The sequence below is a fragment of the Rhizobium sp. 18065 genome (assembly GCF_902706095.1).
Lineage (GTDB): Bacteria > Pseudomonadota > Alphaproteobacteria > Rhizobiales > Rhizobiaceae > Allorhizobium.
Genome location: NZ_CACSJP010000018.1, coordinates 1 through 40758, shown reverse-complemented (window position 1 = coordinate 40758; position 40758 = coordinate 1). Strand labels below are relative to the sequence as shown.

The 40758-nt window shown below is 60.0% G+C and carries 34 protein-coding genes and 3 tRNA genes; 32 read left to right on the top strand and 5 right to left on the bottom strand.

Annotated elements, in window-relative coordinates; all coding sequences use genetic code 11:
• Positions 1-134 precede the first annotated feature (134 nt).
• Positions 135-2333: an esterase-like activity of phytase family protein gene (locus tag GVK95_RS24280; protein ID WP_159953259.1), complete on the top strand. Its 2199-nt coding sequence runs from the start codon at positions 135-137 to the stop codon at positions 2331-2333.
• 88 nt (positions 2334-2421) lie between these two features.
• Here GVK95_RS24280 and GVK95_RS24275 read toward each other — a convergent pair whose 3' ends face one another.
• Complete coding sequence (locus tag GVK95_RS24275; RefSeq protein WP_159953258.1) at positions 2422-3408, bottom strand: aldo/keto reductase; 987 nt, start codon at positions 3406-3408, stop codon at positions 2422-2424.
• Positions 3409-3556: 148 nt separating this feature from the next.
• On the opposite strand from GVK95_RS24275, the gene GVK95_RS24270 reads away from it, so the two are divergent.
• The 5 genes from GVK95_RS24270 to GVK95_RS24250 all read left to right on the top strand — a co-directional run bounded on the left by GVK95_RS24270 (position 3557) and on the right by GVK95_RS24250 (position 9053).
• Entirely contained in the window at positions 3557-4648 is a 1092-nt protein-coding gene (locus GVK95_RS24270) for a hypothetical protein (protein ID WP_159953257.1), read from the top strand.
• A 124-nt stretch (positions 4649-4772) separates the two neighbouring features.
• A complete protein-coding gene (locus tag GVK95_RS24265) occupies positions 4773-6128 on the top strand; it encodes an MFS transporter (RefSeq protein WP_159953256.1) in 1356 nt (451 codons plus the stop codon).
• A 120-nt stretch (positions 6129-6248) separates the two neighbouring features.
• Positions 6249-6968 (top strand): GntR family transcriptional regulator, encoded by a 720-nt coding sequence (locus tag GVK95_RS24260; RefSeq protein WP_159953255.1) that lies wholly within the window; start codon positions 6249-6251, stop codon positions 6966-6968.
• Between the two features lie 34 nt (positions 6969-7002).
• Complete coding sequence (locus tag GVK95_RS24255; RefSeq protein WP_159953254.1) at positions 7003-8145, top strand: Xaa-Pro peptidase family protein; 1143 nt, start codon at positions 7003-7005, stop codon at positions 8143-8145.
• Between the two features lie 182 nt (positions 8146-8327).
• Positions 8328-9053, top strand: a complete 726-nt coding sequence (locus GVK95_RS24250) for an NYN domain-containing protein (RefSeq protein WP_159953253.1) — start codon at positions 8328-8330, stop codon at positions 9051-9053.
• A 38-nt stretch (positions 9054-9091) separates the two neighbouring features.
• Here the strand turns inward: GVK95_RS24250 and GVK95_RS24245 are convergent.
• Positions 9092-9167 (bottom strand) — tRNA-Val (locus GVK95_RS24245).
• Positions 9168-9506: 339 nt separating this feature from the next.
• On the opposite strand from GVK95_RS24245, the gene GVK95_RS24240 reads away from it, so the two are divergent.
• The 26 genes from GVK95_RS24240 to dnaE all read left to right on the top strand — a co-directional run bounded on the left by GVK95_RS24240 (position 9507) and on the right by dnaE (position 37060).
• Positions 9507-9583 (top strand) — tRNA-Asp (locus tag GVK95_RS24240).
• 73 nt (positions 9584-9656) lie between these two features.
• A tRNA-Asp gene (locus GVK95_RS24235) sits at positions 9657-9733 on the top strand.
• 229 nt (positions 9734-9962) lie between these two features.
• Positions 9963-10328, top strand: a complete 366-nt coding sequence (locus tag GVK95_RS24230) for an NADH-quinone oxidoreductase subunit A (protein WP_037073464.1) — start codon at positions 9963-9965, stop codon at positions 10326-10328.
• On the top strand, positions 10319-10897 hold the full coding sequence (locus GVK95_RS24225; RefSeq protein ID WP_007601786.1) for an NADH-quinone oxidoreductase subunit B: 579 nt from the start codon (positions 10319-10321) through the stop codon (positions 10895-10897). The genes GVK95_RS24230 and GVK95_RS24225 overlap by 10 nt, the downstream gene beginning before the upstream one ends.
• Before the next feature lie 18 nt (positions 10898-10915).
• Entirely contained in the window at positions 10916-11518 is a 603-nt protein-coding gene (locus tag GVK95_RS24220) for an NADH-quinone oxidoreductase subunit C (RefSeq protein ID WP_159953252.1), read from the top strand.
• 17 nt (positions 11519-11535) lie between these two features.
• Complete coding sequence (locus GVK95_RS24215; RefSeq protein WP_159953251.1) at positions 11536-12726, top strand: NADH-quinone oxidoreductase subunit D; 1191 nt, start codon at positions 11536-11538, stop codon at positions 12724-12726.
• Positions 12726-12968, top strand: coding sequence for a hypothetical protein (locus GVK95_RS24210; protein WP_159953250.1), 243 nt, complete (start codon positions 12726-12728; stop codon positions 12966-12968). The genes GVK95_RS24215 and GVK95_RS24210 overlap by 1 nt, the downstream gene beginning before the upstream one ends.
• An 18-nt stretch (positions 12969-12986) precedes the next feature.
• Positions 12987-14105 carry an NADH-quinone oxidoreductase subunit E gene (locus GVK95_RS24205; protein ID WP_159953249.1) on the top strand — a complete coding sequence of 373 codons (1119 nt, stop codon included), beginning with the start codon at positions 12987-12989 and terminating at the stop codon, positions 14103-14105.
• A gap of 13 nt (positions 14106-14118) precedes the next feature.
• Complete coding sequence (gene nuoF / locus GVK95_RS24200; protein WP_159953248.1) at positions 14119-15423, top strand: NADH-quinone oxidoreductase subunit NuoF; 1305 nt, start codon at positions 14119-14121, stop codon at positions 15421-15423.
• A 22-nt stretch (positions 15424-15445) separates the two neighbouring features.
• Positions 15446-16150, top strand: a complete 705-nt coding sequence (locus GVK95_RS24195; protein ID WP_159953247.1) for a 5' DNA nuclease — start codon at positions 15446-15448, stop codon at positions 16148-16150.
• Between the two features lie 144 nt (positions 16151-16294).
• Entirely contained in the window at positions 16295-18376 is a 2082-nt protein-coding gene (gene nuoG / locus GVK95_RS24190) for an NADH-quinone oxidoreductase subunit NuoG (RefSeq protein WP_159953246.1), read from the top strand.
• 12 nt (positions 18377-18388) lie between these two features.
• Positions 18389-19432: an NADH-quinone oxidoreductase subunit NuoH gene (gene nuoH, locus GVK95_RS24185; protein WP_113140998.1), complete on the top strand. Its 1044-nt coding sequence runs from the start codon at positions 18389-18391 to the stop codon at positions 19430-19432.
• A gap of 39 nt (positions 19433-19471) precedes the next feature.
• A complete protein-coding gene (gene nuoI, locus GVK95_RS24180) occupies positions 19472-19963 on the top strand; it encodes an NADH-quinone oxidoreductase subunit NuoI (protein ID WP_007599695.1) in 492 nt (163 codons plus the stop codon).
• A gap of 147 nt (positions 19964-20110) precedes the next feature.
• Positions 20111-20725, top strand: coding sequence for an NADH-quinone oxidoreductase subunit J (locus GVK95_RS24175; protein WP_159953245.1), 615 nt, complete (start codon positions 20111-20113; stop codon positions 20723-20725).
• A 29-nt stretch (positions 20726-20754) separates the two neighbouring features.
• Entirely contained in the window at positions 20755-21063 is a 309-nt protein-coding gene (gene nuoK / locus GVK95_RS24170; protein ID WP_113141000.1) for an NADH-quinone oxidoreductase subunit NuoK, read from the top strand.
• A gap of 7 nt (positions 21064-21070) precedes the next feature.
• The gene (gene nuoL, locus GVK95_RS24165) at positions 21071-23068 is read left to right on the top strand and encodes an NADH-quinone oxidoreductase subunit L (RefSeq protein ID WP_159953244.1); all 1998 of its coding nucleotides are present in this window, start codon (positions 21071-21073) and stop codon (positions 23066-23068) included.
• On the top strand, positions 23068-24579 hold the full coding sequence (locus GVK95_RS24160) for an NADH-quinone oxidoreductase subunit M (protein WP_159953243.1): 1512 nt from the start codon (positions 23068-23070) through the stop codon (positions 24577-24579). The genes nuoL and GVK95_RS24160 overlap by 1 nt, the downstream gene beginning before the upstream one ends.
• A gap of 18 nt (positions 24580-24597) precedes the next feature.
• Complete coding sequence (gene nuoN / locus GVK95_RS24155; protein WP_007599394.1) at positions 24598-26043, top strand: NADH-quinone oxidoreductase subunit NuoN; 1446 nt, start codon at positions 24598-24600, stop codon at positions 26041-26043.
• Entirely contained in the window at positions 26040-26807 is a 768-nt protein-coding gene (locus GVK95_RS24150; protein ID WP_159953242.1) for a biotin--[acetyl-CoA-carboxylase] ligase, read from the top strand. The genes nuoN and GVK95_RS24150 overlap by 4 nt, the downstream gene beginning before the upstream one ends.
• Positions 26808-26826: 19 nt before the next feature.
• Entirely contained in the window at positions 26827-28494 is a 1668-nt protein-coding gene (locus GVK95_RS24145) for a ribonuclease J (RefSeq protein WP_159953241.1), read from the top strand.
• Between the two features lie 59 nt (positions 28495-28553).
• Complete coding sequence (gene mce, locus GVK95_RS24140) at positions 28554-28958, top strand: methylmalonyl-CoA epimerase (RefSeq protein WP_159953240.1); 405 nt, start codon at positions 28554-28556, stop codon at positions 28956-28958.
• A 126-nt stretch (positions 28959-29084) separates the two neighbouring features.
• Positions 29085-29357, top strand: coding sequence for a DUF1467 family protein (locus tag GVK95_RS24135; RefSeq protein ID WP_159953239.1), 273 nt, complete (start codon positions 29085-29087; stop codon positions 29355-29357).
• A 519-nt stretch (positions 29358-29876) separates the two neighbouring features.
• Complete coding sequence (gene proS / locus GVK95_RS24130; protein ID WP_159953238.1) at positions 29877-31199, top strand: proline--tRNA ligase; 1323 nt, start codon at positions 29877-29879, stop codon at positions 31197-31199.
• Between the two features lie 21 nt (positions 31200-31220).
• Positions 31221-32528, top strand: coding sequence for a lipoprotein-releasing ABC transporter permease subunit (locus GVK95_RS24125; protein ID WP_159953237.1), 1308 nt, complete (start codon positions 31221-31223; stop codon positions 32526-32528).
• 14 nt (positions 32529-32542) lie between these two features.
• A complete protein-coding gene (locus GVK95_RS24120; protein ID WP_159953236.1) occupies positions 32543-33232 on the top strand; it encodes an ABC transporter ATP-binding protein in 690 nt (229 codons plus the stop codon).
• Between the two features lie 330 nt (positions 33233-33562).
• Positions 33563-37060: a DNA polymerase III subunit alpha gene (dnaE, locus tag GVK95_RS24115; protein ID WP_159953235.1), complete on the top strand. Its 3498-nt coding sequence runs from the start codon at positions 33563-33565 to the stop codon at positions 37058-37060.
• A 3-nt stretch (positions 37061-37063) separates the two neighbouring features.
• Here dnaE and GVK95_RS24110 read toward each other — a convergent pair whose 3' ends face one another.
• From GVK95_RS24110 to GVK95_RS24100, 3 genes are all read right to left on the bottom strand, one after another.
• Complete coding sequence (locus tag GVK95_RS24110; protein ID WP_159953234.1) at positions 37064-38317, bottom strand: L,D-transpeptidase family protein; 1254 nt, start codon at positions 38315-38317, stop codon at positions 37064-37066.
• A gap of 149 nt (positions 38318-38466) precedes the next feature.
• Entirely contained in the window at positions 38467-39267 is an 801-nt protein-coding gene (locus GVK95_RS24105) for a YoaK family protein (protein WP_159953233.1), read from the bottom strand.
• 90 nt (positions 39268-39357) lie between these two features.
• Entirely contained in the window at positions 39358-40644 is a 1287-nt protein-coding gene (locus tag GVK95_RS24100) for a DNA polymerase IV (protein ID WP_159953232.1), read from the bottom strand.
• Positions 40645-40758 lie beyond the last annotated feature (114 nt).

The following is a 40758-nucleotide window of genomic DNA, read 5'->3' as shown; positions in this document are numbered from 1 at the left end:
CACAGCCCTACGGCTTTGTGTCCCAACTGTCATATTGCGATGTTAAGGGGGTGGCTGGATGGTCTATGTGCTAGGCCATCCGCCCATTTCATGCCGTAATATGGCAGGAAACACATGAAACAGGAGGTTTCCCCATGACATTTGGTCTTTCCCGTGTCGCCCTGACGGCGGCTCTTCTGGCATCCGTGGCGCTGCCCGCCGCAGCTGACCAGGTCTTCAACCGTATCGCCGCCTTCCCGGTCGCCAGCAATCTGCCGGCCGACAAGGACAAGCTTTCGACCACTTCGGCCGAAATCGTCACCGCCTCGGAAGATGGCATGACGCTGATCTATTCCGACAGCCCGCTCGGCGGCATCGGCTTCGTCGATATTTCCGACGCCAAGGCCCCGAAGGCCGCTGGCGCCCTGATGATGGATGGCGAGCCGACATCGGTTGCCGCCCTCGGCAACAAGGTTCTGGTGGCAGTCAATACGTCAGAGAGCAAGGTCAACCCGTCGGGTCGTCTGGCCGTCGTCGATATCGCCTCCAAGGAGATCGACCTGACCTGCGATCTCGGCGGCCAGCCGGATTCGGTTGCGATCTCGCCGGACAAGACCTTTGCCGTCATCGCCATCGAAAACGAGCGTGACGAGGAACTGAACGAAGGCAAGCTGCCGCAGATGCCGGCTGGTGATCTCGTCATCGTCGGCCTGAAGGACGGCACGGTCGATTGCGCTTCGTTGAAGCATGTTGCCATGACCGGTCTGGCCGGAATTGCCGGTGACGATCCGGAGCCGGAATTCGTCTCGATCAACAGCCTCGGCGAAATCGCCGTGACGCTGCAGGAAAACAATGAGATTGTCATGGTCGACGGCAAGACCGGCGAAGTGAAGACGCATTTCACCGCCGGCACCGTCGATCTCGCCGGCATCGACACCAAGTCGGATGGCGCATTGAAGTTCACCGGCAAAAAGGAAGGCGTTCTGCGCGAGCCGGACGCCCTGAAGTGGCTCGACGACAACCGTTTCGTTGTTGCCAACGAAGGCGACTATGAAGGCGGATCGCGCAGCTTCACCATCTTCGACAAAACCGGCAAGGTTTCCTACGAATCAGGCCCGTCGCTGGAACTCGCCATCGCCCAGATCGGCCACTTCCCCGACAAGCGCGCCAAGTCCAAGGGTGTCGAACTCGAAGGCCTGGAAGCTGCCACCTTTGGCGACCAGAAGTATTTCTTTGTTCTTTCTGAACGTGCGTCCGTCGTCGGCGTCTACAAGGACACCGGTGCCGAGCCGGAACTGGTGCAGCTGCTGCCGTCTGGCGTGTCTCCGGAAGGCGCAGTCGCCATTCCCGGTCGCAACTTGCTCGCCACCGCCAACGAGGTGGATCTCGGCGAAGATGGCGGCCCGCGCTCGCATGTGATGCTCTATGAACTGGCAGAAGGCACACCGGCCTATCCGATGATCCGCTCCGACATCGTCGACGGCGCGCCGATCGGCTGGGGTGCTCTGTCCGGCCTGGTCGGCGATGCCGAAAAGGCAGGAACGCTCTACGCCGTTAACGACAGCTTCTATTCCGCCCAGCCGACCATCTTCACGGTTGACGCAACGCAGAAGCCGGCCGTCATCACCAGCGCCCTGCCGGTGACCCGTGGCGGCGCCGCAGCGCAGAAGCTCGACATCGAAGGCATCACACTGGACGGCAAGGGCGGGTTCTGGCTCGCCTCCGAAGGCGATCCGGCCAAGCTCGTCGGCCACGGCATCTACAATGTCGACGCCAAGGGCGAGATCAAGTCGGAAATCGGCTTCCCGGTCGAGCTTATCGCCGGCCAGACCCGCTTCGGCCTCGAAGGCATCACCTCCGTTGGCGAAGGCGACGACCAGACCTTGTGGATGGCCGTGCAGCGCGAATGGAAGGACGACGAGAAGGGCACCGCCAAGCTGGTCTCCTATAACATCAAGTCCAAGGAATGGGGCGCCGTCAGCTACCCGCTCGACAAGACCGAAGCCGGTTGGGTCGGCCTGTCCGAGATTACCGCCCATGACGGCAATCTCTACATCGTCGAGCGCGACAACCAGGTTGGCGACAATGCCAAGCTGAAGAAGCTCTACACTGTAGCCATCGCCGACCTGAAGCCGGCCAAGCTCGGCGAAAAGCTGCCGCTTGTCACCAAGCAGGAAGCGCATGACTTCCTGCCCGACTTGAAGGCGGCGACGAATGGTTACGTAGTCGACAAGCTGGAAGGCTTCGCCTTCGACGCTGCCGGCAACGCCTTTGCCGTGACCGACAACGATGGCGTTGACGATAGTTCCGGCGAGACCCTGTTCTGGCAGGTCAATCTCAAGGGCACCAACTGATACCGCGTCGGATCTTGGTTTTCTGAAACAGACGAGGCCGGGTGATCGCTCACCCGGCCTCTCTTTGTTTCATTTCGACAAGAGATGACTACCAGCGCTGATGCACATGCGGCGCGATCAGCCGGTCGTAGGTGTCCCTGGCGGCTGCCATGACGTCGGCGGAGAGGGCTGGCAAGTCGGAGGCCGCAGCATTGGCCTTGGCCTGCTCACCATTGCGCGCGCCGGGAATGACGACGGTGACGGCCTCATGCATGAGGATCCAGCGCAAGGCGAAGCCAGCCATCGCACCACCGGCCGGTACCAGCTTGCGGATCTCCTCGACAGCTGCAAGACCGGTCTCGAACGGCACGCCGGCAAAGGTCTCGCCGACATCGAAAGCTTCACCATTGCGGTTGAAATTGCGGTGGTCCTCGGCGGCAAACTGCGTGGCCGCGGTGATCTTGCCCGACAGCAGGCCGCTTGCCAGCGGTACACGGGCAATGACGGCAACGTTGCGGCGCTTGGCCTCCTGGAAGAACAGGCTGGCCGGGCGCTGGCGGAACATGTTGAAGATGATCTGCACGCTGGCTACGCCCGGATATTCGATCGCCTTCAGCGCTTCCTCGACCTTTTCGACGCTGACGCCGTAGTGCTTGATCTTGCCGGCCTTGCGGATCTCTTCCAGCCCCTCGAACATCTCCGGACGGTAGTAAACCTCGGTCGGCGGGCAGTGCAACTGCACGAGATCGAGGCTGTCCACTTCAAGGTTCTTCAGCGAACGGTCGATGAAAGCCTCGATATTGGCCTTGGTATAGCCGTCGGCCACATGTGGATTGAGCCGACGGCCGGCCTTGGAGGCGACCATCGGCCGCGTGCCGCCGCGCGCCTTCAACACGTCGGCGATGATCCGCTCTGAGCGACCGTCACCATAGACGTCAGCCGTATCTATAAAGGTCATGCCGGCATCAAGCGCGGCATTCAGTGCCGCCCGACCGTCTGCCTCGGAGACCTCACCCCAGGATCCACCGATCTGCCAGGCACCGAAGCCGATATCGCTGACCGTAAATTCGGTGCGACCAAAAGCATGTTGTCTCATGACTATCTCTCCCTTGAATATCGTTGCGGCTATCAATTGGCGCAGGGGCGGGCAAGGGTCAACGGCGAACCATGCGTGATGTCGCAAAAACACCGTGAACGGGTTGTAGCGACTTGAAACTTGGAATGCTCCGGCCGGTATGACAAACATGATGCATATTTATGGACTTTTGCGCCTGGCACGGATGGCAACCTTTTGTCTGGCGGGCCTTGCTGTCTGGGAAGCGGCATTGCCGCTCTATCGCAGCGGCGTGGCGCTCGGCCTTGTCGACCCGGTCTCCCTGGCTCAGTACCGACTGGCATTCGCTTCAACGGAGCAGTTCCGCGACGAAATCGAGGCCGCCATTGCCGCAGACGACTATGCCTATGCCGGCAGCCTATACAAATTGGCGATCCAGGAAGGTCATCATCTGCCGATGGACCTGGGCGAGCGTGCCGAGGGAACCCTTCTGCGCCGGGCATTCGTAACAGGCAGCGGCGTGGCAAACGGGTTCGTCTTCGGCTCGATCGACAGTGGCTCCGAGATTGCCGGCTCGGTTTCCAGCGATCTGATCGGCTTTGGCGATCTGCGCGATTTTTCCGTGGAGGGTCTGAGGCTGGTCGGCGGTGGTGATTATGATCCCGTTCTGCTCACCCTGTCGGGTATCGGCCTTGGCCTGACGGCTGCAACCTATGGCACGGCAGGGGCGGCCGGTGTCGCCGATGCCGGCCTCGCTATGATCAAGAACGTCCGTCGTGCAGGCCGGATGAGCCGCCCGTTCGCGGCCTATCTGACCAGGACCGCCGGTCAGGTGATCGACACAAAACTCCTGCGTCGGGAAATTGCTTCCGCTGCCGACGAGGGTGCCCTGGGCCTGTCCCGCGCCCGCACGATCGCAACCCGCGTTGTCGACCGGAAGGCGGCTGGCGCTTTGGTCGATGACGCGCGTGTACTTGGCGAAATAGGCACCGCCGGTGGTCCGCGCGCCGCAGTCCAGGCGCTGTCGCTGGCCGAGGGACCGTCCGACCTGCGCCGGCTGCAGCGCATCGGCCTCCATTTCGGCGACAGCAGCACTGCGGTGATGAAATTCCTCGGCCGCAGCCTGATGACCATCGGCTGGGATCTCTATCTGCTCGTCGCGGCCATGGCAGGATTGGCTGCAAGCCTTGCGCTTTTCGGCCTGCGGCAGCTCGCGAAACTCTTGCTTTTCCCGTTTCGCCATCACCTCAAGCCGGTTTTCAAGCTCGTATCGGTAATCTGAAAGCGGATGTCGCACGGCAAATGGCCGGCCGTGCAATCGCCGTCACCGCCATGGGAAAACCGCCGGGCCGCAGAACGCGTATTGCCTTGAATGAGCAGTCAGGCGACTGCCGACAAGGATTACCATGCGTCCGCCCGCCCAAGAGACAATGCCGTCCAACCGCCTGTTTGCCCTTTACGCCCTGCCGGCTGTTCCACTCGCCGCCATCGCGCTGCCGTTCTATATCGTCGTTCCAACGTTCTATGCCGGCAACTTCGGTATTTCGCTTGCGGCCATCGGCGCCACGTTGCTGGCAATCCGCCTGGTCGACGCGGTCACCGACCCGCTTTTCGGCTGGCTGTCCGATCGTTTTGCCCACCGCCACGGTCGCCGGCGCGTCTTTTTCGCCCTGTCGCTGCCGCTGACCTCGCTTTCGGCATTCATGCTGTTCTGGCCGCCGCAGGATGCGGGCCTTGCCTATCTGGGGCTCTGGGGCACGGCACTGTCGATCGGTGCCACCTGGACGCTTCTGCCTTACACGGCCTGGGGCGCTGAACTGGCGACGGGTTATCAGGCGCGCGTCCGGCTGTCGGCGTTTCGGGAAGGCGCAACCCTGATCGGCTCGCTGCTTGCTATTTCACTGCCCTTCATCGGCGGTCTCGGAACGGTAAAGGGGTTTCATGGCCTCGCCTGGATCGCCGTCTTCATTGCCATCGCCCTGCCACTTGCCGGACTGGCAACGGTGATCACGGTGCCGGAGCCGCAGGATGTCTCTCGCCGCCGCCTGTCACTGCGCGAAAGCCTTGCACATCTGACCGGCAATCGCCCGTTTCTGAGACTGGCAGGGGCCTTTCTGCTCAACAGCTTCGCCAATGCCGTACCGGCGTCGCTGTTCATCTATTTTGTCGGTCAGCGCCTGGGTACGCCGGCACTGCAAGGTCCTTTGCTATTTTCCTATTTCCTCAGCGCGATTGCCGGTATTCCGCTTGCCGGTATTCCGCTTGCCGTCTGGTGCGCCGCGCGGCTGGGAAAGCACCGCGCCTGGTGTCTCGCCATGCTCGTCGCCTGCCTGATCTTTTCCGCGGCCGGTTTCCTGGGGCAGGGGGACGTCATTCTTTTTGCCATCGTCTGCGTTACAACCGGCCTCTTGCTCGGCTTTGACCTCACCTTGCCGCCGGCTATCCAGGCCGACGTGATCGACAATGATACGGTCCGGTCCGGCGAACAGCGATCCGGCCTCTATTTCGCCGCATGGAGCTTCATCACCAAGCTGGCCGTCGCCCTTTCGGCCGGGGTGGTTTTCCCGCTCCTCGATCTTGCGGGTTTCGTCGGCGAGCAGAATGCGACCCAGACCGAATCAGCACTGACTGCCCTCGGCGGCCTTTACGCCTGGCTGCCCATCCTGCCGAAGCTTGCCGCCATCGCCATCATGTGGCGCTTCTCGCTGGATGAGAGCGAGCATAGGCGTCTGCGCGATGCGCTCGATAGGCCGTCATCCTGACGCCGGCCGGACTGCTTCCGTTAGGCCCGACCTTGACTTTCTCCCGTGATGCCGGATGAGCTTGATCCACATCCGGTGGCCCATGGCCCCGGGCAAGGTGGGACGAAGCGGATGGGTGCGATGGAAGAGACGAAGGATGGCAATGTGGTCGAAGGAGCACGTGCACGCGGTTCCGGCAGCCAGACGGTGTACAGCACCTTGCGCCAGGACATTCTGGCCATGGCCCGTGCGCCGGGTAGCCCGCTCGACGAGGTGACGCTTGCCGAACATTTCGGCATGTCGAGGACGCCCGTGCGCGAAGCCCTGCTGCGGCTGGCCTCGGAGGGCCTGGTGACGACGCTGCCCAATCGCAGCACGATCGTCGCCGTCATCGATTTTTCCACCCTGCCGACCTATTTCGAGGCTTTGACGCTGATGTACAGGGTGACCACCCGCGGCGCGGCGCAAAAAAGCGGCAAGGCCGGCATGGATATGATTCTCCGACGCCAACGTGAATTTACCGCAGCCGTCGCCGCCCAGGACGCCTTTGCCATGATCGAGGCCAATCGTGAATTTCATGTCGCCATCGCCGAGCGTGCGGGCAATGGCTACTACACCAGTTTTTTCGCCCGCCTGCTGGACGAGGGGCGGCGGATCCTGCGGCTTTACTATTCCACGTTTGATGACCGCCTGCCGCGCCAATATGTCGACGAACACGAGGACATGATCCGGGCGATCGTCGACGGCGATGTCGAGCGCGCCGATGAACTGGCAAGCGCCCATGCGGCCCAGATCGTCCACCAGATCCAGGAATACGTCTCCCGCGCCTATGGCAATGCATTGTCAATGCCGCGCCTCTGACGCCACAATCTTCGATATTGTCCAAGGAATTGCCATGACTGCCTCTCTTCGTCCCGCCTCGATCGCAAATTCTGAGCGGGAGCAGCGGCTCGCCCGACTTCGCGCTGCCATGCAGGCGGCCGGTGTCGATGCCCTTTTGCTTGGCTCGACCGAAAGCCTGCGTTACTTCACCGGCATGGTATGGCATGCCAGCGAGCGTCTCGTCGGCGCGCTGGTGACGCAAACCGGCCTCACCTACATCGTTCCCGGCTTCGAGCAGAGCAAGGTCGAGACGCTTGCCAAGCTCGACGGCGATATCGCCCTCTGGCAGGAAGACGAAAGCGGCGCCGAATGCGTGGCAAAACTGCTGGGTCAGGGGGATCGGCTGGCGCTCGATGATGCCCTGCCGCTGTTTGTCTATCATGCGCTGGCGTCGAAACTCGGGCCTGACCAGCTAATCGATGGCGGGCGGCTGATTCGCGATATCCGCCTGTGCAAGTCCGATGCCGAGATCGCCATCATTCAGTATGCGATGAACCTCACCCTGGAAGTGCATCGCCGCGCCCACGCTTTCATTCGCCCCGGCATTCGCGCCTCCGAAGTCGTTCGTTACATCGATGATCAGCACTGCGAATTGGGCGCGGCCGGTGGCTCCAGCTTCTGCATCGTCTCGTTTGGGGCGGCAACCTCGCTGCCGCATGGCGCAGACGGCGAGCAGACCTACCAGTCCGGCGACGTGATTCTCGTCGATACCGGCTGCCGGCTGGACGGCTACCACTCCGACCTGACCCGCACCTATGTGCTGGATTCGCCCGATGCCGATTTTGCCCGCAACTGGGCAATCGAGCGCGCGGCGCAGCAGGCCGTGTTCGACGCGGCAAGGCTCGGCGCCACCTGTGGCAGCCTCGATGATGCCGCCCGCGCCCTGATTGGCAGCCATGGCCTCGGGCCGGACTACGCCCTTCCGGGCCTGCCGCATCGCGCCGGCCATGGCCTTGGCCTCGAGATCCATGAGGAACCCTATATCGTCCGCGGCAACCAGACCCGGCTCGCGGCCGGCATGTGTTTCTCCAACGAGCCTATGATCGTCTTCCCAGAGCGCTACGGCATCCGGCTGGAGGATCACATCTATATGGGTGAGACCGGTGCTCACTGGTTCACCGAACCGGCGAAGGGGCCGGCGGAGCCGTTTGCTTGAGGTTTGAGGCTTGCACAGGTCGAAAGCCCGCTGGATCACTCCGGCGGGCTTTTTTCTGATTGCTCGCTTGATGACCAGTTGTTTACCGAGAAAAACAACTCTGCTTTGCATCAGGCGCCACTAAATGCACCATAGGCTGATGGTCTGAGGCGAGGGCTCAGAGACAAAGGGAGCGTACCGTATTGGCCGCCAATAATCGTCTGCTGCGCCTGGCTGTCCTGATCGACGCCGACAATACTTCTTCGAAGATTGTCGATCGACTGTTTGAAGAGATAGCGCGAATCGGCGAGGCGAACGTTCGCCGTATCTATGGTGATTTCGCCAGCCCATGTACGAAAGGCTGGAAGGAAGCGCTTGCGCGCCACGCCATAGTTCCGCAGCAGCAGTTCGCCTACACCGCCGGAAAGAATGCGTCGGACATCACATTGGTCATTGATGCCATGGATCTGCTTCTCAGCGGCCGCTTCGATGGCTTTTGTCTGGTTTCATCGGACAGCGATTTCACACGGCTCGCGTCGAGAATCCGGGAGCAGGGCGTGGACGTGTTCGGATTCGGTGAACAGAAGACGCCCGAGAGCTTCAGGCAGGCCTGCCGACAGTTCTTCCATACCGAAAATTTGCTTGCCCCAAGCAATTTTGACGGCGACTCGAAACTACCAGCACCTCGCAAGCCGCCGAGCGCAGCAACGCCGATCATCAAGCGGGTGCTGGCAGAAATCAAAAGTGAGGACGGGTGGGTAGGGCTTTCTGCACTCGGCACGCAGCTTTCAAACATGAAGTCCGATTTCGATCCGAGAACTTTTGGTTACACCAAGCTGAGCCAATTGGTGCGAAACGCTGGAGCGTTCGAAATCGAGGAGCGTGAGGGAGGCCACATGCGTATGCGCCTGCGCATACAGCAAGCGTAGCCGCTGCTTAACCGTTCCAATATACAGAAAAAGGAAAATGGTGGGCGATGACGGACTCGAACCGCCGACATCCTCGGTGTAAACGAGGCGCTCTACCAACTGAGCTAATCGCCCGCTCGCTGACCGGATCATGTCCGCCGCGTCGGTGGCCGTGATCTATGCGGATCGGGGAAAATCCGCAAGAGCGTTTGTGAAGTTTTTTTGTTTTTTTTAATCGCCGTTGATGAGTGTGTTGTGAAAAAGCCCGGAACTTCGGCCGCTTCGCCCTGCGTCCCGTTGTCGCGAGGCTTGATGCCTTCCGAGGGTGGGGAAGGGGGCTTTGGATAAAAATGACTTGCTCGCAGTTTTGTCTGGAAAGCTGCTTGACACTCCCAGACGAACGCCTTAGTTAGCCGCTCATCGAACGGGTTAGCCCGCTCGGCGAGGAGCGCTTTACTCCTCATCTGGAAATACGCGGGTGTAGCTCAGTTGGTTAGAGTGCCGGCCTGTCACGCCGGAGGTCGCGGGTTCGAGCCCCGTCACTCGCGCCATTCCCAGAAAAAGCAAAAGCAGTGCAGCCACTTGGCTGCCGAGGAGATCGGATATCATTGGTATCCAAAATGCGCGGGTGTAGCTCAGTTGGTTAGAGTGCCGGCCTGTCACGCCGGAGGTCGCGGGTTCGAGCCCCGTCACTCGCGCCACTCCTCCTCTTTCCTGAATTAAATTTGTTTTCAAACATATCTAAAGCGGATTTCGCGCGACACCCATTTTACCCGCTGGTAAGGTGTGGTCGGGTATCGGGTGAAAAGGCTTTGGTTGGACTTGCGCTGACCGACAGGCTGCGCTAACCACGGCTCGTTACAACTCTCTTTCGGCTTGTCGGCTCCGCCCCAGATGCTTCCCGGCATTAGAGACAAGCAGGGTGATATGATGACTGAACTTCTCAGTTCCTACCTTCCGATCGCCATCTTTATCGGTATAGCCCTTGTCATTGGCCTGGCGCTTTTGATCGCGCCTTTTGCCGTTGCCTACAAGGCGCCTGATTCGGAAAAGCTCTCGGCCTATGAATGTGGCTTCAACGCCTTCGACGATGCGCGCATGAAGTTCGACATCCGTTTCTACCTGGTGTCGATCCTCTTCATCATCTTCGATCTCGAAGTGGCCTTCCTGTTTCCCTGGGCTGTGTCCTTCAGCGAGATTGGTTGGTTCGGCCTGTGGTCGATGATGGCCTTCCTCTTTGTGCTCACCATCGGCTTTATTTATGAATGGAAGAAGGGGGCGCTCGAATGGGAGTGATCCAGTCCAACACGCTGGTCGCCCAGCAGCCCAAGGGCATCATCGATCCCAATACCGGCAAGCCCATCGGCAGCGATGATGCTTTCTTCGGCGAGATCAACAATGAGCTCGCCGACAAGGGCTTTCTGGTCACCTCGACCGATGAGCTGATCAACTGGGCCCGTACCGGTTCGCTGATGTGGATGACCTTTGGTCTCGCCTGCTGCGCCGTCGAAATGATGCAGCTGTCGATGCCGCGTTACGACGTCGAGCGCTTCGGCTTTGCGCCGCGTGCCAGCCCGCGCCAGTCCGACGTGATGATCGTTGCCGGCACGTTGACCAACAAGATGGCCCCGGCACTGCGCAAGGTCTACGACCAGATGCCTGAGCCGCGCTACGTCATCTCGATGGGCTCCTGTGCCAATGGCGGCGGCTACTATCATTATTCCTACTCCGTCGTGCGCGGTTGCGACCGCGTCGTGCCGGTCGATATCTATGTGCCGGGCTGTCCCCCCACGGCAGAAGCGCTTCTTTACGGAGTGCTGCTGCTGCAGAAGAAGATCCGGCGCACTGGCACGATCGAACGGTAAGGCAAAGGGACAAAGACAATGACTGAAGCCCTGAACGAGCTGGCATCCTATCTCAAGGAAATGCGCGGCGCGCTGATCGCGACGAGCGAAATTACCTATGGCGAACTGACGCTGACCGCCAAGGCGGAAAACATCATTGCGCTGCTGACTTTCCTGCGCGACGATGTCCAGTGCGGGTTCATCAACCTGATCGACATCTGCGGCGTCGACTATCCGAAGCGTAAAGACCGCTTTGACGTGGTCTATCACCTGCTGTCGCCGCGCCAGAACCTGCGCATCCGTATCAAGGTTGCCACCGGCGAATTCAAGCCGGTGCCGTCCGCCTGTCCGGTGTTTCCCGGCGCTGACTGGTTCGAGCGCGAGACCTGGGACATGTACGGCATCCTGTTCACTGACCATCCGGATCTGCGCCGCATCCTGACCGACTACGGTTTCGAGGGACATCCGCTGCGCAAGGACTTCCCGACCACGGGCTTCGTCGAGGTTCGCTACGACGACAACGCCAAGCGCGTTGTCTACGAGCCTGTCGAACTCAAGCAGGAATTCCGGAATTTCGACTTTCTCTCGCCATGGGAAGGCACGGACTACGTGCTGCCCGGCGATGAGAAGGCGACCAGTTAAGCGGAAGGTTTGGGGCTATGACAGAACACAACGTCCGCAATTTCAACATCAACTTCGGTCCGCAGCATCCGGCGGCGCACGGGGTCTTGCGTCTCGTGCTCGAGCTCGACGGTGAAATCGTCGAGCGCGTCGATCCGCATATCGGCCTTTTGCATCGTGGCACCGAAAAGCTGATCGAGACCAAGACCTATCTTCAGGCACTGCCATATTTCGACCGTCTCGACTATGTCGCGCCGATGAACCAGGAACACGCCTATTCGATGGCGGTAGAGAAGCTGCTCGGTCTGGAAATCCCGATCCGTGGCCAGCTGATCCGCGTTTTGTACTCGGAAATCGGCCGTATCCTGTCGCATCTCCTGAACGTCACCACGCAGGCGATGGACGTCGGTGCGCTGACGCCGCCGCTCTGGGGCTTCGAAGAGCGCGAAAAGCTGATGGTGTTTTACGAGCGTGCCTGTGGCGCCCGCATGCACTCTGCCTATATCCGTCCGGGCGGCGTGCATCAGGATCTGCCGCATGAACTGGTCGAGGATATCGGCAAGTGGTGCGATCCGTTCCTCAAGACTGTCGACGATATCGATGACCTGCTGACCGGCAACCGTATCTTCAAGCAGCGTAACGTCGATATCGGCGTCGTCACGCTGGATGACTGCTGGGCCTGGGGCTTCTCGGGCGTCATGGTCCGTGGTTCCGGCGCTGCCTGGGACCTGCGCAAGTCGCAACCTTACGAATGTTACGCCGATCTCGACTTCGACCTGATGGTCGGCAAGAATGGCGACTGCTACGACCGCTATCTGATCCGCATGTTCGAAATGCGCGAATCGGTGAAGATCATGAAGCAATGCGTCAATCGTCTGCTCGGCGATGCTCGTGTCGGCCCGATCTCGTCGCTGGACGGCAAGGTCGTTCCGCCCAAGCGCGGCGAGATGAAGCGGTCGATGGAAGCCCTGATTCATCACTTCAAGCTTTACACCGAAGGCTACCATGTGCCCGAGGGCGAAGTTTACGCCGCCGTTGAAGCGCCCAAGGGCGAATTCGGCGTCTATCTTGTCTCCGACGGCAGCAACAAACCCTATCGCTGCAAGATCCGCGCCCCGGGCTATGCCCATCTCCAGGCGATGGATTTCATTTGCCGCGGCCACCAGCTGGCGGACGTGTCCGCCATCCTGGGTTCGCTGGACATCGTGTTCGGGGAAGTTGACCGCTGATGCTGAAGACCCTCGTCGCGATCGCTGCTTTTGTCTGTGCCACCGCTGCGGTGGCGCAGGAAAGCGACGTGACGGCGAGCCGGTCATCGGTATCGATGGCCAATCTCATCAAGCAGGGATATGAAATCAAGAGCTCGTCCTGGACCGGCTCGAAGCTGTTTGTATTTCTGCAGAAAGATAAGTCGGCCTATGCCTGCGAATTCGCCAATGTGACGAATACGCGGTGTGGTTCCATAAACTGATACAAGGCGTGAGGAAGTATGTCCGTTCGTCGACTAGCCGAAGAGCAATTTCAGCCGGCAGGCTTTTCCTTCAATGCGGAAAATGCCGTTTGGGCTGAAGCCACCATCCGCAAATATCCGGAAGGCCGTCAGCAATCGGCGGTGATCCCGCTATTGATGCGGGCGCAGGAGCAGGATGGCTGGGTGACGAAGGCGGCGATTGAATTCGTCGCTGAAAAGCTCGACATGCCGTATATCCGGGTGCTGGAGGTCGCGACCTTCTATACCCAGTTCCAGCTGCGGCCGATCGGCACCCGTGCGCATATCCAGGTCTGTGGCACCACGCCGTGCATGCTGCGCGGCGCGGAGGACCTGATCAAGGTCTGCAAGTCGAAGATCCATCACGATCCGCTCGAACTGAATGCTTCGGGAACGCTGTCGTGGGAAGAAGTCGAGTGTCAGGGCGCCTGCGTCAACGCACCGATGATCATGATCTTCAAGGATAGCTACGAAGACCTGACGCCGACTCAGCTCGAGCACATCATCGACCGTTTTGATGCAGGCAAGGGCTCCGACATCAAGCCTGGTCCTCAGATCGATCGCGTCTTCTCCGCGGCTGCTGGCGGTCCGACCGCGCTGATCGAACCGATCGAACCTATCCGCTTTCAGGATTCACCGGCCGCACAGGTCGAAGCCGCACCAGCACCTGCCGTAACGGCGTCGACGCCACCGGCCAATGCAGCCAAGCCGGTCACCGATGCACCGGAGACCGATCCGAAGCTCAAGACGCCGGCGACCGACAAGAAGGCTGCAGCCGAAAACGTCAAGCTCAAGGGCGACAGTGCCGATACGGCGCGTTCGGAAAAGCCTTCGCTGGAAGACAAGAACCGTCCGGCCGGCATCGAAAAGCCGGATGCGGTCGATGACTTGAAGATGATCTCGGGCGTCGGCCCGAAGATCGAGGCGACGCTGAACGGTCTCGGGATCTACAAGTTCGAGCAGGTTTCCAAGTGGAAGAAGGCCGAACGTGAATGGGTCGATGGTTACCTGAAGTTCTCCGGCCGGATCGAGCGGGACGACTGGGTTAAGCAGGCCAAGGCACTCGCCAAGGGCGGCGAAGCCGAATACATCAAAGTCTTCGGCAAGAAGCCGCGCTGAGAGGTAAAGTGATATGTTGAAAGATCAGGATCGCATCTTTACCAATATCTATGGCCTCAAGGACAAGTCCCTGAAGGGTGCCATGGCACGTGGCCATTGGGATGGAACCAAGCAAATCCTTGAAAAGGGACGCGACTGGATCATCAACGAGGTGAAGAATTCCGGATTGCGCGGCCGCGGTGGCGCCGGATTCCCGACAGGTCTCAAGTGGTCCTTCATGCCGAAGGAGAGCGACGGCCGTCCGCATTATCTCGTCGTCAATGCCGACGAATCCGAACCCGGCACCTGCAAAGACCGCGACATCCTGCGCCACGATCCGCATACGCTGATCGAAGGCTGCGTGATCGCCTCCTTCGCCATGGGCGCCAATGCCGCTTATATCTATGTCCGCGGTGAGTTCATGCGTGAGCGTGAAGCCCTGCAGGCAGCGATCGACGAGTGCTATGACGCCGGCCTGCTCGGCAAGAACAATAAGCTTGGCTACGACATCGACATCTATGTCCATCACGGCGCCGGCGCCTATATCTGTGGTGAGGAAACAGCCCTTCTCGAAAGCCTTGAAGGCAAGAAGGGCCAGCCGCGCCTCAAGCCGCCGTTCCCGGCCAACATGGGCCTCTATGGCTGCCCGACCACGGTCAACAACGTCGAATCGATCGCGGTGACCCCGACCATCCTGCGTCGCGGTGCCGGCTGGTTCTCGTCCTTCGGTCGTCCGAACAATGTCGGCACCAAGCTTTTCATGATCTCCGGCCACGTCAACCGTCCCTGCACGGTTGAGGAAAGCATGGGCATCACCTTCCGCGAAATGATCGAGAAGCACGGCGGCGGCATCCGCGGCGGCTGGGACAACCTTCTCGCCGTCATTCCCGGCGGCGCATCCTGCCCGGTCGTCAAGGCCGAGGACATGATGGATGTCGTGCTCGATTTCGACGGCCTACGCGAAGTGAAGTCTTCGTTCGGCACCGGTGGCATGATCGTCATGGATAAGTCGACCGATATCATCAAGGCGATCTGGCGCATCTCGGCCTTCTTCAAGCACGAGAGCTGCGGCCAGTGCACGCCATGCCGCGAAGGCACGGGCTGGATGATGCGTGTCATGGAGCGCATGGTGAGGGGCAATGCCCAGAAGCGCGAAATCGACATGCTGTTCCAGGTGACCAAGCAGATCGAGGGTCACACCATCTGTGCGCTCGGTGATGCGGCTGCCTGGCCGATCCAGGGCCTCATCCGCAATTTCCGTCCGGAAATCGAGGCGCGCATCGATCAGTATACACGCAACGCCATTGCGCATGGCGTCGTCATGGAAGCCGCCGAGTAAGGCGAACGAAGGGTCTGGGGCTATGGTCAGCGGTTCTGACAAGACGGGGGAAGGCAAGCCGGTTGATCCGGTCGATGCCGCTCGTCTGGCAGAAGCACTGAACCCGCTGATGAGCAATCCGGCAGCCGCCATGGCGGCAGCAACCGCGATCGGCTTCGGGCTTGCAACGCATATGACCAGTCTCTTCCTCGGCTCTCTCCAGGGGGTTATGGACGCGTCTGGCAAGCTGGCGCGCAAGATCGAGGAAGACCGCAAGGGTTCGGAGGTCTCCGCGCCACAAACCCCGGCCGAGGATACCAGGGCTGCGCCGGCTCAGACGGTGGTCAAATCCGAGGCGAAAGCCAAGTCGGCTCCGGTCAAGGCCGCCAAGCCTGTTGTTGTGAAACGTGTTGTCGCAAAGCCGGCGCCGGCCAAGCCCGTTGCGGTGAAAACGCCGGTTGCCAAGGTTTCGGCTGGAGAAAAGCCGGCGCCAGCGCCCGTGGCAAAGCCTCGGGTAAAGGCCTCGGGCAAGGCCGACGATTTGAAGAGGATCGAAGGCATCGGCCCGAAGCTCGAGCAGGTGCTGATCGGCAAGGGCATCAGCCGTCTTGCCCAGATCGCGGAACTCGGTGAAGAGGCGCTTTCCGCCTTGGACAAGGATATTGGTCTCGACGGCCGCGTGCTGCGGGACGACTGGGCGGGGCAGGCCCGCCGTCTTTCGGGCGGCAAGGTCCGCTCAGGCAAGTAAGTTTACGGTTGGACCGCGCAGGGGCGATGTGTCTGGCTGAAGGAAATGAACGGGCGAGGGCGCTGCATCTGCGGATCGGCGCTGAGCCAGTCGGAGCGAAAACTCCGGCAAAGTGCGCGGTGCGCGTGAGGCAGGAAGGCGAATATGGCAAAGCTGAAGATCGACGGCAAAGAGATCGAGGTTCCGGATCATTTCACGCTGTTGCAGGCGTGTGAGGAAGCTGGCGCGGAAGTCCCGCGCTTTTGTTTCCATGAACGGCTGTCGGTCGCCGGCAATTGCCGGATGTGCCTTGTCGAGGTGAAGGGTGGACCGCCGAAGCCGGCAGCCTCCTGCGCCATGGGCGTGCGCGACATCCGGGGTGGCCCGAACGGCGAGCTGGCGGAAGTCTTCACCAACACGCCGATGGTCAAGAAGGCCCGCGAAGGCGTGATGGAATTCCTGCTGATCAACCATCCGCTGGATTGCCCGATCTGTGACCAGGGTGGCGAATGCGACCTGCAGGACCAGGCCATGGCATTTGGTATCGATAGTTCGCGCTACACCGAAAACAAGCGTGCCGTCGAAGACAAGTATATCGGCCCGCTGGTCAAGACCGTGATGAACCGCTGCATTCACTGCACGCGTTGCGTCCGCTTCACCACAGAAGTAGCCGGCATTGCCGAACTCGGCCTGATCGGTCGCGGCGAAGACGCTGAAATTACCACTTATCTCGAGCAGGCGATGACGTCTGAGCTGCAGGGCAATGTCGTTGACCTGTGCCCGGTCGGCGCGCTGACCTCCAAGCCCTTCGCCTTCACCGCCCGTCCGTGGGAACTCGGCAAGACCGAGTCGATCGACGTGATGGACGCGCTCGGTTCGGCCATCCGCGTCGATACCCGTGGCCGTGAAGTCATGCGTGTCATGCCGCGCATCAACGAGCAGGTCAACGAAGAGTGGATCTCCGATAAGAGCCGCTTCATCTGGGATGGCCTGAAGACCCAGCGTCTCGACCGTCCTTACGTGAAGAAGGATGGTCGTCTGCAGCCGGCAAGCTGGGCGGAAGCCTTTGCTGCGGTCAAGTCGGCTGTAGCTGCCACGACTGCCGACAAGATCGGCGCTGTCGCCGGCGACCTAGCTTCCGTTGAAGAAATGTTTGCGCTGAAGTCGCTGCTTGCCTCGCTCGGATCGGCCAATACCGACTGTCGCCAGGATGGGACGGCACTCGATCCGTCGCGCGGCCGTTCCAGCTACATCTTCAATTCCAGCATCGAAGGCATCGAAGCCGCCGATGCCATTCTGATCATCGGTGCCAATCCGCGCTATGAAGCCTCCGTGCTCAACGCCCGTATCCGCAAGCGCTGGCGCCGCGGCGGCCTGCCGATCGCTGTGATCGGTGAAGCCGGTGATCTGCGCTATCCGTACGAATATCTCGGTGCAGGCACCGAGACGCTGGCCGAACTTGTCTCCGGCAAGAACAGCTTTGTCGAAAAGCTCACCGCTGCGAAGAACCCGCTGATCATCATCGGCCAGGGCGCATTGGTCGGTGCCGAAGGGGCTGCCGTTCTCGCCAATGCAGCCAAGCTTGCCAATGTCGTTGGCGCGCTGACCGACGAGTGGAATGGTTTCTCCGTTCTGCACACGGCAGCGGCCCGCGTCGGTGGCCTCGACCTCGGCTTCGTGCCGGGTGAGGGCGCTGTTGCCGCCGGCAACATGCTGTCTTCGCTCGATGTCGTCTTCCTGCTCGGCGCCGACGAACTCGACTTCTCGACCAAGACCGCGAAATGCGTCGTCTATATCGGCAGCCACGGCGACAACGGTGCGCACCATGCAGATATCATCCTGCCGGGCGCGACCTACACCGAAAAGTCCGGCACCTGGGTCAATACCGAAGGCCGCGTCCAGATTGGCAACCGCGCAGGCTTCGCACCGGGCGAGGCACGCGAAGACTGGGCCGTCCTGCGGGCGCTTTCCGACGTTCTCGGCAAGAAGCTGCCATTCGATTCGCTGTCGCAACTGCGCGTGAAGCTCTATGAAGCCTACCCGCATTTCGCTGCGATCGACGAAGTCGCGCCGAGCTCTTCGGCCGATATTGCTGCACTGGCGAAAAAAGCCGGGAAGATGGGCAAGTCTGTGTTTGCGTCGCCGATCAAAGACTTCTATTTGACGAACCCGATCGCGCGCGCTTCGGCCGTCATGGCCGAGTGCTCGGCATTGGCCCGCAACAATTTCAAGGCTGCGGCAGAGTAAGGGCAGGGGACCATGGATAATTTCGTTTCCACATATGTGTGGCCGGCGGCCATCATGATCGGTCAGTCGCTTCTGCTTCTGGTCTGCCTGCTCGTTTTCATCGCCTATATCCTTCTCGCAGACCGCAAGATCTGGGCGGCCGTTCAGCTGCGTCGCGGCCCGAACGTCGTCGGCCCCTGGGGTCTCTTCCAGTCCTTCGCCGACCTTCTGAAGTTCGTTTTCAAGGAACCGGTCATTCCGGCCGGCGCCAACAAGGGCGTCTTCCTTCTGGCGCCCCTCGTTGCGGTGACACTGGCGCTCGCCACCTGGGCGGTCGTGCCGGTTGCCGATGGCTGGGTAATCGCCAACATCAATGTCGGCATTCTCTACGTCTTCGCCATCTCGTCGCTCGAAGTCTACGGCATCATCATGGGTGGCTGGGCCTCGAACTCGAAATACCCGTTCCTCGGTGCGCTGCGTTCTGCGGCCCAGATGGTCTCCTACGAAGTGTCGATCGGCTTTGTCATCGTCACCGTTCTGCTCTGCGTCGGTTCGCTGAACCTCACCGATATCGTCATGGCGCAGCATGATGGCCTCGGTACGATGATGGGACTGCCGGCATCCTTCCTCGACTGGCATTGGCTGTCGCTGTTTCCGATGTTCGTGATCTTCTTCATCTCGGCGCTGGCTGAAACCAACCGTCCGCCTTTCGACCTTCCCGAAGCCGAATCCGAACTCGTCGCCGGCTTCATGGTCGAATACGGCTCGACCCCCTACATGATGTTCATGCTCGGCGAATACGCAGCCATCGTGCTGATGTGCTCGCTGACCACGATCCTCTTCCTTGGGGGCTGGTTGCCGCCGGTCGACGTCTGGTTCCTGAATTGGGTTCCCGGTATCATCTGGTTCGTGCTCAAGGCATCCATGGTCTTCTTCATGTTCGCCATGGTGAAAGCCTTCGTTCCGCGTTACCGCTACGACCAGTTGATGCGCCTGGGCTGGAAGGTTTTCCTGCCGCTCTCGCTCGCCATGGTCGTCATCGTTGCATTCGTGCTGAAGCTGATGGGTTGGGCATGATCATGTCCACCCGGAAACTCGGCTGATTAGGAGATTAGGATGGCTGCTCTTTCACAGGCTATCAACGCACTTTTCCTGAAGGAATTCGTCGGGGCGTTTTTCCTCTCGATGCGTTACTTCTTCCGGCAGAAGGCGACGATCAATTACCCCTTCGAAAAGGGGCCGATCTCTCCGCGCTTCCGCGGCGAGCATGCGTTGCGCCGTTATCCCAACGGTGAAGAACGCTGCATCGCCTGCAAGCTGTGCGAGGCGATCTGTCCTGCCCAGGCCATCACCATCGAGGCCGGTCCGCGCCGCAACGACGGCACCCGCCGCACGGTGCGTTATGACATCGACATGGTGAAGTGCATCTATTGTGGTTTCTGCCAGGAAGCCTGCCCGGTCGACGCGATTGTCGAAGGTCCGAACTTCGAGTTCGCCACCGAGACCCGCGAGGAACTCTATTTCGACAAGGCGCGGCTTCTGGACAACGGCGACCGCTGGGAACGCGAAATCGCGCGCAACCTGGCGCTCGACGCGCCGTATCGCTGATCCTAAGGGATCAAGTCGCTCGGGCGAGGTTTAAGGCCCCGCCAGAGCATTTATGTTTGTAACGGGCATGCCGGTGGGGATATCGGTCATGTCTTATCGGGCGGCGGGGCAGGGCCCTCGTCCGGGGGAAGATGAAAAGGCACCAACATGGGTCTTCAGGCTCTCTTTTTCTATCTCTTCGCCATTGTCGCCGTGGCTTCGGCCTTCATGGTGATATCGGCTCGGAATCCGGTCCATTCGGTCCTGTTCCTCATTCTCACCTTCGTCAATGCTGCGGGTCTGTTCCTGCTGACGGGCGCTGAATTCCTGGCGATGATCCTCCTCGTCGTTTATGTCGGCGCCGTGGCGGTTCTCTTCCTGTTTGTCGTCATGATGCTCGACATCGATTTCACCGAGCTGCGTGCGGGTGCTGCGAAATATGCGCCGATGGCGTCGCTGATCGGTCTGATCGTCGCAGCCCAGCTGGTCTTCGTGATCGGCGGCAGCGTCATCAGCCCGGCGGCCAAGAGTGCAATCGCGCTGCCGATCCCGGCTCTGTCGGAACGTCAGAACACCCAGGCGCTCGGCGACGTGCTCTACACAAATTACATCTTCTATTTCCAGATCGCCGGCCTGGTGCTGCTGGTGGCGATGATCGGGGCAATCGTCCTGACCCTGCGTCACCGCGAAAACATCAAGCGGCAGGATATTTCCCGCCAGGTTGCCCGCTCGCCCGAGACCGCCGTCAAGGTGGTCAAGGTCAAGCCGGGCCAGGGCGTCTGAGCCGAGCACGAGGTCAAGGAACGTAAATCATGGAAATCGGTCTTTCCCACTACCTGACGGTCAGTGCCATTCTCTTTACCCTCGGGGTCTTCGGCATCTTCCTGAACCGCAAGAACGTCATCATTATTCTGATGTCGGTCGAACTCATCCTTCTGGCCGTCAACCTCAACATGGTGGCCTTCTCTGCCTTCCTCGGCGACATCGTCGGCCAGGTCTTCGCGCTGTTCATCCTGACGGTGGCAGCGGCTGAAGCCGCGATCGGCCTCGCGATCCTCGTGGTCTTCTATCGTAATCGCGGCTCGATCGCCGTCGAAGACGTCAACGTGATGAAGGGCTGATACGGCTATGCTCATCTACAAGGCTATCGTCTTTCTTCCATTGATCGGTGCGCTGATTGCCGGCCTGTTCGGTCGCCAGATTGGCGCCAAGGCATCGGAATATGTCACCACAGGATTGATGATCATTGTCGCGATCCTGTCCTGGATCGTCTTCTTCAACGTGGCGATGAGCCACGAAGCCCACGAAGTCATCAAGGTTCCGGTCCTGCGCTGGATCCAGTCCGGCGGCATCGATGTCGAATGGGCGCTGCGCGTCGACACGCTGACGGCCGTGATGCTGATCGTCGTGAACTCGGTTTCGACCCTGGTTCATGTCTATTCGATCGGCTACATGCATCACGATCCGCATCGTCCGCGTTTCTTCGCCTATCTGTCGCTGTTCACCTTCGCGATGTTGATGCTGGTCACCTCCGACAACCTGCTGCAGATGTTCTTCGGCTGGGAAGGCGTGGGCCTGGCGTCCTATCTGTTGATCGGCTTCTGGTTCAAGAAGCCGTCCGCTTCGGCTGCCGCCATGAAGGCCTTCATCGTCAACCGCGTCGGCGACTTCGGCTTCATCCTTGGCATCGGCTGTGTCTTCGTCATGTTCGGCTCGATCAATTTCGAAACGATCTTTGCCGCAGCCCAGACCTATCTGCCGACCGAAGGCGCTGGTTCTCCGGAAGTGGTGATGAACCTCTTCGGCATGCAACTGGACCGCAGCCACGCCCTGACGGGTGCCTGCCTGCTGCTGTTCATGGGTGCGATGGGCAAGTCGGCGCAGTTCCTGCTCCACACTTGGCTGCCGGACGCCATGGAAGGCCCGACCCCGGTTTCGGCGCTGATCCATGCCGCGACCATGGTCACCGCCGGCGTCTTCCTCGTCGCCCGCATGTCGCCGTTGTTCGAACTGTCTCCGGATGCGCTGACCGTTGTCACGCTGGTCGGTGCGATCACCGCATTCTTTGCAGCGACCGTCGGTCTGGTGCAGAACGACATCAAGCGCGTTATCGCCTATTCGACCTGCTCGCAGCTCGGCTACATGTTCGTGGCCCTCGGCGTCGGTGCCTATGGCGCTGCCGTTTTCCACCTGTTCACCCACGCCTTCTTCAAGGCGCTGTTGTTCCTATGCGCCGGCTCGGTCATCCATGCCGTCGATGGCGAACAGGACATGCGCTACATGGGTGGCCTGCGTCCACATATCAAAGTCACCTTTGCCATGATGCTGTTGGGCACACTCGCCATTACCGGCGTCGGCATTCCCTTCACGCCGATCGGTTTTGCCGGCTTCTTCTCCAAGGACGTCATCATCGAAGCGACCTATGCATCGCATTCGCCGATCGCGGGCTTCGCATTCGCCATGCTGGTGATCGCCGCTCTGTTCACCAGCTTCTACTCGTGGCGCCTGATGTTCATGACCTTCTTCGGCAAGCCGCGTGCATCGGCTGACGTCATGCATCACGTGCATGAATCGCCGACTGTGATGCTTCTGCCGCTGGTCCTGCTCGCCATTGGTGCGATCTTCGCCGGTGTCGTGTTCGAAGGCTATTTCTTCGGTCATCACTATGCCGACTTCTGGAAGGGCGCGCTGTTCACGCTGCCGGAAAACGAACTGGTGGATGAGTTCCATCACGTCCCGGCATGGGTTGCCCTCAGCCCGTTTGTTGCGATGCTCCTCGGCTTCGTCACGGCCTGGTACATGTATATCAAGAACCCGTCGGCACCGAAGAAGCTCGCCGAGCAGCAGTGGATGCTCTACCAGTTCCTGCTCAACAAGTGGTACTTCGACGAACTCTATGACTTCCTGTTCGTCCGCTCGTCCAAGGCGCTCGGCCGCTTCCTGTGGAAGAAGGGTGACGTTGCCACCATCGACGCTTACGGCCCGAACGGCGTTGCCGCCTCGGTTGCCGGCCTGACCCAGAAGGTCGTCCGTCTGCAGTCTGGCTACCTCTATCATTATGCCTTCGCGATGCTGATCGGTGTCGCGGCCCTTATTACCTGGATGATGCTCGGGAGTTCCTTCTGATGACCGACTGGCCAATTCTCTCGACGGTCACCTTTCTGCCGCTGGTTGGCGTGGCATTGCTGCTGCTCACCCGCGGTGACACTTCCCTCGGTCGTCGCAACATTCTCAATGTCTCGCTGCTGACGACGGTCTTCACCTTTGTCGTTTCGCTGTTCATCTGGATCGGCTTCGACAATGCCAATACCGGCTTCCAGATGGTCGAGAAGCACGACTGGCTTGGCACCGGTATCTCCTATCATGTCGGCGTCGACGGCATCTCGATGCTCTTCGTCGTCCTGACGACGCTCTTGATGCCGTTCTGCATCCTGGCGAGCTGGAATTCGGTCCAGAAGCGCCTCAAGGAATACATGATTGCCTTCCTGCTGCTCGAAACGCTGATGATCGGCGTCTTCGTGTCGCTCGACATTGTACTCTTTTATGTCTTCTTCGAAGCAGGCCTGATCCCGATGTTCATCATCATCGGCGTCTGGGGCGGCAAGGACCGCGTCTACGCGTCCTACAAGTTCTTCCTCTATACGCTGCTCGGCTCGGTGCTGATGCTGCTCGCGATCATGGCGATGTATTGGGATGCCGGCACGACCGACATTTCGCAGTTGCTTGCCCATGACTTCCCGCCGCAGATGCAGACGTGGCTATGGCTGGCCTTCTTCGCCTCGTTCGCGGTGAAGATGCCGATGTGGCCGGTTCATACCTGGCTTCCCGATGCCCACGTCCAGGCGCCGACCGCCGGTTCGATGATCCTGGCCGGTATCCTGCTGAAGCTCGGCGGCTACGGCCTGCTGCGCTTCTCGGTGCCGATGTTCCCGCTGGCCTCCGACTATTTCGCCCCGCTGGTCTTCACGCTGTCGGTCATCGCGATCATCTATACCTCGCTGGTGGCGATGATGCAGGATGACATGAAGAAGGTCATCGCCTATTCGTCCGTCGCCCATATGGGTTACGTTACCATGGGCACCTTTGCCGCCAACGCGCAGGGCATCCAGGGTGCGATCTTCCAGATGATCAGCCACGGCTTCGTCTCCGCCGCACTCTTCTTCTGCGTTGGCGTCATCTATGACCGCCTGCACACACGCGAGATCACCGCCTATGGCGGCCTCGCCACCAACATGCCGAAATATGCCGTTGCCTTCATGGTCTTTACCATGGCCAATGTCGGCCTTCCGGGCACGTCTGGCTTCGTCGGCGAATTCCTCACCCTGATCGGCGTCTTCCGCGCCAATACCTGGGTCGCGCTGTTTGCCGCCACCGGCGTCATTCTCTCGGCTGGCTATTCGCTCTGGCTCTATCGCCGCGTCGTTTTCGGTGCGCTGGAGAAGGAAAGCGTCAAGGCGATGCTCGATCTGTCTGGCCGTGAGAAGCTCATTCTCTACCCGCTGATCGCGCTGACCATCTTCTTCGGCGTCTATCCGGCCCCGATCATGGATGTGACCGCCGCCTCCGTTGACCATCTGGTGAACAACTATTCCGCAGCCTTGCAAGCAGCCCAGTCCCTGGCGCTGACTGCGAACTGACGACAGGATCCTTTGGATATGACCGTTGAAACTCTCATCGCAAGCCTGCATCTGGTCACGCCGGAACTGATCCTCGCCGTCGGCGCGCTTGCGTTGCTCATGATTGGCGTGTTTTCGGGCGATCGGGCGACCGGTACCGTCACGGGCCTCGCCGTCGCGCTGTTGCTGGCAGCCGGCGTCTGCGTCATCTGGTTCTCGGGCGAGGGCGAAGCCTTCAACGGCGCCTATATCGCCGATGGCTTTGCGCGCTTCATGAAGATCCTGGCTCTGATCGGCTCGATCACCGCCATGATCATGGCTGTCGGCCATGCCAAGAACGACCACCTCGACAAGTTCGAATTCCCGGTCCTGCTGGTTCTGGCGACGCTCGGCATCATGCTGATGATCTCCGCCAACGACCTGATCTCGGTCTACCTGGCGCTTGAGCTTCAGTCGTTGGCGCTCTACGTCGTTGCTGCAATCAATCGCGACAGCCTGCGCTCTACCGAAGCTGGCCTCAAGTATTTCGTTCTCGGCGCACTGTCGTCGGGCATGCTGCTCTACGGCATGTCGCTGGTCTACGGCTTCACCGGCAATACCGGCTTCGACGAAATTGCGGCCGTCCTGTCGGCAGGTGAGCCGCAGCTCGGTCTGATTTTCGGTCTGGTCTTCATTATGGCCGGCCTGGCGTTCAAGATCTCCGCCGTTCCCTTCCATATGTGGACGCCGGACGTCTACGAAGGCGCGCCGACCCCGGTCACTGCCTTTCTGGCAGCCGCACCGAAAATCGGTGCCATGGCGATCTTCGTGCGTATCGTCATCGACGCATTCCTGCCGATCTTCGCCGAGTGGCAGCAGATCGTCGTGTTCATTTCGATCGCGTCGATGGTTCTAGGTTCGGTGGCGGCCATCGGCCAGCGCAATATCAAGCGCCTGATGGCCTATTCGTCGATCGGCCACATGGGTTATGCGCTGGTTGGTCTGGCTGCCGGTACAGCAGGCGGCGTGTCCGGCGTCTTGCTCTATATGGCGATCTACCTCGTCATGACGCTTGGCACCTTCGCCTGCATCATGGCGATGCGCCAGAAGGAAGGCGGCAATGTCGAAAACATCGACGATCTCGCCGGCCTTTCGACCACGCGTCCGTTCATGGCATTCGTCCTGACCGCGCTGATGTTCTCGCTGGCCGGCATTCCGCCGCTGGCAGGCTTCTTCGCCAAGTACTTCGTCTTTGTCGCGGCCATCGAAGCCAAGCTTTATGCTCTGGCGATCATTGGTGTTCTGGCATCGGTCATCGGCGCCTTCTACTATCTGCGCATCGTCAAGGTTATGTGGTTCGATGAAGCCAAGGGCGAGTTTGCCCGCACGGCTGGCGAACTGCGGCTGGTCTTCGGCCTCTCAGGTCTGTTTGTTGTCGGTTACGTCGTCTTCGGTGGTCCGCTCGGCACGGCCGCCGAAGCGGCGGCAAAGACGCTGTTTAATTGACAGGCGTCGGCAGAGGCCGCCGGTTGTCGATCGACGACTTCCGGCACGAATCGCTGGACGAGGTCTCGTCCACCAATGTTGAATGTCTCGCCCGCGCTCGCGCGGGCGATTCTGGTTTTCTCTGGGTTACGGCGAAATCCCAGAGTGGAGGCCGAGGTCGGCGGGGCCGCACCTGGGTCTCGGAGCGGGGCAATCTCTATGCGTCCCTGCTCCTGATCGATCCGGCGCCGATGGAAGATCTGTCATCCTTGCCGCTCGCCGTTGCCACTGCCGTACATGCATCCATTCGCGCGGTCATGCCTCTTGGCAGCGCTGCTGTCGAAATCAAATGGCCGAACGATGTGCTGATCGGCCGTCGCAAGACATCCGGCATCCTCATGGAAGCGGAGAAGCTTTCTGATGGACGCACCGCATTGGTGATCGGCATCGGCATCAATATTGTTGCGCGTCCCGACCATGCGCTCTATCCGGTGACCTCGCTTGCCGACGAAGGCGTGTCGATTTCGCCGGAAGAAGTGTTTGCGCGACTGTTCGCTGAGATGGCCGATGCGATCTCGATCTGGGATCAGGGCAGGGGTATCGCTGCAATCGTCAAGCGCTGGCGCGCGGTCGCGTGTGGGCTTGGCGAGAAAATAACTGTCAATCTGCCCGATCGCTCGATTCCCGGGATCTTTGCCGGAATCGATGATAAGGGAGTGCTATTGCTCGACCGCGGCGCAGATGGAACCATGACCATCGCCGCAGGTGATGTGTTTTTCGGGTAAAACTGGATCAGGAAAAAGAATGGCTAACAACGACGAACTGGTTTTCCTGCCGCTTGGCGGCGTGGGTGAAATCGGCATGAACCTCGCGCTTTACGGCTACGGCCCGGCCGCAAACCGCCAATGGATTATGGTCGATTGCGGCGTGACCTTTGCCGGCCCCGATCTTCCCGGCGTCGATCTGGTTTTTCCCGATATCAGCTTCATCGAAAAGCAGAAGAAGAACCTCAAGGCCATCATCATCACCCATGCTCACGAGGACCATTATGGCGCCTTGAACGATTTGTGGCCGGGTCTGAATGTGCCGGTCTATGCCTCGGGCTTCACCGCAGGCATGCTCGAAGCCAAGCGCGCCTACGAAGGCAGCCGCGCCGAGATACCAATCACGCCCTTCAAGGCCGGAGACACGATCAATGTCGGGCCCTTTTCGATCGAGGCGATCGGTGTAAATCACTCTATCCCTGAGCCGATGTCGCTGGTTATCCGCACGCCGCTCGGCAATCTGGTCCATACCGGTGACTGGAAGATCGACCACAATCCTTCGCTTGGTCCGATCACCGACGAGCAGCGCTTCCGCGCGGTCGGCGATGAAGGCGTGCTCGCCGTCATGTGTGACTCGACCAATGCCATGCGCGATGGCGTGTCGCCGTCCGAGGAAGAAGTCTCCGAAGGATTGCGCAAGATCATCGAGGCGGCCGAAGGTCGCGTCGCCATCACCACGTTTTCGTCGAATGTCGGTCGTATCCGCTCGATCGCCCAGGCAGCAGAAGCCGCCGGTCGCGAAGTGCTGCTGCTTGGCAGTTCGCTGAAGCGTGTGACCGCCGTCGCCCACGATGTCGGCATCATGGAGGGACTGCGTCCGTTCATCGCCGAGGATGAATTCGGTTTCATCCCGCGCGACAAGGTCGTCGTCATCCTGACCGGCAGCCAGGGCGAGTCCCGCGCCGCACTGGCCAAGCTGTCGCGCGATGAAATGCGCAATGTCGCCCTTGCTGCCGGCGATACGGTCGTCTTTTCGTCCCGCGCCATTCCCGGTAACGAGAAAGCCATTCAGGACATCAAGAATGGTCTCGTCGAGCAGGGCGTGCATATCGTCACCGACAGCGAGGCGCTGGTGCATGTGTCGGGCCACCCCCGCCGCAATGAGCTGTTGAAGATGTATGAATGGACCAGACCGAAGGTTCTTGTGCCGGTTCACGGTGAAGCAGCACATCTGGTCGCCCAGGGCGAGCTCGCGCTTCAGGCGGGTATCGAGACTGTTCCGAAGGTCCGCAATGGCGACATCCTGCGTCTTGCGCCGGGTGCCGTCGAAGTGATCGGCAAGGCGCCGGTCGGCCGCGTCTACAAGGACGGCAAGCTGGTTGGCGATCTCGAAGAAATGGGCATCGCCGATCGCAAGCGGCTGTCCTATGCCGGTCATGTCTCGGTGAACGTTCTTCTCGATAGCCGTTTCGATTTCGTCGGCGATCCGGATGTCGTGGCTTACGGCCTTCCGGAACTCGACATCGAGGGCGAGGACATGGAGGATACGCTCTATGACGCCGTGCTCGGCGCCGTCGAAAGCATTCCACGCACCCGCCGCAAGGAACTCGAAATGGTCCGCGAAGCGGTCCGGCGCGCTGTGCGCTCGGCCGCCAACGAGGCCTGGGGCAAGAAGCCGATTGTCACTGTCTTCCTGACCAAAGTCTGAGGGACGGGGCGGGGACAGCCGCATTAGTGTCCCCGCATCGTTTTTCGAGGAGAAGCAGCATGCTGGGTCGTGTCAATCACATTGCCATCGCCGTTCCCGACCTTGCCAGTGCAACGGCCGGCTATCGCGACACGCTGGGCGCGAAAGTATCCCAGGCACAGGCCTTGCCGGAGCATGGTGTGACGGTGGTGTTCGTCGAATTGCCCAATACGAAGGTGGAATTGCTCGCGCCGCTTGGTACAGAGTCCCCGATCGCCGCGTTTCTCGCCAAGAATCCCGGCGGCGGCATGCACCATATCTGCTACGAAGTGGACGATATCCTTGCCGCGCGCGATCAGTTGACCGAAGCTGGAGCACGCGTTCTGGGTTCGGGCGAACCGAAGACCGGCGCGCATGGGAAGCCGGTTCTTTTTCTCCACCCCAAGGACTTCTTCGGTACCTTGATCGAACTCGAACAGGTCTGATGCGTCGCTTTGTCCTTTGTGTCACCGGCGCTTGGGGACTATAGCAACCAGCGGTGCGAGTACCGGACGGATCTTGGCAGCACCACGCAATAGGAGCCGCAGGCGCGGCAAGCGGAGAACAGACATATGGCCATCATTTCAGCGCTGGCGGTTTATTTCGTCATTTGGTGGCTGACGCTGTTTGTCGTCCTGCCGATTGGCCTTCGGACCCAGGATGAAGATCACGATGTGGTGCTTGGCACCGTCGCCAGCGCGCCGACGAAGTTTCGCGCCTTCCGGGTGATGATGACGACGACGGTGGTTTCCGCGCTGATCTATGGTGGCTGGTATGTGGCGAGCGCCTATTTCGGCATCAGCGTCAACGACTTGCCGCGTATTCTTCCGGAATTCCAGAAGTAGAAGTCAGGCTTTCAGCGCAGGAATATCGGAGAGCGGGCGGCTTTGGCCGCTCTTTTTTTGTCCTTTCGACAGGGCAAAAAAAAACAAGGTCTGTGAAGACCTTGTTCTAATAATCGCGTGATCCTTCACCAATAAAGGGGCTGCGACAAGCGCGCCTAAGATCTGATCCTCCCAAGACTTTACCGCGACAATGGCAAGAATTTGAACTCCCTGCCTCTTTTATGGGCTGAAACTAGCCCAATCTGTGGACGTTGTCACCCCTAAAATTTGCATAAATGCTACAGTCACCGAAAAAAATCGCGTTGGCCTTAAATGTCGCACAGCCGCCACAAAACTCCATGATTTGCGGGATGTTCCGAGGCGCAGCAATGGCTGGAGCAACCGCTTGTGGGCGAAGTCGCACGATATCGCTTGCGGGTTTTCATCGGATGCCGAAACAGCTATGAACGCATCCGGATATCCCATTTCAATCGCTGATTCCGCCATTTGGCCGGGATCTTCAACCAGCTGGAAATTGTTATGCGTCTGTCGCGCTATTTCATGCCGATCCTGAAGGAAAACCCGAAGGAAGCCGAAATCGTCTCCCACCGCCTGATGCTGCGTGCCGGTATGATCCGCCAGCAGAGCCAGGGGATCTATTCCTGGCTACCGCTTGGCAAGCGTGTGCTCGACAAGGTCAACAAGATCATTCGGGAAGAGCAGAACCGCGCCGGCGCCATCGAGCTGTCTATGCCGACCCTGCAGTCGGCCGAGCTCTGGCAGGAAAGCGGTCGCTACGAGGACTACGGCAAGGAAATGCTGCGCATCAAGGACCGTCAGGACCGTCCGATGCTGTATGGCCCGACCAACGAGGAAATGATCACCGACATTTTCCGCTCGTCGGTCAAGTCCTACAAGAGCCTGCCGCTCAACCTCTATCATATCCAGCTGAAGTTCCGCGACGAGATCCGCCCGCGTTTCGGCACGATGCGCTCGCGCGAATTCCTGATGAAGGACGCCTACTCCTTCGACCTGACCCAGGCCGACGCGATCCATTCCTACAACAAGATGTTTGCCGCCTATCTGCGCACTTTTGCCCGTCTTGGCATGCGCGCCATCCCGATGCGCGCCGACACCGGCCCGATCGGCGGCAATCACAGCCATGAATTCATCATTCTGGCCGAGACCGGCGAGTCGGAAGTCTTTTCGCACAAGGCTTTCGTCGATTTCGACATTCCGCCGGAAGACACCGATTTCGACGATGTCGCCGGCCTGCAGGCGATCTTCGACAAGTGGACCTCGGTCTATGCCGCAACCTCGGAAATGCACGACGAGGCGGCTTTCAACGCCATCCCCGACAGCGATCGTCTGTCTGCCCGCGGCATCGAAGTTGGTCACATCTTCTATTTCGGCACGAAATATTCCGAGCCGATGGGCGCCAAGGTTCAGGGTCCGGACGGTAAGGAACACCTTGTCCACATGGGTTCCTATGGCATTGGTCCGTCACGCCTTGTTCCCGCCATCATCGAAGCCTCGCATGACGACAACGGAATCATCTGGCCGGCATCCGTCGCGCCGTTTGATGCTGCCGTGATCAACATGAAGGCAGGCGATGAGGCTTGCGACGCCGCCTGTGAGACGCTCTACGCCGCCCTGCTCAAGGCCGGCAAGGACGTTCTGCTCGACGACACCGATGATCGCGCCGGCACCAAGTTTGCCACCGCCGACCTCATAGGCGTGCCGGTGCAGATCATTGCCGGTCCTCGTTCGGTCGCCGCAGGCGAAATCGAGCTCAAGGACCGCAAGACCGGTGCGCGCGAAACGATGACGATCGAAGCGGCGATCAACAAGCTGACTGCCTAAGGGCGAAAGCAGGGAGACACCATGGCGAGCAAAGCCGCTGGCAACGAGACGGGCAAAGCCCAAAAGGGCACCGCCGCACGGGCTTTTTCCGCCTTTGAACGCATGGTCGCCTGGCGCTACCTGAGAGCGAGGCGCAAGGAGGCGTTCATTTCGGTGATCGCCGGCTTTTCCTTCGTCGGCATCATGCTCGGCGTGGCGACACTGATCATCGTGATGGCAGTGATGAACGGTTTCCGCACCGAACTGGTCTCGCGCATTCTCGGCATCAACGGCCATATGATCGTGCAACCGATCGATCAGCCGCTGAACGACTATGCCGATCTCGCCAGCCGCTTTTCGGCGGTTGCGGGCGTGACCATGGCTTTGCCGCTTGTCGAAGGCCAGACATTGGCCTCGGGACGGGAAGGGGCCGGAACCGGCGCGCTGGTTCGCGGCATCCGTCCTGATGACCTCGCCAAGCTCACCGTGGTTTCCAGCAATATCCGCTCTGGCGACATGGTCGGCTTCACCGCCGGGCAGGGCGTGCTGATCGGCTCGCGCATGGCGGCCCAGTTGGGCCTGAGCGCCGGCGACACGATTACGCTCGTTTCGCCTGAAGGCGACGTGACCCCGATGGGTGTCAACCCGCGGGTCAAGTCCTACCCGGTGTCTGGCATTTTTGAGATCGGCATGTCGGAATATGATGCCTCGATCATCTATATGCCGCTCGAGGAAGCGCAGCTCTATTTCAACGTCGAAGGCATCGTCCAGTCGATCGAGCTGTTCATTGCCGATCCGGATGCTGTGGATGACCTCAGACCGTTGATCGAGCAGGCTGCCGGCCGCCAGATCTTCATCACTGACTGGCGCCAGCGCAACCAGACCTTCTTCTCGGCGCTGCAAGTCGAGCGCAACGTCATGTTCATGATCCTGACGCTGATCGTTCTTGTTGCGGCACTGAACATCATTTCCGGCCTGATCATGCTGGTCAAGGACAAGGCGAGCGACATCGCCATCCTGCGCACCATGGGGGCGACCTCCGGATCGATCATGCGGATCTTCTTCATGACCGGGGCTGCGATCGGCACGACCGGCACCTTTGCCGGTGTTCTTCTCGGTGTCGTGGTCTGTCTGAACATTGAATCGATCCGAAACTTCTTCTCCTGGGTCTCGGGCACGGTCCTGTTCGATCCCGAACTCTATTTCCTCAGCCAGTTGCCGGCGGACATGAATGTCGGCGAGACGATTTCCGTGGTGGTGATGGCGCTCAGCCTGTCCTTCATGGCGACCATTTTCCCTGCCTGGCGGGCCTCGCGCCTCGATCCGGTGCAGGCATTGCGCTACGAATAAGGATGCCGAACCCGATGGCCAACGACGTTGTTCTTTCGCTTGCCGGCATCGACCGCCACTATGGTCAGGGCGAAACCGTGCTTTCCATCCTGAAAGGTGCCGATTTCACCCTGCGCACCGGCGAGACCGTGGCACTTGTCGCGCCTTCCGGCACGGGGAAATCGACACTTCTCCATATCGCCGGTCTGCTCGAGCATCCAGATGCCGGCGAAGTGACCGTCGGCGGTATTGCCTGTCAGGATCTCGGCGACGAACAGCGCACGACGATAAGGCGCAATTCCGTCGGTTTCGTTTATCAGTTTCATCATCTGCTGCCGGAGTTTACCGCCCTTGAGAACGTGATGATGCCGCAACTGATCGCCGGCCTCAGTCAGGCCGAGGCGAAGGAGCGCGGCAAGCAGCTTCTCGACTACATGCGCATCGGTCCGCGGGCGGAACATCGTCCGGCTGAATTGTCCGGTGGTGAGCAGCAGCGTGTGGCGATTGCGCGCGCGGTCGCCAATGCGCCATCGGTGCTTCTCGCCGACGAACCGACCGGCAATCTCGATCCGGAAACCGCCGCCTATGTGTTCTCTGCGCTGGAAGCGCTCGTGCGCCAATCGGGCCTGTCGGCGATGATCGCGACGCACAATCACGAGATCGCGCGACGAATGGATCGCTGCGTGACGCTGGTCGATGGCAAGATCGTCGAGTTTCACCCCTGACGCAGCCTTGAACCGGGAAAAGCCCGTGGCGGAATGGAATTTTTGTTCCGTTCTTCCTCGGGCTTTTTTTTGGTTGACAATAGAACGTAATGAGAACAAAATAAAAACATAAAGAGACAGGAGACAGACATGACCGAGATACTTCGTGACGTTGCTGCATTCGCCTCCCTTGCTATGTTTGTAGGCAGCATGTCGCTGATCATGCTGGCACTCTGAAGCACTCTTCCGGCAAAGCTGTAGAGAGAGGCTTTGCCGGATCAAACTCCGCTGGACTTCGCATCTTCGAACGTTGAAAATTGCGCCGATTCAAAATGCGTGAGGATGGACCCGATGGGCGAAGCAAACGGCGGCAAGGAAACTTCCGATCGGTTGGGTGGAAGCCCGGGTTTTGTGCATCTTCGCGTGCATTCGGCCTTTTCGCTTCTGGAAGGCGCTCTGCCGCTGAAAAAGATCCTGGGCAAGGCGGTCTCCGACAGCCAGCCCGCGATCGCGATCACCGACACCAACAATCTCTTCGTTGCGCTTGAATTCTCCCAGAAGGCGCTCGGTGATGGCGTCCAGCCGATCATCGGCTGCCAGTTGTCGATCGAGATGGAGGATTCGTCCGGCGAAAAGCGCAATGGCCATGTGGCGAAATTGCCGTCGATCGTCGTTCTGGCTGCCAATCCGGCCGGCTATGAACGTCTGGTTGATATCGTCAGTCGCGCCTATCTTGGTGGCGATGCGGGTCATGCGGTGCATGTAAAGATGTCGTGGCTCGAAGAGGCCGGCACCGAGGGTCTGATCGCGCTGACCGGTGCATCCGACGGGCCTGTCGACCTGATGCTGAAGGACGGCCACAAGGCGCAGGCCGAGAGCCGGCTTCTGGCGCTGAAAGCGTTGTTTGGTGACCGGCTCTATGTCGAGCTTCAGCGCCATGGCAATTACGACCGCAGCCATGAGCGGCGCATGGTGCAACTCGCCTATGATCATGATCTGCCTCTTGTTGCGACCAACGAGGCCTTCTTCCCGTCGCGGGCCGACTACGATGCCCATGATGCGCTGATGGCGGTGGCCCACAACGCGATCGTCTCGGATGACAACCGGTTTCGTCTGACCCCGGATCATTATCTGAAGAGCCGTGGCGAAATGGTTGAGTTGTTTTCGGATTTGCCGGAAGCGCTCGACAATACGATCGAGATCGCCCGCCGCTGCTCCTTCATCCTCGACACACGCAAGCCGATTCTGCCGCGGTTCACCAGTGGTAGCGATGATCCGCTGGAGGCCGAGCGCGAAGAGGCGCGGGAACTGAGGCGGCAAGCGGTCGAAGGGCTCGACATGCGTCTGGCAACGCTCGGCATGGCCAAAGGCTACGAGGAAAACGAATATCGCGAACGGCTCGATTTCGAGCTCTCGGTCATCGAGCGGATGAAGTTCCCCGGCTACTTCCTGATCGTTGCCGACTTCATCAAATGGGCCAAGCAGCATGACATTCCGGTCGGCCCCGGTCGTGGTTCGGGTGCGGGCTCGCTGGTCGCCTATGCGCTGACCATTACCGATGTCGATCCGCTGCGCTTCTCCCTGCTGTTCGAACGCTTCCTCAACCCGGATCGCGTCTCGATGCCCGACTTCGACATCGACTTCTGCCAGGATCGGCGCGAAGAGGTCATTCGCTACGTCCAGCAGAAATACGGCCGCGAACAGGTGGCGCAGATCATCACCTTCGGTTCGCTACAGGCCCGTGCGGCCTTGCGCGATGTCGGTCGTGTTCTCGAAATGCCCTATGGCCAGGTCGACCGTATCTGCAAGCTGGTGCCTAACAACCCGGCCAATCCGACGCCTTTGTCGAAGGCGATCGAGGAAGAACCGAAATTTCAGGAGGAGATCGACAAGGAACCGGTCGTCGGTCGACTGCTCGATATCGCCCAGAAGATCGAGGGCCTGTATCGCCACGCCTCGACCCATGCCGCCGGCATCGTCATCGGCGACCGGCCGCTGTCGAAGCTCGTGCCGATGTATCGCGATCCGCGCTCGGACATGCCGGTCACCCAGTTCAACATGAAATGGGTGGAGCAGGCAGGCCTGGTCAAGTTCGACTTTCTCGGCCTGAAGACGCTGACCGTGTTGAAGACCGCGGTCGATTTCGTCGTCGAGCAGCGCGGCCACAAGGTCGATCTGGCGGCAATCCCGCTCGATGACCAGCCAACCTACGAAATGCTGTCGCGTGGTGAAACGGTCGGCGTGTTCCAGGTGGAAAGTGCCGGCATGCGCAAGGCGCTGATCGGCATGCGGCCCGACTGCATCGAGGACATCATCGCACTGGTGGCGCTTTATCGCCCCGGTCCGATGGAAAACATTCCGACCTACAACGCCCGCAAGCACGGCGAAGAGGAAATCGAATCTGTCCATCCGTCGATCGATTATCTGCTGAAGGAAACGCAAGGCGTTATCGTCTACCAGGAGCAGGTCATGCAGATCGCCCAGGTCCTGTCGGGCTATTCGCTCGGCGAGGCCGATCTTCTGCGCCGCGCCATGGGCAAGAAGATCAAGGCGGAGATGGACCAGCAGAGCGCCCGTTTCGTCGATGGCGCGATGAAGAACGGTGTCTCCAAACCGCAGGCAAGCAACATCTTCGAACTGCTGGCCAAGTTCGCCAATTACGGCTTCAACAAGAGCCACGCCGCAGCCTACGCCATCGTCTCCTACCAGACCGCCTTCATGAAGGCGCATTACCCGGTCGAGTTTCTTGCGGCGTCGATGACGCTCGATATGTCGAACACCGAAAAGCTGGTTGATTTCCGCCAGGATGCCGGTCGCCTCGGCATCGAGGTCGTGCCGCCGTCGGTGCAGACCTCGTTTCGCCATTTCCAGACCGGCCCGAACAGGATCTTCTACGCGCTCGCTGCGATCAAGGGCGTCGGCGAAGCAGCGGTCGATCACATCGTGCAGGTCAGGGGTGAAACGCCGTTTGCCGATATCGAGGATTTCTGCCTGCGCATCGATCCCAAACAGGTCAATCGCCGCGTCTTCGAAAGCCTGATTTCCGCCGGTGCCTTCGATTGTTTCGGCCATGACCGCGCCGAGATGAGCGGCAGCCTTGACCGGATCATGGGGTATGCTCAACGCGCCCAGGAAAATGCCGTCAGCGGCCAGTCGGATATGTTCGGCTCTGGTGGTGCAAGCGGTCCGGAACGCATCGCCTTTGCGCCTTACACGCCTTACCTCTCCTCCGAAAAACTGATGCGCGAGTTCCAGGTGCTCGGCTTTTATCTCTCGGCACACCCGCTCGATGCCTACCGCTCGTTGCTCGACAAGCTGCGCGTGCAGAATTTTGCCGATTTCTCCGTTGCGGTAAAACAGGGGGCGACCGCCGGACGGCTGGCCGGAACCGTGATTTCCCGCCAGGAGCGCAAGACCCGCACCGGCAACAAGATGGGCATTGTCACATTCTCTGATGCCTCGGGCCAATATGAAGCGGTGCTATTTTCCGAAGGCCTCAATCAGTATCGCGATCTGCTGGAATCCGGCAAATCCCTGGTCATCTTGGTCGCAGCCGAAGAACGACCGGAAGGCATAGGTCTGCGCATTCAGACGGCGCAGTCGCTGGAGGAGCAGTCGATCCGCATGCAGAAAGCGATGCGCGTCTATGTTCGTGATTCAGGGCCGTTGCGCGCCGTTGCAGCTCATCTGAACGCCCGCGGAGACGGCCTCGTCTCGTTCATCGTCATCAAGGATGACGGCAAGCGCGAAATTGAGGTCGAGTTGACGGAGAAGTTCCGCATTTCGCCGGAGATTGCCGCTGCCATGCGCTCGACGCCCGGTGTGCTCGATGTCGAATTGGTGAGTTGACGATCAGCTTCGGGGAGCCGGTCGTGTTACGGTGATGAAATCCGTTCCGTCGCCGGTCTCCGTGCCGAGGCCGATGTCAGAGATCGTGATCGAGGTACCCTCGCTGAGCATGGTCTCGATCTTGGCACGGATGTCGCCGGGAAAATCGATCCGGGCAAGCGCCGCTTCGGCGGTGAACACCGCCGGATCGTCAGCCGGCGTGACAATGCCGAGCCGCTTCATGGCGGGCTTCGACAGGTGGTTTTCCAGCGTGACCGAGCGCCATTCGGCCTTGCCCTTGTAGCGATCGACCGAGGTCGCCTCGATGAAATGTGTGCCAAGCGCAAGCTCCGGGCTTTCAATCGAAATCGGTGCCTCGAACAGCGGCTTGAATTGCTGCCGGATCATGATCTGGCCGGCTGGCGGCGTGCCTTTGCCGGTGGACGTGTAGAGTGCCTCGAGGAAGATTTGCGACAGGATGGCACCATCCTTCTCGATCGACTTCCAACGTTTGTAGCCCTTGATCGCTGCGATGGTCTTTGAGCCCATCAGTCCGTCTGGAATGCCGATATCGAAGCCGAGATCGGCCAGCAGGTGCTGGACATCAAGTATCTGTTCGCGCTGGCTACGACGGGTAATCAGAATTCTCAGTGCCGGCTCTTCGTCCTCGAGAACCAGCGAGGCCGAAGCGCCGGCTTTGGGAGGCAACTGGTTCATCGCCACTTCGACCGGCTTTAGCGAGGCGTCGATGGTCGTCGGACGCAGTTGAACATCCGAGAGCAACTGGCCGTCCTCGACCGGGATGCGCGGTACAAAGAGTGTCGCATGGGAGAGCGTGCGCGGCGTCACCGGATCATCGGTGATGATTACATGTGCGCCACGTTCAGTCATGGAAAACAGTGATTTGGCAAATCCGTTCGGCAACCGCACGCAGCCATGCGAGGCCGGATAATTCGGCACCTTGCCTTCGTGCAAGGCGATGCCGGACCAGGTCAGGCGCTGCATGAACGGCATCGGTGCGTTCGAATAGAGATTGGATTCGTGATACTTTCGCTTTTCCAGGATCGAGAATACGCCCGATGGCGTGGTGTGCCCGGCCTTTCCGGTCGAAACCTTGGACGTCGCCACGATCTGGTTACCGTCATAGACGGTCAGCGTCTGATCTGTCTTGGAAACATAGATCTGCAGCGGTCCCGGGCCATTGGCATGACTTGGCGAGACAAGTGCCGTGCTGGCGGCAAGGCAGAGACCGAAGGCGAGGGCAAAACGCTGGAACATGGACCGACCATTGATACGCAATACTGGATGGCGCCGATCCTAGGGCGCGAAGTTTAAGAAAGGTTTTGTCTGGACCACCCGATTGGCACAAACACGAGACTGTGAAGTCTTTCACTGCGATATTCACAGGGTGGATGTCACCCTTCGTCTCAAGCCGAGCGCGCCAAGCGTGGTCGCAGCTGCGGCGAGGCCAGCGCCAGCAGCAGCGCTGCAAGCGGCAGGGAAAAGCCATAGCCCAGATGCTTGAAGCCCAGTGCGCCGACGAGACCGCCGAGAAAGAACATCGCGACGATGGGCAGCAGTACCCCGAGCTTTTTCCCGTCGGCGGTCAGCGGAGCATGGTGTGCCAGGCGCGCCACCCGACGATAGCCGAGCTTGCCAAGTTCGATACCGATATCGGTGACCATGCCGGTCAGATGGGTTGTGCGGATGCGAGCACTGGAAATCTTGGTGATGGTGGCGTTCTGCAGGCCCATGATGAAACAGAGCAACGGCCCGGTCGAAATCGCCATGATCGGCGCATGCGGCAGAAAGGCGCCGATGGCGCCGAAAACAATCAGCAAACCGGATTCCAGCGCCAGCGGATAGGCATATTGCTGGTGTCGCCGATGACGCCGTGCCCAGTTGATCAGGATTGCCGAGCAGGCAGCGCCGGTCGTGAAGAAAACGAGTGCAGCAAGACCGATACCTGCGAGCCCGACGAGCCCGAGCGCCAGATTGTCCGCGATGGCCGAAACGATGCCGGTCATATGCGATGTGTACTGGCCGATCGCCAGGAAGCCCCCCGCATTGATGGCGCCGGCAACGAAAGACAAGACCATGCTGAGCATGACGTCATTGGGCGTGTTGCGCCGATGCGAAGCCGCCATGCGAAAGATCCTCAGCGACTTGCGTCGCGCGAGCCGCGGGTGGCGCACCTTCATCTTCTGGCTTTCCGATACGGTATGCATTGCGTTGTCCTAAGGAGCCTTCTGCGTCCGCGACTGCGTAGGTCAATAATTTAGAGTGCAGCGACGGTTCTCGCCTTCACCGGACCCGCTCTACGAGCGTTTGGAGGGAAAGGTATAGCCGGTCTGCACGGTACCCTTGCCGAACTTGTCGCGCAATTTGTCCATGGCGGCCTCGGCTGCGGCCCGCCGCGACGCTTGCGCATCGACCAGGTCGGGTGGATCGGCGACTGCGGGGTCCTTGAGATCGCTGACACCTATGCCGATCAGGCGAAAGCGCGTGCCGTCGGTCTCCTTTTCGAGCAGGGAAAGTCCGGTGCGGAAAATCCTGTCCGCCAGTTGCGTCGGATCGTCCAGCTTGCGGTTGCGGGTTCGCGTCTTGAAGTCGGATGTCTTCAGTTTCAGCACGACGGTGTGACCGGCGATGCCGTTCCGTTTCAATCGCCATGCCACCTTTTCCGACAGTTCCCGCAGATGTTTGATCAACTCGTCCGCCCGGCTGATATCCTCGAAAAACGTCGTTTCCGCCGACACGCTCTTGGCCGCCTCGTTGGCATGCACTTCGCGATCGTCGATCCCGCGCGACAGCCGCGAGAGCCGCTGTCCCATGACGCCGTAGCGCCGCATCAGGTCTGTTTCATCCATGGTCTGCAACTGGCCGATGCTGCGAATGCCGTCCTGCGCCAAGGTAGAAGCCAAAGCCTTGCCGACGCCCCAGATCATCGTCACCGGCTTGTCCGCCAGAAACCGAACGGCTTCTTCTTCGCCGATCACCGAGAAGCCGCGTGGCTTCTGCAGGTCGGAGGCCACCTTGGCGAGAAATTTGCAGTAGGAAAGCCCGACCGAGATGGTGATGCCGATTTCCTGCTCGACCCGTCGTGCAAACCGCGCCAGCACCATGGCCGGTGGTTCGTGATGCAGCAACTCGGTGCCCTTGAGCTCCAGAAAGGCCTCGTCGATCGAGATCGGCTGAACCAGCGGCGTCAGTTCCTCCATCAGTGCCCGTACCGCGCGGCCGACACGCACGTATTTTTCCATGTCAGGCCGGATCACGACGGCTTGCGGGCAGGCCTCCAGCGCCTTGAACATCGGCATGGCGGAGCGTACGCCATGAATGCGCGCGACATAACAGGCGGTTGACACCACGCCACGTTTGCCGCCGCCGATGATCACCGGCTTGTCGATCAGCGCCGGATTGTCGCGCTTTTCGATCGATGCGTAAAAGGCATCGCAGTCGACATGAGCGAGGGTCAGGCGGCGGAGTTCCGGGTGATAGACAAGCCTCGGGCTCCCGCAGGCGTGGCAACGCTTGCGGCCGTCTGGCTGCCCCTTGAGGCAGTCGCGGCAAAAGCCCGGAAACTGTGATTCGGTACGGGTCATGACAGGAACAAAAATTGAACATCGCCACAGTAGCCGATGTTTTGCACCGTACAAGTCATGACAGGAGCCGAAGTTGGGCCGCCCACTCTCTTTTTCATCTGAGGGCGGGTGGGT

Excerpts from the sequence above, each read along its gene's own strand:
- nuoH (WP_113140998.1), top strand. The coding sequence starts at position 18,389 with ATGGATAATTTCGTTTCCACATATGTGTGGCCGGCGGCCATCATGATC.
- GVK95_RS24225 (WP_007601786.1), top strand. The coding sequence starts at position 10,319 with ATGGGAGTGATCCAGTCCAACACGCTGGTCGCCCAGCAGCCCAAGGGC.
- GVK95_RS24265 (WP_159953256.1), top strand. The coding sequence starts at position 4,773 with ATGCGTCCGCCCGCCCAAGAGACAATGCCGTCCAACCGCCTGTTTGCC.
- nuoI (WP_007599695.1), top strand. The coding sequence starts at position 19,472 with ATGGCTGCTCTTTCACAGGCTATCAACGCACTTTTCCTGAAGGAATTC.
- GVK95_RS24135 (WP_159953239.1), top strand. The coding sequence starts at position 29,085 with ATGGCCATCATTTCAGCGCTGGCGGTTTATTTCGTCATTTGGTGGCTG.
- nuoL (WP_159953244.1), top strand. The coding sequence starts at position 21,071 with ATGCTCATCTACAAGGCTATCGTCTTTCTTCCATTGATCGGTGCGCTG.
- mce (WP_159953240.1), top strand. The coding sequence starts at position 28,554 with ATGCTGGGTCGTGTCAATCACATTGCCATCGCCGTTCCCGACCTTGCC.
- GVK95_RS24125 (WP_159953237.1), top strand. The coding sequence starts at position 31,221 with ATGGCGAGCAAAGCCGCTGGCAACGAGACGGGCAAAGCCCAAAAGGGC.
- GVK95_RS24195 (WP_159953247.1), top strand. The coding sequence starts at position 15,446 with ATGGTCAGCGGTTCTGACAAGACGGGGGAAGGCAAGCCGGTTGATCCG.
- proS (WP_159953238.1), top strand. The coding sequence starts at position 29,877 with ATGCGTCTGTCGCGCTATTTCATGCCGATCCTGAAGGAAAACCCGAAG.
- GVK95_RS24210 (WP_159953250.1), top strand. The coding sequence starts at position 12,726 with ATGCTGAAGACCCTCGTCGCGATCGCTGCTTTTGTCTGTGCCACCGCT.
- GVK95_RS24260 (WP_159953255.1), top strand. The coding sequence starts at position 6,249 with ATGGAAGAGACGAAGGATGGCAATGTGGTCGAAGGAGCACGTGCACGC.
- GVK95_RS24215 (WP_159953251.1), top strand. The coding sequence starts at position 11,536 with ATGACAGAACACAACGTCCGCAATTTCAACATCAACTTCGGTCCGCAG.
- GVK95_RS24160 (WP_159953243.1), top strand. The coding sequence starts at position 23,068 with ATGACCGACTGGCCAATTCTCTCGACGGTCACCTTTCTGCCGCTGGTT.
- GVK95_RS24255 (WP_159953254.1), top strand. The coding sequence starts at position 7,003 with ATGACTGCCTCTCTTCGTCCCGCCTCGATCGCAAATTCTGAGCGGGAG.
- GVK95_RS24205 (WP_159953249.1), top strand. The coding sequence starts at position 12,987 with ATGTCCGTTCGTCGACTAGCCGAAGAGCAATTTCAGCCGGCAGGCTTT.
- nuoF (WP_159953248.1), top strand. The coding sequence starts at position 14,119 with ATGTTGAAAGATCAGGATCGCATCTTTACCAATATCTATGGCCTCAAG.
- GVK95_RS24110 (WP_159953234.1), bottom strand. The coding sequence starts at position 38,317 with ATGTTCCAGCGTTTTGCCCTCGCCTTCGGTCTCTGCCTTGCCGCCAGC.
- GVK95_RS24280 (WP_159953259.1), top strand. The coding sequence starts at position 135 with ATGACATTTGGTCTTTCCCGTGTCGCCCTGACGGCGGCTCTTCTGGCA.
- GVK95_RS24145 (WP_159953241.1), top strand. The coding sequence starts at position 26,827 with ATGGCTAACAACGACGAACTGGTTTTCCTGCCGCTTGGCGGCGTGGGT.
- GVK95_RS24100 (WP_159953232.1), bottom strand. The coding sequence starts at position 40,644 with ATGACCCGTACCGAATCACAGTTTCCGGGCTTTTGCCGCGACTGCCTC.
- GVK95_RS24230 (WP_037073464.1), top strand. The coding sequence starts at position 9,963 with ATGACTGAACTTCTCAGTTCCTACCTTCCGATCGCCATCTTTATCGGT.
- nuoG (WP_159953246.1), top strand. The coding sequence starts at position 16,295 with ATGGCAAAGCTGAAGATCGACGGCAAAGAGATCGAGGTTCCGGATCAT.
- nuoN (WP_007599394.1), top strand. The coding sequence starts at position 24,598 with ATGACCGTTGAAACTCTCATCGCAAGCCTGCATCTGGTCACGCCGGAA.
- GVK95_RS24105 (WP_159953233.1), bottom strand. The coding sequence starts at position 39,267 with ATGCATACCGTATCGGAAAGCCAGAAGATGAAGGTGCGCCACCCGCGG.
- GVK95_RS24175 (WP_159953245.1), top strand. The coding sequence starts at position 20,111 with ATGGGTCTTCAGGCTCTCTTTTTCTATCTCTTCGCCATTGTCGCCGTG.
- GVK95_RS24120 (WP_159953236.1), top strand. The coding sequence starts at position 32,543 with ATGGCCAACGACGTTGTTCTTTCGCTTGCCGGCATCGACCGCCACTAT.
- nuoK (WP_113141000.1), top strand. The coding sequence starts at position 20,755 with ATGGAAATCGGTCTTTCCCACTACCTGACGGTCAGTGCCATTCTCTTT.
- GVK95_RS24220 (WP_159953252.1), top strand. The coding sequence starts at position 10,916 with ATGACTGAAGCCCTGAACGAGCTGGCATCCTATCTCAAGGAAATGCGC.
- GVK95_RS24275 (WP_159953258.1), bottom strand. The coding sequence starts at position 3,408 with ATGAGACAACATGCTTTTGGTCGCACCGAATTTACGGTCAGCGATATC.
- GVK95_RS24270 (WP_159953257.1), top strand. The coding sequence starts at position 3,557 with ATGATGCATATTTATGGACTTTTGCGCCTGGCACGGATGGCAACCTTT.
- dnaE (WP_159953235.1), top strand. The coding sequence starts at position 33,563 with ATGGGCGAAGCAAACGGCGGCAAGGAAACTTCCGATCGGTTGGGTGGA.